This window comes from Mucilaginibacter lappiensis, assembly GCF_900155965.1.
Lineage (GTDB): Bacteria > Bacteroidota > Bacteroidia > Sphingobacteriales > Sphingobacteriaceae > Mucilaginibacter > Mucilaginibacter lappiensis.
The window spans coordinates 1-57,671 of sequence record NZ_FTMG01000023.1; the positions used below are offsets into that span (position 1 = coordinate 1).

A 57,671-nucleotide genomic window follows, 5' to 3' on the forward strand; every position below is an offset into this window, starting at 1 on the left:
CGAAATTCAATCACTTCTTTCAATTATTGTCTTAGATATGAGATGTTAGATATGAGATATTAGACGAAAGTCTGAACTCAGAATCTGCTGATCAATCTAAAAAAAAGTAATTAAATGGTTTGTTAAAAAGGGTATGTCTCAAATCTCATATCTAACATCTCAAATCTAAAAATATTCAGGTGCCTATATCGGCGGTGTCTACCTCTTCCCATTCCGAACAGAGAAGTCAAGCCCGCCAGAGCCGATGGTACTGCGGTAAAACGTGGGAGAGTAGGTCGGTGCCCAATCTTAAATCAAGCCCTTGCTGAGTAATCAGTCAAGGGCTTTTTTGTGTTCGGAATGTTTTGCATTCGCGCGATAACGCGAGATGGTTCGAGTCTTGTCTATTTCGCTAAAAGAGCCTAAATGTTCTATTTTGACAGCCCGGATTAGTTCACGAGAAGCATGCTAGGTTTACCTTACTTCGTTTAAATCGTTGGCAAAAGCTATCTTTAGGGGGGCTTCCCTGAGATAAAAAATATCAAAGGTTTTCTGCTTCGTACTATCCAGATCAAGCAGGCTTACAATTTTTTTGATACTGGCTATATGAGTACAATTTTGATGATCAACAAACTCCAGTTGAAAGTTTACTAGCGGCTGTTGGTTAATGTATATACCAGTTAGGTTTGCCGTAAGTAACTTAGCCGTTGTTTTTTTACCTTTAAACTTAATTAAAGGCTCATTTGGTACACCACTTATTTTACCATCAAGCAAACGGGCCAAAACATTATAAAATAATAATATAGCCGGGCAAATGAGCAGTGGGTGCCAAAAACTCATAAAGCGCCAGCCCATGCCTTCACTCTCTGAGCGATAGGAATAGATATAATACCCGGTTATAAGTATTAAAAGTAATAACCAGCCCAAGTGTATCAGCACCAACCTCCCTTTATGAATACTGGTTTCGGTATTTTCAAAAATAAAATACGGTTTATGTTTTACCTCATTGTCAATTAATAGTCCCACCTTTTTACCCTCCTTAAAACGATGTTCATGTGGTTTCATATCGTTAACGTCGGCTTTTTGCATGATCACGGTATCAACAAGGTTTTTAAACTCCAGGCTAAGTTCATAGGAATTGTATTTGGCATTTGGCGTTGATCTATTGATTGATTTAAGGATTAAGGCCTCGCGGTATATACCATTTTTTTTCAGGCGTTCAATATTACGTTTGGCCGAAAATACACGCAAAACCCATTTACGATAGAACCCAAATAGAATGATAGTCCAAAACACAACAGACAAGGCTACCAAACCTAGCGAAAGCCGGGTATCCGATCCTTCAATATCGAGGTGAATTTCACTTTTAATGCTATAGTATAAGAGCATCGGAAACGGAATAGCAAAAAACAAAGCAAGAAGTGCCAAGCATATGGCAAGATTGCGTTTCATAAGTTTCGTCATGATAGCTTTTAATTAAGGATATGGTTACATGTCGGCTTTATTTTATGTAAACCCATAATATCGTTTAAAGTTTTGCAACAACTATTCACGATATTGCCTGCATCAAAAAATACTAAAAAAATGAATGTAGAAGTATCTCCATCCACTATCGAAGCAGTAGTTCAACGGCAACTCGAGGCCTATAACAATAAAGATATTGACGCCTTTATGGAAAACTAGGCCGACGATGCTTTATACTTTGAACACCCGGCAACCTTATTAGCCAGTGGTGCCGCAGCCATACGTGAGCGTCATTTGATCAGGTTTAATGAACCCAACCTGTTTGGGAAACTGGTGAGCAGAATAGTATTGAACAATAAGGTAGTTGATACAGAAATTGTTTCCCGTACTTTTCCTGAAGGACCGGGCCATATTGATGCCGTTTGTATATATGAACTAGCCGATAATAAGATCAAAAGCGCCTGGTTTATTATGGGTAAACCTGTTTTGCATGAAAAGCAATAACATATCCGGATCACTTTAACCACAAATTAGTATAACGGAAAACCCGCATTACCAGCGGGCTTTTCTTTGTTGTATATGATAAGATATAGGAAGGTTATTGTGTTGAAACAATGCGGTAAAGGATCCAGTTGTCCGTTTCGTAAACTCGTTGATAGTTTACACCGCTGTTTACTATTTTAATAAGTGGGATGTACCGGCTACTCAACTGGGTATAGCCCGTAAAAGGATTTTTGGGCGTCGCTATCAGGATATAATCGTCATAGCGATATGGCGTTTCTATAGCACTTAAAAACAGGTCCTGGTAAGGTAACGTCAGTTTCTGGATGTCATGTGTAAATGCAGCTACGGGGTAGGCTACAGCATCATCCATCAGCACACGTGATGTTTTAGGGAGGTTATTGATCACATCTGCCAGTTCCATACTTTCCTCCTGATCGGTATTGGGTTTGCGTGTGGTTAACGTGCTTATAAATCTCTTTTCGTCGGTTATTAATGATTGACTCAGGAAGATATATCCAGTATATAGCTGAATCAATACAACTATAAATAATATCACCTTGAATACCATTTGTCGCTTTACGGTTTGCGCCTTAAATACCAGGCACAGTAATGCCATGATCAGGAAAATGAGGTAATACTCGTAAGTCAAAAATATCTTATCGTATTTGATGTGTAAAAACTCTACAAAAGCAAATGGTGTTAAAATGGTTAAAGCCTGGTAAGTACTTTCTCTGAAAAGGTAAATAGCCACTAATATTAGCGGGCAAAAATAGATCACCCTTACCGATACCATGATGGATAGCTCAGGCAATTGGTAGTTGGCGCTGGTAGTAGCAATATCAAAGTTGAGCTTATCAACCAATACGTTCCAGGTGGCATAAGGGCTCTCGATAAAATAGTTCAGATCATTGGCATGCGTAAGGTTAAGCAGCTTGTAACAGATCACCGAGGCCACCGGCAAAATAAACAGGATAATGTAAATAGCGAATGTTTTATTGATGAGCTTACGACGCAGCGATGGACTGTTGAAACTTAAAAATAAACGAAAAATAGATTCCTTTTCGCCCAGATTTAAGCTTTGAACGGTGATAGCCAATACCAATGGAACAAAGAACAGGGTGAGCCAGATAAATTTGTAATCGCAAAAAATAAGTATCACCAAACAAATACTGGCCAGCGAAACGTGAAAAGTAGTATTGGAGCGATAAAATTTAAGCAGGTTAAAAAAGAACAGGAAAAAGAAGGTAAGCACCATATAGATGGATTTTCCTGAACAGGCGGCGTATAGCAGGCCCGGATGCAGAAAAAACAACAGCAACAGCACGTATAAATAAAAATTATCCTCAATACGTTTGGTTAATGTGCTGGCAATGATGTAAAATAAAACCGCTGTACCAATTGCTGACGCTATTACCGGCGCCAGGTAGGAGTCGATCCAGCTAAAGAGAAAGGTATTGTAAAACGGCAGCAAGGGCGATGTAAGCCCCATTACCTTGATACGGTTACCCAGGCCCTCAAAAACTATTTTGGTTTTTTCGATGTAAAAAATGCTTTCCTGATTATAATAACCCAGATGATTTAAATAAATACCGATCACCAGGTAGTAGGCGCCAAGTATCAGGGTTAAAATAAAGAGATATTGATTTTTTGAAATTTTCATTACAACAATCTTATTTAATAACGTTTGTTGGGTTATTAACTTTACTTAATCCGTGATTGGTTTTTTCCCAGTAAAAAGGCTTTACTATTAACTGGTACAAGCCCATATAAGCTGCTGCCGAATGCATCAACCAGTAAACAGGGTTGGCAATGGCAAACAATATCAGTTCAAAATACCTGCGTTTAAATACCGCCATCATGTTGATATATATCATCAGGATGTTACCCACCATGAGGTTAAATATCGCCATAAATAATACCCAATCCGGAAACAGCGAACGTATGGTCGAAAAATCAAATATCAGGTAGCTGATAAATATGGCCAGTAAAAGCGGGTAAGCCAAAAATGTAGCTGATGTAGCGCCTATAAAAAAGTTAAACCCCCAAAATCCCCGCCATCCAATTTTGCGGACAAGGGCAGCCGGGTTACGCATATGTACCAGGTAAGTTTGCATATAACCCTTGATCCAGCGCGAACGCTGGCGTATCCAATTAATGGGTTCGTTGTTAGCCTCCTCGTAGGTGGTGGAGTTAATAATAGATATTTTATAGCCTTTGGCATAAGCGCGTACACCCAAATCGGCGTCTTCGGTTACGTTAAACGGATCCCAGGCTCCTAATTCTATCAGGGCATCCATTTTAAAGTGATTGCTGGTACCTCCCAGCGGAATAGGAATATCCAATGTATCCAATCCCGGAAGCATATAATCAAACCAGTAGGAGTATTCCAGCGTAAACATACGTGTCAGGAAGTTCTCGTTACGGTTAAAGTAATTTAGCGCGCTTTGTACACAGATATAATTTTGCGGCAGTTTGGCAAAAAGCGCCACCACCTTTTTTAGTTGATCGGTATCGGGGATATCCTCAGCATCATAAATGGTGAGGTATTTACCCTTTGAAAAGTGCAAACCGTAATTACAGGCCTTAGGCTTGGTTTTAGGTAAGTGAAAAGGTACCACGATCACCTCAAAAATGCCCGGGAAATCGAGGTTTTGAACAGCCTGCATTGTTTCGTCATCATCTTCCTCAATCAGCAGCTTAATGTCCAGCTGCTCGCGGGGGTAATCCAGGCTCTGTAAGTTCCAGATCAGCTTCTTGATGAGCTTGTCTTCTTTGTAAACGGGCAGTAATATGGTGTAAACCGGCAGGCTGCTTTCTACAATATCCCGTACATCGGTTTTGGTTACCGCCTGATGCAGTTCAAAGCGCGAACCTACCAGGGCCAGGAACAGTTTAAAAACAATAGCGATCAGGAAAATAGTACTGATGATCACATTGATAATGATGGATGTATTTTTAAAATTCAATACTAGTCCGATGGCAGTAATGCTGATGATGATAAAAATAGTAATGAGCTGCGGACTGGTAAAGGTGGTAGATGCCGAGCTTTCAGGATCGCGCCTTAAAAGCTCAAAAACGGAGGCTTTTACATATTTTTCGCCGAGCAGTTTGTGGCTTAACCAGGTAATGTCCAGGTCGCTGGCTACAATGATATGCGGCTCCAGGTCGTACGTAAACTTGATAAACTCTATAAATAGTTGATTGCTTGGATCGCTCATTAAGGTTACTACCTTATTATTCTCGATGCGGAGCGGTAAAGCGATATGATCGTTAGCAAATTTCAGATCGATCTTTTTCAGTATTTCGGTATCAAAAGCTTCTTCTCTTACCGGCGCGAAGGTAAAGCCCGCGTTGGTTAAGGAGCGCTCGTAATTTTTACGCGAGATATACCCAAAGTTAAGGGCGATCTTGGCGTATGACATTCCCGAGCGTTCTGAAAAATGCTTGATTTTTTCCTGATCGCCTGGTATGATGAACCCGTCGTTAACCAAAAGTTCAGGAATAGAAATACTCATATTTAAATATAAATGTTAAAATGGGAATCAAGAGTCAAAAATCAAGAGCCAGGAAAAATTCGAAATCATTTACTTTTTGTCTTGATTCCTGATTCTTAACTCTTGATTCTCCGGTCGCATTAATCGTTAAACAACTCCTGTGATTTTTGAACTTTTGAACGCACGTACAGGAATGACAGCAATATCAATATCAGTAAACCTAATAGTATATATAGGTTGTAGTTGTCCCAGAAACGGGTTAAACCGTTTTTGGTATCAATATATTCCAAGTTTTCGCTTGATTTATTGATGTTGAACAAGTATTTGTTGGAGTTAACATCAGATATACAAACGTTACTTGATAGTGTTGAAAGCTGCTCGGTAATGGATTTAGATACAGCCAAAAATGCCTCAGAAACGTGTTTACCTGTTGCGGTAAGTACCAGCGTAGCATTATTGCTGCGCCCGTAAAATATCTGGGCCAAGCCGTTTGATACCGTATCTGACAAGGAATAAACAGGTGTGTGATTATCCGTATTATACAATCGGAAATCACGGCTGAAGGTAATTGGTGCATCAGGGAACTCGTTCAGCAACTTATCATCTTTAGAAAGAAGCGCGATAATATTATACTTTTTAAGCTCATCTGGCTGTATACCATCTGAGTAAACAAACTCAGGGAAGTTATTAGCGTTGATGTTGTTATTCAGCTCAAAAATAATTTCGCCCAATGCGGCAGCCGCATATTTTGCGTAATCCCTGCTTATTAATATGCGTGTAGTACCAGTGTTAAAGGCTTCCGGGTACTGGTAAAAGCTCAGGTTGCTGGTGATGAACGGATTTTTTGATTCCAGGTATGATTTATCTACGTCAACCTCGGCAAAGAAATTGATGAAACTGTCTTTACAATGACCAGTGGTTGGGAAAAACCGGAACTCGGCCTCCAGCGTATTATATTTATGGTGCTGGTAACGGTTAATGGTGATAGAAGTATTTAACTTACCGGATGCATCCAGTTTTTCACTGCTTATGAGCAGGCCGTTCAGGTAAATATTAAAGAACCCACGATCGCCGGGACTTAGGCCGCTATAATTAGCCACAAAGTGGATCTCTACCTCTTTAGGAGTAAAACTAAAGTCGCTGTTTTTAAAGGAATAAGCACTTTTCAATGAACCAATGCCCGATAAAAAGTCGCTGATACCGCCAATTTGTTTCAAGGATAATTTAGAGCGGTTTTCGTCGATGCTCTTAAAGAAAGTGTTCTGTGCTTTTTCTATGAGCAGGTAATCGCCATAGGTTGAGTTCAGAATGTTCATGTTACCCAAAGCGGTGATTGCTTTTTCAAAACCATTATCATCGCCGCCGGTAATAAATAATATTTCTTTGGTTACGTTTTCCTGGCTCACGGTTTTAACCGGTGTAAGGGTACCATTTGGCGCCGCAACCATGCGGGTATTGGTATCTGTAACCAGGCTTACCGATTTGTGCAGGTAAAATAAACCCTGATCACTTTGTGGGGTTACTTTTACCAGTTCGCGTTTGGCAGCGGTTAGGCTTGCTATGTTACCAACCTGTATGTAATTACGTACGGTATCAGGTAATTTATCTTCTTCAAATACCTGGATGTTACGGGTTTGGGTCTTTTTTAACCTGGAATAAGCCCATGCTACGGCTTTCAGATCATGCAGGCTTGGATTTGCAGGATAAACGATAGCCCTTTTGGAGTCAAAGCAGTTACTGATATTTACGTTATCGAAAAAGCTCTTATTACTTTTTTGTAATGCCAGGTATGAATAATTTTTGATTTTTAACCACATAGCCGGATTATCCAGATCCTTACACTCATCATCGCTGATGGTGAGCAAGGTTTTTACCTGGATCTTCAGGAACTTATCAGGCGACAGATCTGCACGGGTGAGGTTCAGGGTAAGCTTCTGTATAGAATCCCTGGTTAACCGGCCGCTGTATGCAGGTTTGTTGTTGATAACCACGTTAATGAACGAACGCTCTTTGATCAAAGCCTGTGATGGCTCAAAATACAATACCAGCTTGCTACCATTCATTTCGGTAAGCGGGGTTATCTTCACATAAAATGAATTAGCGCCACTCATTCCGTATAGCACATCGTCTTCATGCCCAAGCGATTTAAAAGTTACTATACTTTGTGCTTGCGTCGTTGTATTTACTAAAAATACAAAGGCTAAAAGGGCTAAAAATTTACTCATCTGGTTGTAAATATTAATTTATAACGTAAAACTCAACTCTAAAATAATTACCATTATCGTCACTGCGATAGGTAAGTTCGCCGCCCATTTCCTGGGTCATCAGTTTGGCGATGGAAAGACCTAAACCAAGGCGACTTTCATTAACTCCCGATGTATCATTAAGCGTTTTCAGCTTATTAAACATCATATCCAATTCTTTTTGGCCTATGGCTATACCTTCGTCAATGATCTCAAAAACAAAGCGTTGGCGCTGCAGGCTGGTTACCACCCTGATATCATTATTAGTTTGCGAAAACTTAATGGCGTTTGATAGTAAGTTTTGAAATACCTGCCCGGCAAATACCCTGTCGAGCCGCACAGTGAGCGGCAGTTTCAGGATGTTATCTGTAAGATGAATATTTTTCATCTGTGCAGTTTCATATAACCCCCTGAAAACGTGAGCAACTTCTACATTGGCATCAAACATCTCCAAATTAAACTGCATCTCCGGCGATTCTATCTCTTTCACGTCCATCAGCCTGTTCAGCAGGTACTGCATCTTTTCGGCCGACTCCGATATATACCCCACATACTCCTTTTGATCGTTACTGAGGCGATAATCTTCTTCCTTGATCATGTTATTGCTCATCACTACGGAGCCAATGAGGTTTTTCAAATCGTGCCCGGCTATATTGATAAAGCTGTTCTTTTGCCCGTCAATTTTGCGTAACTGTTCATATTGCGCATCGATCAGGTTATTTTTGGCGTTAATATCGGCGTTTTGCTGTTTAAGCTGCTCGTTTGATTTTTCAATCAATATCTGCGAGCGTACATCCCTTTTCATCACCTTATAGCGGGTACCCGGAATGATACACGAAATAATAGCAGTTATAAAAAAGAACTGTCCTCCATTACTGATCACGATATCCAGGTTATAATCACTGAATAAATTAAAAAATATAGCCAGTAATAATAAAGCCAACAATACTTCCATAAAGGAGTTAATAGGCTCCCAAAACACCTGCAGGTTAAAGAACAATACAATAGTTGCAAAAACCAGGTAGTAAATATTAAGGTTTTGGATTTTTACAATATTGCATAAAAGTGCCGATGTTACCGAAAGTAAAAAAAAACTGATATGCAGCAACAGCCGATAATCATATCTTTTGGCTGTAAAAAGACCATGCAAACCATATATCAGGGCGCTGGTTATCAACCGCACAATAAAAAACTGTATCCAAATTTCTGGTGCATATACGTAATCAACAATACTAAAAACCGGATAAAGCAAAATAATAGGCCAGATAATATTATTGGTCTGGAACCATGCTTTTTTCGAGGTCTCTTTTATTAATTCGTCTTTTGCAATTTGAACAAACATTATTCGTTATCTTAAATTATAATTAAAATCAAGTCCTGTTTTTTATGGTTTTTTATCAAGCTTAGGTTTAAGAGGTGAGAGTTAAAGTAGTTCTTTTTACGCAAATCTTAAACTATTTGTTAATACTCATGGTAACAACTGCTGGCGCTGTTGCAAAAAGTAGTCCAAAAATCCAGCAATCTCGTTTGCAGGCTTTTAAACGGGCGCAAAGCCTTGATCACGGTATCAGTATTTCCTGGCTGGAGCAAACATGGGTTAAACAAACGTTTGCGGAAGAAGGTTTAAAAAGGAATGATCTGGAATTATTAAAAAAACTAGGCTTTAAAAGCATCAGGCTGCCCGTTGCTTTCCGATGGTTTGAAGAACAGCATATACCCGATGAAGAAGTGTTCGGCCGGATTGACCAGGTGGTAAAACAATGCCATGATTACGGATTTAAACTGGTGATTGATTATCATTACGGAAAGTTAAATGATACCAATTATTTGGTGGAAACACCTATAATTATTAAGCGCTGGTTAAAAATAGTAAAACGTTATACTCATACCAGCGCCAATGATGTTTTTTTTGAATTATATAATGAACCGCCCCGAATTGACCCCAAAGTGTGGAAAGATGCGGCTTACAATATGGTAAGCGCTATTCGCAAAATTGATAAAAAGCATACTTTGATCATTGGTGCATCCAACTATAATAGTATTTACGAACTGAGCCGTTTTGTGCGCCTGGCCGACGAGAACATCATTTACACCTTTCATTTTTACGAACCCTTCTTTTTTACGCACCAGGGTGCAGCCTGGGTGGGCGACCAGGTAGCAACAACCGGGGTATCATTTCCTTATAGTGCGGAAAATTTTCCAGCCCTTAACCCAAAAGCCCGGGGTACCGATGGCGAACTCAATTATAATAAGTACAATAAAGATGGTAATGAGCAATCCATTAACGATAAGTTACAAATTGCAAAAAACTGGGCCAATAAATACGAGGTACCTATATTATGCGGCGAATATGGGGTTTATAATAAATATGCCGACCTGGACAGCCGCTGCCGCTACATTAAAGCCATGCGAACTGCTCTTAAACAACTACATATTCCTGGCATGCTTTGGGATTATAACGGATCGTTCTCTCTGTTTGCCGGTAAACCTGCAATTAACACTTTGCCGGCCTGCATGAAAGATGCTATTGGCTATACGCCATAAAGGTTTGAGATGGAACAAGGATTCCGGGAACAAAGAGTAAGGACTAAAGAAACCAAGAGTAAATTTTTTTATAATAAGGAATAAGTTCTTGTTCCTTGCTCCCAAAATCTTTACTCCAAAAAAAGCCCATTTACCGCTTGCGATGAAATCATTTAACATAATTATTCATTTATTGATTACCTTTGTTGGGTAATATACTGTTATGGAATTTTTTGAAGAAAAACGTCGGGAGGTTATGGAGCATATTGAAAAATATATGCTCGAAAAGATGTTTGAATATTTAAAGCCTGTTGATACCATTTGGCAACCATCTGATTTTTTACCCGACTCGACAAGAGATTCATTTTTCAGTGAAATAAAAGAATTGCAGGAAAGCGCCCAGGGTTTAAGTTATGACCTGATAGCCGTTTTAATTGGCGATACCATTACCGAAGAAGCCCTTCCTACTTATGAATCATGGCTCACCATGGTTGAAGGTGTAAATAAAAACGAAGAAGGCGGCTGGATGAAATGGACCCGTCATTGGACCAGTGAAGAAAACCGTCATGGTGATCTGCTCAACAAATACCTTTACCTGTCTGGCCGTGTTAACATGCGCATGATGGAGGTATCCACCCAGTACCTGATTGCAGATGGTTTTGACATCGGTACCGGAACCGATCCGTATCGTAATTTTATATATACCTCGTTCCAGGAACTGGCTACCAATGTATCGCACAGGCGTGTGGCCTCACAGGCTAAAAAAGATGGTGATACGTTGCTGTCAAAAATGTGTGGTGTTATTGCCGGCGACGAAGCCCGTCATGCTAAAGCTTATAAATACTTTATCGAAAAAATATTTGAGGTTGATCCGAGCGAAGCGATGATTGCTTTTGAGGATATGATGCGCAAAAAGATTGTAATGCCTGCTCACTTCCTGCGTGAAGTAGGTTTAAAAGTTGGTCAAACTTTTGGTCACTTTACAGATGCCGCCCAGCGCCTGGGTATATACACCGCTATTGATTATGTGGATATACTGAAAGAGCTGATTGAAGACTGGCATATTGAAAGTACTATCGACTTGAACGAAGCCGGTGAAAAAGCCCGAGATTATATCATGAACCTGCCATCGCGCCTGCTGCGTGTTGCCGAACGCATGAAAAACCCCATGCTGGAATACAAATTCAGCTGGATACATGGATAAATTTTCCTTATCAGAAAATATTAACAAAGGCGCCTGATCGGGCGCCTTTGTTGTTTTAGTGGGCTATGATAAAATATCCATGTCATTTCTAACGATAGTGAGAAACTATCTCTTGAACAGAGTGAAAAATCTTTTGCAGGTAATAAGCCCGGCGCAAAAGATTTCTCCTTGTTCCTCGTTCGAAATGACAACAGTGCGTGGAAAGGCCTGTCACTCTGAGCTTGTCGAAGAGTGGGCGCAGAGGCCTGCCCACCATGCTTCGACGGGGCTCAGCATGACACCCTTTTTTCGGTCTCAAAATAAAAAAGTGAAGTCATCCTGAACTTGTTTCAGGATCCCTCAGGACAGGTTAACCTTCCTATTGTACACCTTACATATGGGATGCCGAAACAAGTTCGGCATGACTGGAGGTTATTTATCCACCTTAAACCCAGGCTTTTTATAGCCTTCCGGAACATAACCATCCGGAATCTGGATGTGGTTGCCATCGCGCAGGGCAAAATAATTCGGCGACATGATCTCTACACCAGCTTCGTTAAACTTATCCTGTATATTCTGGTGCAGACGGGAATAGAGTACCGCCATCTGGTTGGATAAGGCCGTGTAGGCATTCAATTGATAGGCCACATTAAAATCATTCAGCCCGGTTTGCAATACGAATGGTTTATGCTCGGTCAATACACCATCGGTAGCTTCGGCCGCGCTGATGAGCAGGTTATGCACCGTTTGCCAGGGTACATCGTAACCAATGGTTATGGTAGTATTGAGTATTAGTCCCATGGTTTTGGCTACAGTGCTGTAATTGGTGGTATGCCCGCTTAATATGGTAGCGTTTGGTATGGTGATATCCTCGTTTTTAATGGTGCGCAGGCGGGTTACCAGCAGGTTTTTCTCTACCACATCACCTATCACATCGCCCACCTTTATACGGTCGCCAATTTTGTAGGGGCGCATATAGGTGAGCACAATGCCCGATACCATATTGGATATAGCCGATGATGAACCTAGTGAAAACAAGATCCCCAGAAACACCGTTACCCCCTGGAAAACTTTGGAATCGGAACCCGGTAAATAGGGGAATATCACCACAAACATAAAAGCGAACAGCAACACCCTGATAATATTATAGGTAGGCATGGCCCATTCCGGGTAAAAACCGCTGAGGGTGATGGCACCCAGGGCAATTTCGTTGGCGATGAATTTTACCAGTTTTACGATATACCGGGTAACTATATAAATTACGGCAATAGTAAGCAGGTTGGGTATGTAGTGCACAATGGCCAGTACTATACTCTTAAAAGGATTAACAATATAACCGAGCAATTGTACCGCTATAGGTTTTGATGATGGAAAAATAAAAAACAATACAGGCAGGGCCATGTAAACCAGCAAAATGATGAGTATAAATCGCCCGATGCGTAGCAAGCCGGTAACCACAGGCAGCAAACGTTTGGCATAGGCAACGGGGGCGCCCTGCGCTGCCAGTTTGTCCATGCGGTTTTCCCAGGCTTTGAGCGTTTTAAGCTTTACCCACCGTGAACCCTTGTTTAATGCCCATATTAAAATAACCAGTAGTATTACCACAGCAACGGCTTCCAGTATATTAATAACTACCTGTTTAGTGCTGCTATCAGAAAAATAATTACCCAGTTTCTTTTTCAGGATGACCAGGTAACTGGCTGCTAGCTGTGGGCGATTAAGCTCGGTGAAGGTTGCATCCTTATTATTAACGGCCAGGATAATTTGCGAATTGTAGGAGATCACCGAAATAGATGTGTCGTTTTTTAAGGTGAGGGAGTCGGGGTTAAAATCAATTCGGTTAACCAGTTCCTCAATGCGTTTGGTTACTACCTGGGCCCGCTCAGCCGGTTCAAACAAACCCTGACCGGTGTAAAAGGTAAAAAGCGTATCCCGACCGATAATAACCGGGTAACCTTTGGTTTCAACGGGTTTTTGTGCCCGGACAGTAAAGGCAGCTAATAAAAACAGAATTAAGATGTAATAACTTTTAGGCATAACAGGTAGATTTTCTGTTAAAGCTAAAAATTATATTTCAATTCTTTTTAACCTTCCAGTAACAAGCGGCTGTATGGTTTATTATGATATTAAACCGATATTTAAAGCGCGGGAAAACGTGATTAATGAATATACATCGCTATTTTGTTTATATAGTGGCCAATAAGGTGAATACTGTATTTTATATCGGTGTTACCAGTAATTTAGAGCAACGGATATGGGAGCACAAACAAAAAATATACGAAGGTTTTACTGCCAAGTATGATTGCAGCAAGTTGGTATACTACGAGGAATACCAATGGATAGATGACGCCATTGCGCGTGAAAAGCAGCTTAAAGCAGGGTCACGGAAAAAGAAAATTGATTTAATACTCACTGAAAATCCCTCATGGAGCGATTTAAGCAGCGAATGGTATAACTAAAAACTAAAACAAAACCCACCATGTCATTGCGAGCGAAGCGTGGCAATCTCCTCGCGTTCTTATCAATGAGAATAGCTACGAGATTGCTTCGTCGTTCCTTCTCGCAATGACATGGTGTGATAATAAAGAGATATAATATAATCAAAACACCATGAATTACAAATTACTGGGCCGTTCGGGCCTTAAAGTTTCAGAATTATGTTTAGGCACCATGGGCTTTGGCACCGAAGCCGGATGGGGAGCAGATAAGGATACCAGCTTTGCCATTATGGATGCCTATGCCAAGGCCGGCGGCAACTTTTTGGATACAGCCAATATTTACAAATTGGGTACGAGCGAAAAGATCATCGGCGAGTACCTGGGCAATCACGATCGCGATTATTTTGTGCTGGCTACCAAATACACGCTGAAGGATAATACCACCAACCCCAACGCATCGGGCAATAGCCGTAAAAACATGATGCGCAGCGTAGAGGAAAGCCTCAAACGTTTAAAAACCGACTTTATCGATGTACTTTACCTGCACATCTGGGACGATATAACCCCCATAGACGAAGTACTGCGTGGCATGGACGACTTGATTAAACAGGGTAAAATAAACTATGCCGCCATCAGCGATACCCCCGCCTGGGTGGTAGCGAAGGGTAATACCCTGGCCGAACTGATGGGCTGGAGCCAGTTTATCGCCTTACAGGTAGAATACAGTTTGCTGGCCCGCACCGCCGAGCGTGAGCTGATACCCATGGCCAAACATTTTGGCATGACGGTAACTCCATGGGCGCCTTTAGCCGGCGGGGCTTTAACAGGTAAATATCTAAAAGGCGATAAGGGGCGTATTAAACCCGAAAGCAAACGTTTGGATAGCAGGAGCAAAGCGATAACCAAAGTAGTGATGGAGATTGCCAAGGAACTGGGTGTATCAGAAAGCCATGTGGCCCTAAACTGGACCCGTCAGCAGGGTTTTTCGTGCATTCCGATAGTAGGTGCCACTAAAGTTGATCAGTTACTCGATAACCTTAAAACGGTAGAGGTTGCCCTGAACAACGATCAGCTAAAAAGATTAAACGATGCCAGTGCCATCGAGCTTGGTTTCCCCGGCGACTTCTTCCAGGAAGACGGTGTAAAACTGAATAGTTTCGGAGGATTTTATGATAGGGTGGAGAAGAGGTAAGAGTAGATGATTCACCGCGTCTGCGCTGCGCTGGACGACTCTGTTCGACTGCGGCGGAAAACGGGTGGAAACAAATTTGTCATGCTGAGGAACGAAGCATCTGTTGTTGAACTTTTCAATAGCAGAATAGATCCTTCGCTTCGCTCAGGATGACAAATGATTTATCCTTTTTGATCTCCACCAAAATTTTCGTATATTTATATAAATCCAAACAGCCCGGCTTTCATCCCAGAAAGCCGGGCTGTTTAGTTAAGGAAAAATAAGGCTAAAAACCGATAGTTTAGTATGTAGTTATTTGAATATCAATAAATTAATACTTTTTAAAGTTTTTAAAATTCATTAAAATCGTGTTGAAATTTGTTAAAAAGTGTTAAAATGAGGGTTTTACGAGTGTTTTTGAGCCCATTTTACCCTGTTTTGAGCAGAAAAGTGTTAAAATTTAAGGTTTAAAAAGTTTTTGGCAGTAGCGATCAATCAAAGCGTTTCAGATAGTCTTTGCTGATCAGCTCGCCGTAAGGAATGCTGCTTTTCCTTTCGAGACTAAACCAGGGATCGCCATTATCCTGAAGTACCTGAATATTCTGGGCAGGCATAAAACTTTGTGCCAGCAGGAATTTTTTATAATGGCGGGCATCTTCTACCACATCCAACACAACAAAACAATGCCCCGGCGAACCACCCCTGATAAATACATCCCCGGTTTTAAGCTGATCAGGATTGTTCACCTTTTTGAGTTCTTTTTGTAATGACAAAGTGCCCGCATAGCTAAAAACCAGGTTCATATAGCGGAGGAAGTTGGGATAACTATAATCCTTTTTGGCTTTTAACACCCAGTGATTGTTGCTATAGCGGTAGCCATCGGCATAGTGCACAAAATCGCACTTAAAGCCGCTGGTAAAGTTGAAAGCGATGGCCTTGTAGTTCTTTTGCTGATACAGGTATTCGCCGCGCAGACGCATTACAGCATCGGCGCATTGCTGCAAATCCTGGGTGCCTACGCTCATATCTACAATGGCTGCCGTATACAGATTGGTGCGGGCAATATCTCCTTTGTAGGTACGTGCGGGGGTACCCACAGGTTTAAGCGGAAGTTTCAGCAGCCAGGCTCCAAAAGTACCTGGTAATACAGCCTCCTGCCGAAAACTTGCCGGGGTTTTAAACCGGCTTAAAACATTGTCTGTTTTTGCACTGCCTGCGAGCAGGAATGATAACAGCAGGAGAATAGATTTCATATAGTTTTGGCTTTTTTCAACTGTAAATAAGGGTTATAGGGTACGGGCATATCATCGACTAACTTAAACGCCGAAAAATGCAGGTGGGTAGGTGACCGTTTTTTGAAAGCATTGTAACCCGTACGACCAACCTCCGCAATCTTTTGGCCCTGTTTTACTTCGTCGCCGGGTTTTACAAAAATGGCCTGGTTGTGGGCATAATAGGTAATGATATTTTGTGCCGGATGATATATCCAGATGAATTTGCCGCCACGAAGTGTGCTTGTTGGCTCCCATTCGTTAGTGCAGGCTATCACAATACCGTCATCAACCACCAGCACATCAACGGGTTGATGGGTGCGATCATCTACGCAGTCCTGGTTACGGTCATTAATGAAAATATCATGAGCTGGGTGTGCGGCGTGTTTGTTGCCATCCAGAAAATTGTAGCCCTTATCGGAGTACCCGTTGCCGTTGGTGCCACCTATGGCGTTGCTTTTATAGCCTTTAAGCGAGAACGTCCAACCAGATAAGGGGTGTTTATCACTGGCTTTTTTAAGTTGTTCTATTAAAGGTTTGAATTGCGCGACAGCATCCTGTTTTTTTATGGAACCATTTAAAATAGCCGTATTTAAATTATTGATGTTGCTGCAAATGGTTTTGATATCCTGTGCGTTTGAAACAACAGATACACATAAAATACTAAGCAGCAGAATGATCTTTTTCATGAAGTTATAACCAGTTAAATCTATAGAAATTGTAAATGCCCAGGGAATTATTCACCAGGCGATTGTTTTTACAAATGTATTTTTCTTGTTGACAAACAATATGGCACTTTAATTTATTTATAATATTTAAAACAAAAACCTTAACATGTATTCAATTTCCTCAGAATTTATCATTATTCTTTTCATTATTGCTATCCCTGTTTTGTTGCTTCTTTTACTGGGCTTGATATTTTCTATCATGATTCTGGTGAGAAAGAGAAGAAGTCGTGGTTTAGAAATCACTGCCTGGATATTTAATTCCTTATGGTTTGTGTTTGATATGATCATGGTAGGGGCAGGAATTTTAAAAAAGATGGATTATCCGAATTTGTTTATTTTTCCGATACTGTTAACCTTCTTTTTATTAATGCAGTACCGGGCAAATATAAGCTCCGGTAACCAGCTTAAAGTATGGTATATTGCTAAAACCAGTATCATCCTGATCGCGTTTTATCAGCTTAATTCCCAAACTGTTAATTTAATATACCAACGATTTTATGGTACGCTGCAAAAAATGCATCTGGTATTGGTGATACCTTTAAGTAACCTGGTCATTGTACTGCTCATCAGCTCTATTGCCGCGTTTCAGTACCTGAAAAGGACTGCGCAGCCATTAATTACAACTGAGGTGTTGAAAAATACAGCCATTTTTCTGATTTGCCTTTATGTAAGTGCAGATGTGGTTGGGAGGATAATAGGCTTTATTGATATCTGGGGATTAGGCGATATCAGGTATATGTATCTTAGTAAGATCTACTTCAATGCCATGAGTATTTTAATAACACTAGGTTACGCTATGTTATGCACCATACTAGGCAGCTTAATAGCGGGTTATACTTATCTGCATTATGCAAAAAAAGATAAGGTAGAACTACCGGCCTAATCAGCCTTCTATTTTGATATCGTATTTGCCTAACAACCCCGGCAGTCCATGCAAAGAGAACTGTGCTTTTTTGATCATGTTATCATCTGGATCGATCATGAAATTATAGGAGCTGCGCAGGTCGGCGCCTTTTAATATGGTACGACTAAAAAATGCCCTGTTCAGGTTGCAATTAACAAATTTGGCATCGGTAAGATCACATTCGGTAAGGTCGGTCTCCACCATGGAGCATTCGCTGAACCGTGCTTTTTTATTTTTCTTTTGGTAGAAAACGGCGTTATCCAGGATGCAATGTTCAAAATGAATTTCGAACAAAAAGTCGCGGGCTTTGCTGAAATTTACACCGCTTAACTTGCAATGTTTAAAGGTAATGTTTTGAAACCCCGTATTACTTGCATCGGCTAAAGACAGGTTGCAATCCTGAAATGCACAGTCGATAAAAACCATGCTATACAGGTTGGCATAAGCAAGATCGCAGTTCATGAATTTGCAATTTTCATAAGTACGGTCGCGCCCGATTAGCTGGTCGGCAGATATTTTGGTAAAGGTTTGATCTTCCTGATGGTTGGCTTGCATGCGGCAAATTTAAGTTTCTTGCGTTATGTTTTATCACCTGGTATTCGTTTTAAAAATGGAAATGCTTTTTTATGAGTTGGATATTAATTATTATATATAATAATTATATTTGATATATATCCTTGAGTTTTAACCAATAAAAAACTATTACTTATGAAAAATTTACAACTAAAAGCAAAAGCTTTAGAGCTTGGTGCAACAGGAACGCTTTCGAGAAGCCAGATGGGGAAAATTATGGGTGGCGGGCCTATTATTGGCTTACCGGTATGTGATGGATGCTGTCCAACCCATCCCTGTACATTTCCTCCGCATATGTTATGTCCTGCGGTGGTATGTCCGCAAACTTCGTAATTGTATTGCCAAAAATCCTAATAAGCTCAGCAACACCGGGCTTGTTAGGATTAAGAAAAGACAATAGCAGACGGGCAAGTTGAAAACAAAATACGGGATCAGTTCTATTTAAGTAGATGTTGAACTGTTGACCAATTAGGGTCTTGTTCTATCTTATAAGCAAAACCACGGGTTATGCCCTTTTTGTTAACCTGCGATTGAAGATAAGTAGCAACTTTTTTAGGATCGTTCAGATAAATATAGATGTCCAAGAAGCTGTCATTATATAAATGCCCTATATAATGCGCTGTGGCAAGCTTTTTTATTTCGTCAAGAAGCTGATCCTCAAATTTATTGGCTATGTCTGATTCTACTTTGACCGGTAAGCCATTAGGACTAACATTTTTTAGCTCCAGCGCCATATTTATAGTTAGGCACCAAGGATATTGCCCTTTTTTGTTATAGTTTTTATAAGCCATGTTTATCGAACCGACTACTGGCTTGCCATTATCAAGTTTAGCCTGAACGGCAGAAAAGTTTTCGGGCGGGTAAGTGGAATCTTTTTTTTGCGCCTTACTATTGTTACTTATCAATAATACAAAAAGGACGGCCAGAGAGATGTAAGGTATAGATTTCATACGCTAAGATAGGATTATGATAGCAGGATAAAAACAGGTAGATGAAGTATCTTGACCATTAGCTCCATGTCTTACATATTCCTCCGGTACTGCCCGCCAACCTCATACAGCGCATGGCTGATCTGCCCTAATGAGCAATATTTGCAGGCTTCCATCAGGCTTTCAAAAATATTGTCGCCGGCAATGGCTGCGTGTTGTAAGGCTTTGAGTAGTTCGGGAATGCGTTCCTGGTTTCGCTGCTGAAAGGCATGCAGGGCTTCTATCTGGTATTGCTTTTCGTCCTCAGTAGCACGGATCACCTCCGATGGAACTATAGTAGGCGATCCCTTTTTATTCAGGAAAGTATTAACCCCGATGATAGGGTATTCGCCGTTATGTTTCAGGGTTTCGTAATACAATGATTCCTCCTGGATCTTGCCGCGCTGGTACATGGTTTCCATAGCACCCAGTACACCGCCACGATCGTTGATGGCCTTAAATTCAGTCAATACGGCCTGTTCAACCAGATCGGTGAGTTCTTCGATAATAAAAGCACCTTGTATAGGATTTTCGTTTTTGGCTAAACCAAGCTCCCGGTTGATGATGAGTTGTATAGCCATCGCCCGCCGAACGGATTCTTCGGTAGGGGTGGTAACCGCTTCATCATAAGCATTAGTATGGAGGGAATTGCAGTTATCATAAATGGCATAAAGTGCCTGCAACGTAGTCCGGATATCATTAAAATCGATCTCCTGGGCATGTAATGATCGCCCGCTTGTTTGGATATGATATTTGAGCTTTTGTGAACGATCGTTCCCTTTATACTTATTTTTAATAGCCTTGGCCCAGATGCGTCTGGCTACGCGACCGATCACCGAGTATTCCGGATCGATACCATTACTGAAAAAGAAGGACAGGTTGGGTGCGAAATCATCAATATGCATGCCCCGGCTCAGGTAATACTCCACATAGGTAAACCCGTTGGATAGAGTAAAGGCCAGTTGCGTAATAGGATTGGCCCCGGCTTCGGCAATGTGATAGCCGGATATGGATACCGAGTAAAAGTTACGGACTTTCTCAGTAATAAAATATTGCTGCATATCGCCCATCATACGGAGGGCAAACTCTGTTGAGAAAATACAGGTGTTTTGCGCCTGATCTTCCTTCAAAATATCGGCCTGTACCGTACCACGCACGGTAGAAATGGCGTAGGCTTTTATTTTTTCGTAAACATCGGCCGTGAGCACCTGATCGCCGGTAAGGCCCAATAGCATCAAACCGAGGCCGTTATGGGCCTCCTCTAAATCTCCCCCGGTTGAGGAGACCTTTTTATTTTCTAAAGCCCTCCCTTCCGGGGAGGGCTTGGGTGGGGCCGGTAGCGTGCTGTTATATCTTGGTCTCCCCAACCCTTTATCATCATATAGGTCCTTAAATTTAGCTTCTACCAGATGTTCTAAACCATGTTCTTTGATGTATTTTTCGCATTGTTGGTCGATGGCGGCATTCATAAAAAAGCCGAGAAGCATGGGAGCTGGTCCGTTGATAGTCATGGATACGGAGGTAGACGGTTTGCAGAGGTCGAAACCCGAATATAGCTTTTTGGCATCATCCAGCGTGGCAATGCTCACGCCCGAATTGCCTATTTTGCCATAAATATCAGGCCGGGTATGTGGATCTTCACCATACAGAGTAACCGAATCAAAGGCGGTAGATAACCGGTGCGCTGGTTGCCCGAGCGATACATAATGAAACCGTTTATTGGTACGTTCGGGGCCGCCTTCGCCGGCAAACATGCGGGTAGGGTCTTCACCTTCGCGTTTCAACGGGAATACACCTGCGGCGTATGGGAACTCACCAGGTACATTTTCGGTAAGCAGCCAGCGCAACACATCACCCCAGGCTTCATATCGGGGTAAAGCAATTTTGGGTATCTGCAATTGCGACAATGAAATATAATACAAGGGCTGTTTAATCTCTTTGTCGCGTACTTTGTATATAAAATTCTCGGCCTTGTATTTTTTAACTGTTTCTGGCCATTCCTTGAGCAGGCGTTTACATTCGGGGTGGAGTTGAGCCTCCAAGTGCAAATAAGCCCCCTCTAAATCTCCCCCGGTAGGGGAGACTTTTTTATTTTCAAAAGCCCTCCCTTCCGGGGAGGGTTTGGCCATCAGCTCCATCACCCCCTTTACCTGGAATAATTGCTGGGCAATTTTACATTGTTCGTTCACCCAGTCGTCATAAGCCTTGCTGCTTTCAGCAATCTCGGCCAGGTAGCGGTTGCGGTCGGGCGGGATGATGTAAACCTTTTCAGATTCTTCACCCGAACCTGGTAACACGCTCCCCGCACCGGCTAACAGATCTGTGCCTGTTTTATCCTTGATGGTTTTCATGATAGCGGTGAACAGCGTGTTCATCCCTGGATCATTAAACTGGGAGGCCATGGTACCGTATACGGGCAGTTCATCATCCTTAGCGCTGAAGAGGTGATGGTTGCGTTTATACTGCTTGCGCACATCGCGGATTGCATCCAGTGCACCACGTTTATCGTATTTGTTGAGCGCCACAAGATCGGCAAAGTCCAGCATGTCAATCTTTTCCAGTTGGGTAGCGGCACCAAATTCAGGTGTCATTACATACAGGGAAACATCGCAATAATCGGTGATCATGGTGTCTGACTGGCCAATGCCCGAGGTTTCTACAATGATCAGATCGAACCCCGCAGCCTTGCAGATATCTATACTCTCCTGCACATGTTTGGATAAGGCCAGGTTAGCCTGCCGGGTAGCCAATGACCGCATATACACTCTTGGATTATTGATCGCATTCATGCGGATCCTGTCGCCCAATAGTGCGCCACCTGTTTTGCGTTTGGATGGATCGACTGAAATAATGGCCAGTGTTTTATTCGTAGCCATCAGAAAACGGCGCACAATTTCATCCACTAACGATGATTTACCCGAACCGCCGGTACCAGTGATGCCCAGAACAACGGCAGCAGCCCCCTCTAAATCTCCCCCGGTTGGGGAGACTTTTTTATTTTCAAAAGCCCTCCCTTCCGGGGAGGGTTTGGGAGGGGCCGGTAAGCTGTTATTCTCCGCCATACTAATCAGCCTGGCAATAGCGCCTGGGTCTTTTTCAGGCAAATGGTCCATTTCGCCGTTGAGGTGGGTAACTGTTGGGAAATCGCATTGCTGTAGCATATCGTTGATCATGCCCTGCAAACCCATGGTACGGCCATCATCTGGTGAGTAAATACGACTGATGCCGTAAGCTTGCAATTCTTCAATCTCCTGAGGCAGAAAAACGCCTCCTCCTCCGCCGAATATTTTGATATGACCCGCGCCGCGTTCGACCAGCAGATCATGCATATATTTAAAATATTCCAGGTGCCCGCCCTGATAGCTGGTGAGAGCAATGCCCTGTACATCTTCCTGTATGGCGCAATTCACCACCTCATCAACCGAGCGGTTATGACCCAGGTGTATTACCTCAGCACCGCTGCTTTGGAGTATGCGGCGCATGATGTTGATAGTAGCATCATGCCCGTCAAACAACGAAGCCGCTGTTACAAAACGGATCTTGTACCGGGATTGATAAGGAGCAATGCTTTCCATGAAGATAAATAATTGGTCAATACAAATTTAGTAATTGTTTCGGAGTGAATGTTATGCATGCATAATAAATTAAAGGCTATCAGGTGCGGGATCTGATGGCTGATGCCAGAACTGGCTGGATGAGAACAGCTTTTTGAAGGGCGGATTTGAAATAATTAAGCATAAATCAATTCTTTTTAATATTCATAAAATAAACTCAAACCCTACTGACATAAGGTTGTCAGTAGCCGGTTTTAACTTTGGTTATTCATAAATAAATAACCAACAAAATGGCTGCAAAACATACATTAAAAACACTTGCCACCACCTGCTTTATAGCAGATGATATGGCGGCGTCGAAATGTTATGCAGAGCTGCTGGGAATCGATGCTTACTTTGTTTCCCAACCTGCCGGGGGCTATATCGAATTTTGCATCAGCGATGATGGTGAGGAGGACACGTCTGTTTATAATCTGTTTCAGGCGGCATAAATAAAAAAAGGATATGTGCTACATGCACATATCCTTTCTCTCTATTACTATATATTTTGTTTTATTCGCAAACAGCAACCTGAACAGGTTCCGGTTCGGCAATTTCTTCTGTTGCTTTTTCAATTATTTTGTGTTTCGCGTTTTCTTTAATAAAGCTTAAACCAAAGGATAATAACAATAGGGGAATCGTCATCCATATAACCTGGTGAATACCATAATGGGCAATAACAAAACCACCCAATAAGGTACCAACCGTAATACCAGCGTTAAAAAAGGATGGCAGCAAGCTGTTTACAAAGTCAAGTGCGGTACCATGTATGCCGTCGATAACCAGCAAGTTGGCCACCAAAAAACCTCCGGTATGTACAAGACCCCATACTGATAAAATGATCACCATCGGGATAAACAATCCGCCGAACTGGTAAGCCAGTGCATGCATCACTACCAATGCCAATAAAAACAAGCGACTGGTAACCAATATATTTTTACTGAGGGCAATACCTGTAAGCCAGTTACCAATGATACCTGTACCGCCAAATACCAACAGCATCATACTGATCTGTACACCACTCATATGCGAAACTTTGTCCAGATATTCGGCCAGGTAACCATAGGTGGCAAACATGCCGGCTAATATAATGGTTGCTGTTAACAGTTTTACCCAGATGTGTAGCCGGCCGAGTATTTTTACCTGGCTTTTTGGACTTGCATCTGCTTCATTAACCGGCATAGAAGGTACAAAAAAGGCTAATGCGCCAAAGGCTAGCAAGTTAATCAAAGCCGATACCACGAATGATGCCCGCCAGCTAAACAAGTCCGCTACATAGGTAGTTAAGGGTACGCCCAACACGGTGGCTACGCTTAAGCCTGCCATTACGATGGCGATGGCTTTTGGTGCATCTTTTGGTCCTGCCTGTTTGGAGGCAGCTGTCATAGATACTGCCCAGAATACCGGGTGCAAAAACGCCGGTAAAATACGGGCTATCATTAATACGGTGAAATTAGGCGCTACTGCCGAAAGCAGGTTGGAGATCACAAATATACCCAGCACCAGGCACATGATGGTTTTGCGATTCATTTTTGCGGTAAGCATGTTGGTAAATGGTCCTGCCAGCGCAACGGTTAAGGCAAAGGCACTTAATAGCCACCCCGCCGTATCAATAGAAATATGAAACTGTTTTACCAGCTTCGGCAGTATCCCGATAACTCCAAATTCGGTGGTGATAATGCCGAATGCCCCAAGGGCCATGATATAGATAGATTTTTTCATAGATTTTAGTATTTAAATATTCAAATGTTTCGATATATAAGGTCAAAATAAACCTCTTCATTTTTCGGAAGAGGGAACTAGTCTTTTAATTCGGTCAGGCAGGCGATATAATCATCAAGGATCTGTTGATTCAGTACATATTTGAGGTTGCGGCCTTCTTTTTGGGGCAGCAGTAACTCGGCATCAACCAATTGCTTCAGGTGATGGGAAACAGAGGGCTGAGTCAGATCGAGCATATCATTTACCTCGGCGCAATACAGGCAGTCCTTTTTCTTTTTAAACTCTTGTAAAATAGCTATCCGGTTAGCATCGCTCAGTGCCCTGGATATTTTTTCTATTTTCTTATTGTCCATTATTTCGGTGCGATCATATTACTTAGCTTATGATCTTTATGCAATGCAAAGGTATGTGAAAGTATTAATATATAGAAATGCTTCTATGTATTAATTGTGTCATTAAAGTAGTGCAAAGCTCATCAATGTAAACCATGTATATGATGGTTTACATATAATGATGGTGATTGGTATTTAATTATTTGATTTTCAGTTATATAAATCAATTTTAACCATGAAAAGTGTAAACCATGTAAACCCACTTTTATCCTAAAGTAAAAGCCCGGAGATATGGTGCGGGCTGCATGATATCTCCGGGTTGTATGTAAATAAATTTAATATCCGCTTATTTTACCAATGGCAGCAGGTCACGCAATTTGCTATTGGTGAGGTAAGCGCCTACCCAAACCAGTATGCCAAATATGATGGAAAAATAAAGAGGTAGCCCAACGCGCATCATCGTAGCGGTAGCACCACCAAGATAAGCGGTAAGCAAAATTGATCCTAATACTTTGGTTTTAGGGATGATGTACAGTATAGTACAGATCAATAAAATAATGCCCAGAGGCTGCACTGCTGTTTCGGGCCAGCCTAATTGTTTTGTACCACTTAATGAATGGCTTTCACGTACTATTTTACCGATGGAGTCAAATAGCAGGAATAATATGCAAAGTACACTGATAGCTGTACCGGTAATAAATGATGCTTTACTGTTTTTTGTAGTTGCAGGTTGTGATTGAGTAGTTTCCATGAGTTATTGTTTTTTTAGTAAAGGTATGGCGGATTTAAGCGGCGCGTGATGTGCATAAATGACATTTACAGGGGGGAATTACGACAAATTGCTTCAGGAATAAACGTGATTAAAGATGAGGTATGAATGCCCGGAAAAAGAGGGAGACTATTTTATCTGCCCGGCAAAATTGTTAGTTTTTCGATCTGTTTGGTCAGTGTTCTCTTTTCCGACGGAGATTTGGTGAGCTTAATGGCCTGCTGATAATGCCCTATAGCTTTGGCAGGATTTGTACCGGCATATAAATAACCCAATAGACAATGGTAATGGTTCAGCTGGGTAAGGTTTAGCTTTTCTGCTTCTGCTATTCCTTGTTCGTTTCCATAAACTTTGGCAAAGGCGAAAGTTCTGTTCAATGCGGTTACCGGGGAGTACTCAATCAGGATAAGTTGGTTGTAGAGTAGCAAAATATGCTCCCATTGATGATCATCGGTAGGAGTGGTATGCCAGTATGCAATACCTGCTTCCAGGTGATATTTGGATATCTGGTTACCCGAGCAGGCATTTATCAAATAGTAATTGCCTTTGTCTATCAGCTCCTGATTCCAAAGGGTTTTATCCTGTTCCTCAAACAGAATAATCTCACCATCATTAGTGGCCCTTGCATCAAATCTGGAACTTTGAAAACACATGAGAGCCAGTAAGGCGTTGGCATCAGTGGTACTCGTTAACGGGTTTTCGGCGAGCATAAGCACCAGCCTGATAGCTTCCGAACAAAGATCCTTCCTGATCAGATGATTATTTGATCGGGACGAATAACCTTCATTGAATAACAGGTACAAGGTGCTTAAAACTGTATCCAACCGGGATTGTATAGCTTGTTCCTGTAATTCCCCGATCTGAAAATTATCATTACGCAGGTTTGTCCTGGCTCTGAACAGTCTTTTTTTAATGGTTTCTGTTTTGGTCAGAAACGCATCAGCAATCTCGGCTACACTAAACCCGCAAAGTACCTGCAGCGCCAGGCATATCTGTGCCTCGGTAGCGTTAGCCGGGTTACAGACGGCAAATATCATAGCCAGCTGACTATCAGAAATAGTTTGATGATTGAACTCAAAGTCATGCTCTGCCTGCAACTCATCTGTCTGGATAGCATCTTTTACCCGGGTTTCAAAAACAGTGAGATGTTTGAGATAATCTTTAGTTTTGTTTTTAGCTACGGTGTATAGCCACGCTGTGGGGTTTTCGGGCACACCATTTATACCCCAAACTTCACTGGCTTTTAAAAATGTTTCGCTAACAATGTCTTCGGCTGCCTCTATGTGCTTTAATCCAAAATGACGGCATAGTACAGCCGTCATTTTAGTATACTCCAACCTGAATAAATGGGGTAGGAGCTCTTTAGACGATGCAGTTTCTTTTTGCATTTTTTAATGCTAATAGTCAGGGCTTATGTACCAGTACTTCCCTTACTTCTATAGTACCACCTATTTTAAATATAGGGTTGCTTTTGGCAAATTCCACGGCCTCATCAATGGTTTCGGTTTTTACAATGATATAACCGCTTACAAATTCCTTAATCTCGGTATAAGGCCCATCGGTTACTAAATTGCTGCCCTTTACCGTTTTTGCATTGCCAACAGAAAGCGTATTACCTTTGTCGGCCAGTTTGTTTTGGGCTGCAATACCGGCCAGCCAGTTCATTCTTTCCTGCATTTGTTCGGGCGATGGTTTAAAATCAGGGTTACTGAGTCTGAAAATTAATACAAAGTCTTTCATAGTATAAAATTATGTTGTTTTACCTAGATAACGATCGGGCATTAAGGATGGGGACAAAGAAGAAACAATCGGTATATTGAATTATCTAGGCAGCCAGTTGTCTTTAATTTTTTCTCCTTGTATATTATCCAGTTTATCGTTCACAAATACGGCATAATGTGCAGGTACCCAAATTAAATGATAATTAAAGTTGATGGTTATTTGTTTGCCGGCTTCTATTCTGAAAGAATAAATGTCTTTAATATATTCGTTATGTTTTTCTACCGTGTCAATAACGCCAAACTGATCGTAGTGTCCACTTAGGTATTCCCGGTAAAACATAAACATGGCTTGTTGTAAAGTTTTCATATGATGGTCCATATGATCAATAAAATCAACGTAAGTGGCGGCAAATTCGGTTAACCTATCCTCGGTGAGTATCAGCTGTATGGCTTTGTAGTCTTTACCCGGATTTAGTTTTTGGTCATTTGGGGTCAAATAAATATAATGTTCGCCCAAATAAACTGGTATCTTTTCTTCACTAAAAAACGGCTGATACAGCATAATATCAGATGTGTATCCATGCAATCCGCTGTCTTTTATTTGTCCCCAAAAGGGGTGTGAAATTTCGGGTGATTTTTCGCGCATCGTAGTGTGTTATTAAATTTATACAATGGTAGCCAACTACTTTTAATTTCAACACCAGAAATATCATCCAATTTACCATTTACAAAATCTACATAAAGGTAAAAATAAGATGTTAAATAGGTATATCCCGAGCACAATGTACCTCCTCACAACCTGAATCAAAAAATCCGTACCTTTGCCGCAAATGCAGGTAACAGAGTCAACAACAGGTGTATGGGAAAAGGGCTATAACAATTATGGTCCGTGGTTGCGCGATAAATATAAAGGCCAACGAGTGTTTAAGGTAATTGTCGACGGTGGTTTTACCTGCCCCAATCGTGATGGCTCCAAAGGCTATGGCGGTTGTACCTATTGCAATGTTGATTCCTTTACACCATCAGTAAGCCGCAATGCACCTACCATACGTCAGCAGGTAATAGAAGGTATGGAGCGTGCCCGTAAAGGCAATAAGGCCGATAAATTCATTATCTATTTTCAACCCAACACCAATACCTACGCCCCGGCGCATTATCTGAAAATGATGTATGATGAGGCATTGAGCTATGGTACCGAAGATATTGTGGGCCTGAGTGTAGGTACCCGCCCGGATTGTATCGACATGGAAAAGATAGCCTTGTTAGAAAGCTATACCGACCGTTTTGATGTGGATCTGGAAATGGGCATGGAATCTATCTATAATGATACCCTGTCACAAATCAACCGTGGCTGTAATCACGAAGAATTGGTAAAAGCCCTGAAGCTGGTGGAGAACAGTAAACTGGATATTTGTGTGCATACCATATTTGGTTTCCCTTGGGAAACACATGATATGATGTTGAAATATGCCGACGAGATCAATCGTTTTCCACAAATTAAATTCGTGAAATTCCATCACCTGCATATTGTAGAGGGCTCGGTAATGGGTGTAAAATACAAGCGCGAACCTTTTAAGGTTTTCAGCATTGATGAGTATGCCGATTTTCTGTGCGAGCTTCTGCCTCGTGTACGTCCCGATATTGTGATACAGCGCCTGTTTGGTCTAAGCGATCGCGAACTGCTGATTGCACCCAACTGGGGCCTCAAAAAATCAGAGATCCAATACTACATCGACCAAAGGATCCTGAGTCGTGGCGTAGTGCAGGGCTCAGCTTTGTAAATGTCTGAATCACGATTCTTCGGATTGAAGGATTAACATGATTTTTCTGGCCACTGGCAACTCGTTACTGGCACCCAAGGAGACAATTGGTATCAGATTTGTAAACCTTTAGTTATAAAACAATGGTTTATTAGTTAAATTTATACCTGATTTGTCACAAAGAGCGCAACCCAACTACATTCCTGCTTTAACCGGTGTACGTGCAATGGCTGCTTACCTGGTTTTCATATCTCATTTTGCCTATATTTTTGATGAAAGTTTTCCTCACATTGTGCAACGCTTTTTGGGCGAGTTCCACATTGGTGTAAGCATTTTCTTTGTGCTTTCGGGCTTTTTGATAACCTTCAGGTATTATCAAAACTTTGATGGGTTAAGTAAGCCCTGGTTTATGCAGTACCTCAAAAACCGGGTAGCCCGCATTTACCCCATGTATTTTTTACTTACCGTAGCTGCCTTTGTTTACTACTTTATTACCAAGGACGAAACCATTACCAAAGGATACGAGCACCCCGTAGCACTTATGCTGATGAACATTACGTTTATCCGCGGCTTTTTTTATCAGTTTTGGGATACAGGTATAGCCCAGGGCTGGTCGTTAACGGTTGAGGAGTGTTTTTACTTTTCGGCACCGGTTATATTTTTGATCGCCAAGCGTTTTGGTCAATTTTATATACAGCCGGTTATACTTACGTTAACCGGTATTTTATTATACTTTATATTCAGTCATATTAACTGGCATGGTTTCTTTGGCAACTTTACCTTTGTTATGCTGTTCACTTTCCTGGGGCGTTGCTTTGAGTTTTTTGTGGGGATACAACTGGCCCGCTATGTATTAAAAAAAGGCTTTACCCGTACCAATAAAGTAAACTATACCTATACCGGTTTCCTGCTCATATTTGTTTGCGTATTTGTAATGGCGCTGCAGCCTATACCAAAGGGCTGGGCCGCGGGTGTGGAGAGCCCTATCGGTATTATTGTTAATAATTACTTTTTATGCATAGCAGTGGCTCTGTTCTTTTATGGTATACTCACCGAAACAACCTTGTTTAAAAAATTCCTCGCGCTGCCTTTTATTGAGCTGTTGGGTAAAAGCTCCTATATATTTTACCTGATACACCTGGGTTGGATATATAACCTGATGCATACCTGGTTTGATCATTTAAACGACTTGGTTTTTGAGCTGTATGACAGGTGGGGTGTAACCTGGCACTCACCCTTTCAATATGATGCTCTGAACTTATTATATGCTTTTATCGTATTAAATATACTGTCCGTAACCTTGTTTAAACTAATCGAGGAACCATTAAACCATTACATCCGCCGGTCGAATTTTTTGGTTAAGTATAAACCGAGTGGCACCAAATCAATTGTTTAAATAATTAATTATAACAATTACCTGAACTAACTGATGAAAAAACTGATACTATCCTGCTTATGTATACTGGTTTTTATAGGGATTAACCCCTATAGATCATTTGCCAGCTGGCCCATAGGTAAATATCGTGATATTGTGATCCCGTCTATGTTTCTGTATCACCAAACCGACAGGTTTGACCGCGATGGGCACCGTGTTAAAGGCGATCCGGGAGCAGGGTTTACTTCTTACTCCGCTAACCTTTATGTAGGTTATGGTATTTCGCGTCGGCTTGATTTTATTGCCAGTGTGCCCTATGTGTACACACAGAATAAATTTGCTAATGGGGATAAGATAACTAATCAGGGTTTGGGCGATTTATACATGGGCTTGAGCTATAACCTGGTTAATTTTAACTATGTGCGTTATCTATCGGTACAGGTCTCAGGTATAGCCCCGCTCTATAACCATAGCGTGGAGCTGGGCCTGGGTAATTATGGTGCCGAGGTGAAACTGATGTATTGCGGTAATTTACCTAAATCTATCGCCAGTAAAGGTTATTTTAATACCGAATTGGCTTACCGACGATATTTTGATGTGCAGGGCCCCGATCAGCTGAGCTTTAGCGGTACGGTTGGTTATCCCATTAGTCATCATGATCAATTGAATTTGGAATTGTTGTTTTTCCGTTCATTCAGTTCCAACAAGGCCTTCAATCCTAATATCAACAATGCCCGGGATTATGCGTTTTTTAAACCTTCGCTCAACTATGGGCATCAGTTTACCCGCAGATTCTCTACGTTTATAGGTGGTTATTATACGCCATTTGGTAAAAATACGGGAGTAGGTTATGGTGGTTCTATCCAGGCAATTATAAAAATATAAATATCAGCGATGCGTAACATCAATATATATTTAAAACATACGAGCTTTTGGGCTGTTCTTATAGTCGTAGCCATTCTTCTGCCAGTTACCAAGGCTAACGCATTCTTTTTACAACAAAAGAATAAGGAAGGTGAAGTGATACTGGATGCTAAGCCGGCCAATAAAAATGCCCTGTTTAAAGCGGGTGAGGAGATCAGTTATAAGTTAAGTGTGAAAAATACTTACAATGAAAAACAAGAGGGCAAATTCTCCTACATTGTTACTTCTGATGACGGTAAAAAGATCTTCGAAAACACCGCCGATTTTTCTGTCGGGGCTGGTAGCTCTAAAAGCCTGAGTGTAAAGGTAGCACCTAAAGCGGCAGGCTTTTATCATATCAACTTTATGTTCAATCTGTCTGCTTATGATGATACGGTGCGTAAGGTTTTTGGGGTGAACCCTGAAGCTATTACCTCCGAACTGCATAAGCCTGATGATTTCGATCAGTTTTGGGAAGAAACCCGTCAGCAACTATCAAAAGTATCGCCGCAGTATAAGGTGATATTCCGCCCGGACTTGTCAACCAAATACAAAAAGGTTTACTCGGTAGAAATGAAATCATACGAAAACTTGTTGATTCGCGGCTGGCTCGTGATCCCTACCGATGGCAGCAAATTTCCGGTTCATTACCGTGTGCCAGGTTATGTAGTAGAGCTAAAACCCAATATGGATAACGACGACTATATAGCGTTTGATATTAACGTGCGTGGTAACGGCAATAGTAAAGATGTGGTGCACATCAACACCGATAATTATAGCACAACCAATATACAGGATAAAGACAAATACATTTATCGCGGAGTTTATATGGATTGCCTGCGCGGGCTCGACTTTTTGTACTCACACGCCAACCTGGGTATTGATACCTCCAAAATATTTGTAGAGGGTGGTAGCCAAGGCGGTGCGCTGGCTGTAGTTACGGCTGGGTTGGATAAAAGGGTTAAAGTGCTCACTATGCAGGTGCCATTATATGCTGATATCCGTGATAATTACAGTATATCGGCATCATACAAAGAGCAGGTGGTACCGTTTAAAATGTTCAGGCAGTATAAAAATCAACATCCGGAATTTACATGGGAGCAGTTTTATGCCACGTTTGATTATTATGACCCGCAAAACTTTGCGCCAATGGTAAAATGTCCGGTATTGATGGGCATAGGTTTGCTGGATCAGTTTTGTCCGCCGCGTTGCAGTATGGCGCTGTTTAATCATTTGGGCAGTACCAATAAGGAGTTTGTGTGTGTACCAAATTCCACACATGAGGTAGATTTTAACTATTTCATGTTCCAAAACCTGTGGGTTCGCGAAAAATTCCGTATACCTTGATTACGGCACGGTATTGGACTACTCTATAACGTGTGAGGATTTGAGGGAGTTATTTTAAGTAATAAAATAACGAAATGGTATTTGCGCGGAACGAGGCAATCTCCTGGAGATGGGAACGATGTGACTATGTGAAGAAGGAGTTGCTTCAAGCCCCGCAAATAAAAACCAAGCACCTTGTAAATATGATCTCAAAAAATACCCTATATAAATTTTTACTCCTAGCTATTGTGCTGCTTATGGTAACACAAAGTAAAAGTTATGCTACCGGCGGTTTCCCGGTTAGGCCCGGAAGGCTTACTTTATCGCCATCGGTGAATTACTTTTTTGCCAATAAGCAGTGGGATTCTAATAGTAATAAGGGGCCTTTTCCGGATAATGGCAAATTCTCTTCATTAAGCACATCGCTATATGCTGAGTATGGTCTCAGCAGGCGTTTTACCCTATCAGCCTTATTACCCTACGCATCTAATACCTATAAGGATAACAATGCAACCTATAAAGATTCCGGCTTTGGTGATGCCGAAGTAGGTATACGATATTACCTGGCCAATATCAACTACAAATACTATTTCAGTTTACAGGCTACAGCCATTATACCCATGTACACTAATCTTAGTTTGGGGTATAACCAAAAAGGCGGTGAATTAAGGTTGGCTTTTGCGGGTAGCGGACATTTGTTTGGTAAAAACAGCTATTTTATACTGGAGAACGGTGTACGCGAATATTTTGGTTACGAGTCGGTTTTTCAGGATAGGTATAATGCTACTTATGGCTTAACACTGGACAAAAAATTCAGGGAACAGATATCGGTAAGCTTTGGCGGCTTTTATGCAAGCAGCAATAACAAAGCGTTTTCGCCCAATCCAGTTACCAATAAAAACTTTGCCTTTAACCAGGTATCACTGAGTTATGGACATTCGTTCAGTAAAAAAGTAGCCTTGTTTGTGAGTGGCGGCACTTTTATAACCGGTAGAAATACCAGTGCGGGCAGCAGCGTTTCGGCATCGTTAAACTATCATATCGATACTAAGTAAATAGCCAGATGGTAAAAACGTTGAACGAAATTAAATATACATTTTTCCTGCTCATCAGCTCTTGCATGGTCTGTATCGCCATTACAGGCAACGCCAAACCTTTATTAAAAGCTGATGAAGAAGTGGTAACCACGCTTGTGGCCCATAGTGATGATGGTATTTTTAATTCCAACGCGAGCTATACTTTCGAAGTCAAAAACACTTATCATACCGACCAAACGGGTCGTGTGGCCTATGTGGTTAGTACACCGGCAGGCAAACCACTGTTAAGAGATTCTGTAAGCGTTAAGATCTCCAAAAATAGTAGTAACAGCTATAATTTTACCATCCCGGCCCTGAAACCGGGTTTTTATAAGATCAATTTCATGATCAACGTATCTGATTATGACGATACCACCAAGCGTGTTTTTGGTATCCGCCCAAAAGAGATCAGATCAAATCACCCACGCCCGACTGATTTTGACAGCTTTTGGCAAACGGCAAAATCACAACTAGCATCTGTTAAACCCAATTATAAGGTAACCGAAAAGCCTGAGCTGGAAAAAGATAACCGCCGTGTTTTTCTGTTCGAGATGAAATCATTGGATGATATTACTGTGCGTGGTTGGTTAACTATACCCAAAGGCAGTAGCAAAAACCGAAGATTCCCGGTATTTGTGGGCCTGCCTGGTTACCAGGTTGATCTGAAGCCTATGCTTGGCGAGGATGACGATCTGGCCATCATTACCATTAACGTGCGCGGGCAGGGTAACAGTCGCGATGTGATACACCCCAAAAGACCGGATTATATCACCCTGAATATTGAGGACAAAAACAAATATGTGTTGCGCGGCGCCATCATGGACTGTATACGTACCATTGATTTCATCTGTTCGCGACCAGATCTCGACTCTACCCGCATCGAAATATCGGGTGGCAGTATGGGGGGCTTCCTGGCGGTGGCGCTGGCTAGTTTAGATAGCCGCATCAAGCTCGTATCGGCTCAGAATCCTATCCTTGGCGATATTCGCGATCTGGCGGGCGTAGCGGAATGGCCTATCAATGATATTAAAGAGTATGTGGATGACAGACCCACCCTGAGCTATAACAAGGTAATGGATAACCTGGATTATTTTGATATCAAGAATTTTGCACCAACTATCAAATCACCCACAATGGTAGGTATAGGTTTGCTTGACCATTTGGCTCCACCGGCAAACTCCTTTATTTTTTACAATAACATTCCGTCCAAATATGCTACCATCCGTATCTATAAAGACCTGGGGCATGAAGTACCAAAGTCATTCCTGGATGAGGATGGGCATAAGATGAGGGATGTTTTTGGGTTGTTTTAACGAACGCCCCTTCCTCCCCTCTGCCGCAAGCTTGCAGCTTGTGGTGTACATGGTTTCAGCTGAAGTAAGCTGGAAGCTTACCACATGCTACCCACGAGATACGCTGCGCTAATCTCGCGGGAGCAACGGATTTATTATTCTCTTGATTCCTGACTCTTATTTCTTGACTCTAAAAATCCTGCATTTTCCCAAACATTTTCTCAATAGCTTTTTCCCTGAAAGCGAATATCTCTTTTACCTTATTCCCAACAAAAATACTGTTGCTCAACCTGCCTAAAATGCCGTAGGGGATAGCATAATGTAAAATGTCGTTCATCAGTACACCGCCATCTATCTCTTTAAAATGATGCTGGTGATGCCATAGTGCGTAAGGGCCAAAGCGTTGTTCATCAACAAAATATTGTTTATCGGCTACATGGGTTATTTCGGTCATCCAGTTCATGTTGATACCCAGCAGTGGCGCTATTTTATAGGTAATAATCATGCCAGGATATACTTTGGCATCGGCCGTATAATCTGATGTCACCACGAAGCTCATATCCGGGGGAGTAATCTTGGCCAGGTTTAATGGCGAGGAGAAAAAATCCCAGGCCATATCCAAACTAATGGGTATAGCCTGTTCTGTTTTTAATACGTATGATTTCATTAAAAGGCTGACAATCCGTAAGGCTAATTGTTTTTAGAGGTCAATAGCTTACCGGTGAGTGGTACCAACAGGCAGATCCCTGCGCGACCATTCGCTCCACGAACCCACGTACAATTTTGGTCCGATAATACCTGCGTATGCCATGCCCAGCAAGGTATGGCAAGCCGTAACACCCGAGCCGCAATGGACGATCACCTGGCTGTGATCTACCTGGTCAATAGCATCATTATAAAGCTGTCGCAGGGTTTCTGCCGGGAGGTATTTACCATCGGCATCCAGGTTGTAGATGTAAGGGAGGTTAAGTGCACCCGGTATATGTCCCGCTATCAGGTCAATCGGTTCTGTTTGGCCTAAATAACGCGGGGTTTCACGAACATCTATTACTACGCGGCTTTCGTCATGCGCAGCGTTGCCAGTTTCTTCAATATCAACCGTGCCTTCAAACTCAGTACTAACTGGGTAGGGGGAAACAGGTGTTGGCGTATATTCTTCAGTGCTCAGTTCTATTCCGGCTTTTACCGCGGCATTCAGACCTCCATTCAGCACCTGTACGGTGTGACCAATAGCGTTCAGCATCCACCAGAAACGGGCACCACCAAAGGCACCACCCTTGTCGTCATAAACCACCACATGGCTTTGAGGCGTTATTCCTAATTTACCCAGGAGAGTTGCAAAATCATGAATATCAGGTAGAGGGTGTCTTCCGCCCTGCGAGGCATCGGTAACTTTAGAAGCAAGATCTTTATCAAGGTCAACAAAAGCCGCGTTTTTGAGATGGCCGGCAAGGTAGCGTTGGTGTGCATCCTGCCCGGCACGGGCGTCGATAAGAATGGTATTCGCGCCGGACAAAGCCGGGTCGTTGATTTCAATTAGTGGCGACATAGGTATGTTCGATTTGTATAAAAATCAAATATAAATACGCCGCAGCTACTTTTGCGTTTTTTACTGCACTATTTTATTGGCGCAGTATGAGCTGGCAAAAGCTTCGGGTTTGGCCTTAAACACAAAGCCCATGCTTAAAATATAACCCATAGCCTCATGCAAAGCCTGGTTCGATTTAAACATTGGGTTGGTGTTGATATCGGCATGTACCTCCAGGTCAACATCATATAGGTCAAGCAGATCGCAAAGCTTGTAAGCAATGTCGATCGACTTTTGTACTTCGCTCAGCATCCTTTCTTTGATGCTCATTTTTTGCGAAGTGCGTTCCTGATGAATGAACATGAACCCGCCACGTTGCTCCCGTAAAAAAACAATAACGGTTGCAAAATCGGTTACTGCTCCTTTCACCTGTGAGTCGGTGCCGATACATACTTTGAGTTTGTTGCCGAGGCTGGCTTCCCTTTCAATCGCTCTTTCAACCTCTTCTAAAATGGACGATTGGATAACCTCGCCGCTGAATTTTCTCCAGGTCATAAAATTTGTGTTAGGTAAATTTTTGCCGACCTTTTTTATGGGTCTATAAAAATAAGCGATAAGGTTTCATATTAACGTAAACACTACGTCATTTATTTGTTAACATTTAACTGATTATTAACACGTTGGAAAGATATCTGAACCGTGATTAGGTAGATTAAGGGATTACCTTGATTATGGATAATGAAGAAAATGCTTTTTTATGCCGGTTGTCGACTCTGGATCGGGTAGAGCAATAGCCATACATGCGCAGTGCAAAAACAAGTTCAGTATGACAATATATTTTAAAATGGGAAGAAAAAATCAAGTGAATCTCTTCATCCTAAAAATCAAGGTCCAAATAAAAATTATGCCCTCAACGCTTTTTTAATGCGGTTTTCGGCTTCCAGTACCAGGTCTTCCATAGGGGCATTGCCGGGTTCAATAGGAGCCAGCACTTCCCAGGTCATGGGTGTAAAGGTATTGAGGGGATAATAACCATAACGGATCATTTTCCAGGAATCTTTAATGGCAATAGGCACCAGCAATGCCTCAGGGCATTTTTTTAATATGGTAGCTATACCGCCTACCTGGAAAGTTTTTACCTCACCATTTTTAGAGCGTGTACCTTCGGGAAATATCACTGCCGACCATTTATTTTCTTTCATCCGCAGGGCCAGCTTAACAATTTCGGCAATGGACTGGCGTGAATCTTTACGGTCGATATTGGCACCACCGCCATGTTTCAGGTTATAAGAGATGGATGGGATGCCTGTGGTCAGTTCAATTTTAGAAATAAATTTTGCATGATATTTACGCAGGTGCCATATCAGTGGTGGTATATCAAACAAGCTTTGATGATTGGCCAAAAATATAATAGGCCTACCGGTTGGCAGATTTTGCTTATTGATAAAAGTAACCGTGTTGCCCAGCAGGTAAGCTGTACTTAACAAACAAAGGTTTAAAGCATCTACCGAGCGCTTATGGGCGGCGTATCCAAACAAACGGAAGCTTACCCATTGTATGGGATGAAAGATAAGGAGTGCCAAAAAAAATGCTACAGTAGCAAAGGGAGACAAAATATAGCCTAAAAACTTTTTCATCGACCAGCAAATTTAATTCTTTTTGTGCAAATGAGTCGTTTTATAAGCGATTTTCTAACAAAAGCAGTTGCACTTTTAACACAGCAGCTACTGTCATAGAATCGGTGATTTGGCCGTTGCAAACCATTTGATACATTTCGGCAAATGGAATTTTATGAATGGTGAGCTGCTCGGTGTCTTCGGGTTCAGCCTCAAACTGGGTAAGTTCCCGTGCCAGATAAATAATGCTTAACTCGTCGCTTACAGAATTGCTCAGGTGCATGCGTTGAATTTCGGTCCATTGGGCAGCTTTAAGACCTGTTTCTTCCAGCAGTTCGCGTTTGGCCGACTCCAGCGGATCGGTACCTTCGGGGCCGCCGCCTTCGGGCATTTCCCAGCTATATTGGTTCAACGGAAAACGGAACTGTCCCACAAGGTAAGTATTGAGTTCATCATCAAGCGGCAGTATGCCAATGGCAATATTTTTAAATTGGACCTTTCCATAAATACCCGGATTGCCCGATGGATTGATAACCTGGTATTCGGTAACGTTTATCCAGGGATTATCATAAACGTTTTTTGCGGATGTTATTTTCCAGGGGTTTTCTTCAGGATGGTGCATGGCCCTAAAATAGTAAAAGCCCCTCTAAACTGCGAAGCGTTCTTGAACATCTTTTAAAATAAACAATGAAGAGTAGAAACGAAGTCGGTATAAAGGTATTAGTGTTTAAAAAACGATAGATAGATTTGTTTTACGATATGATACCCTGCGAAAGCAAAGAACAGGATAGCAATACCTGTATTGATGAAACGCGTGCTTAGTGCAAACTTATCTTGTATGTATTTGGCAAATTTGGCATAGAGGAACAAACAGAGGAACGCGCCAGCTGCCGAACCGATACTAAAGATGATCAATGCGAGTCGTCCATCCAGTATCCACTCATGAGTAATGAGGTAAGTGCCGGTCACCATCCAGAAAGGTACCTGCATGGGGTTTAAAAAGCCAAGTAATATGCCGTATTTGATACTGGCATGTTCGGAGTAATGGGTTTCGGGTGGTTTGTTGCGGTGTATCCAGGTAATAGTACCTAATACACCGAATAGGATCACCATAATCCAGTCGATAATAACAGTTAATTTTAACTCGCCGGATAGCCAGCGGGCGGCATGCATGATGAAGTAGGTGAAGAAAAATTCAACGCAGGAAAAAGCGGTAATAAAACGTACAGCCTCTTTCATCCCACGGTTCATGGTGATCTGTATCAGGGTTAGATTTATGTTTCCCGGGGGTATATAACCAATAAAATTGGCAATGATCCCGATAAAAAAGGTTAGGAATATCATTGGCGCAAAGATAAGCGGTAAATGTGCAGATGTGCAAATGTGCGGATTTCAGATGTGCAGATTTTTTAATATATATTTCTTTTTATTGAAAATCTGCACAGTTGATCAATCATTTGCACATCAAATAAATCATCTGCACATTTGCACATCTGAAATCTGCACATCTACAACATGTCAACTGATAAAATAGTTTCCTTACTGCCGTCTGCTACCGAAATAATTTGTGCCCTAGGGCTTGAAGATAGCCTGGTTGGGCGCTCACATGAGTGCGATTATCCTGCATCTGTAAAGCAGTTGCCGGTATGTACCGAAGCTAATTTTCCGGATAATTTAAGCAGTAAAGAGATCGACATCAAAGTAAAAGAGATCCTGACCGAAGCCTTGTCGGTATACACGGTAAAACGCGAGCAGATCAAAGAGTTAGCCCCCGACGTAGTGATCACGCAGGATCAGTGTGAGGTTTGCGCCGTTTCCCTGGCCGATGTAGAGCTGGCACTGGATGATTACCTGGAAAAAAAAGCCCGCATTATTTCGTTGCAACCCAATAGCCTGGATGATATTCTGAATGATATTATCACGATAGCCGAAGTACTAGATGTTCCAGAAGCGGGTGCCGAACTGGTAGAGAATCTGGTTGAACGTATTGATATCATCAAGCATAAACTAAAGTTCAGTGAAGCCCGGCCAACAATAGCCTGCATCGAGTGGCTCGACCCTATGATGGTATCTGGCAACTGGGTACCCGGCCTGGCAAAAATTGCCGGTGGAACCCCTATATTGGTAGGGGAAGATGGCAAACATTCTCCCTATGTGCAATGGGACGATATCCGCCTGCAGGATCCCGAATTTTTAGTAGTGATGCCCTGCGGTTTTTCTATCGAAAGAACGCTTAAAGAAATAGATATTTTAATGAGTCTGCCCGGCTTTACCGAGCTTAAGGCTGTTAAGAACAACCAACTTTTTATAGTGGATGGTAACCAGTATTTTAACCGCCCTGGGCCGCGTATTGTTGATTCTATCGAGATCCTGGCCGAGATACTTCGCCCCAAACAGTTTGCCTTTGGTTATGAAGGCGAAGGTTGGATCAGGTTTGGGGTATGATTTTGGAATAAGGATGAGGAGAGTAAGGAGCAAGGACAGGAATCCTTTATCTGTTAGTCTCTTATCCTTAATCTTTGTTCTTTGCTCCAAAAATCCTTGCTCCTCAAAGTATCTTCTTAAAATTATTTAAAAAGTATAGCTAAAATAGAAATGTTAAATTATATTTACCATTCAATCTATTATCAATCACGGTTATACTATGCGCAAAATTTTCACAACAATGCTGGTTGCTGCATTTTTCATGAGCACGGCTTTTACCCTTCATCAGGATATTAAGTTTAATATAGCCGATCTGCACATTACCTGGCAGGTGGTTGATAACAATTACATGAACAGGCACCGGGCTCTTACCGCTTTAATTATCACCAATAGCGGGCACGAGGTATTACCTGCCGGCGGATGGAAATTTTACTTTAACTCGGGTCGTGGTTTTTCTGAGCAGGCTGTGAGTAACAATGCCAAAATAAAACAGGTTAATGGCGATTTATACAGCATCACCCCAACCGATGGTTTTAAGGAATTGAAACCCGGTGCATCTACCCGTATTGAATATATTAATGATGATCCGGTAGTGAACGCTACCGATGCACCCGAAGGTATTTACCTGGTTTGGGATGCGCAACCCGAAAAAGGATATTCCATTACCTCTTTTAATGTGGAACCATACAAACCCACTTACCAGGGTTTGATCACCCCCGAAATTGTTTTCGACCGGAATAAAAATATTACTGATATCCCGGCCGACCAACTCACTAAAGTTTTCCCCACACCCGCAAGCTACCAGGAAGCAGGAGCAGGACAATACCTGGTGTTGAATAACCCCGCACCCGTTGCCGGTTTTTCAGACAAAAAATTTGAAAAGGAATCACGCTTGCTCACGGATTATATTATCTCGTTGGATAATCACAAGTCGAAGAACGAAACCAAACCAGGTTCGCTTAAAAGCATAGTGATCAAATATAAAGAAGGAATAAATGCCGAGGGTTATGAGCTAAGTATCACACCGACCGGTATTCATATTTTTGCATCCACCAATACGGGCGCTTTTTACGCGGTACAGTCGTTAAAAACCATGATACCGCCGGTTGCATTAGCTGATCCGAAAAAGAGTATCGAAATACCCTGTGCCGAAATTAAAGACGAGCCCCGCTTTACCTACCGTGCGGTGATGCTGGATGTGGCCCGTAATTTTCAACCTAAAAAACAGGTGCTGAAACTGCTGGAAGCCATGAGCCTGTATAAGCTGAATACCCTGCACCTGCATTTAACCGATGACGAAGGCTGGCGATTGGAATTACCATCGCTGCCTGAACTAACTTCGGTTGGTGCCAAACGTGGTCACACGCTGGATAGTAAACATTTTTTACCGGCATCGCATGGTTCTGGCCCGGATGTGAACAATACGGTGGGTACAGGGTTTTACAGCCGGGCTGATTATATCGAGATCTTAAGATATGCAACGGATCGTCACATTGCGGTGGTCCCTGAAATTGAAACGCCTGGCCATGCCCGTGCACCTATCAAAGCAATGGATGCCCGGTATGATCGCCTGATGGCCGAGGGTAAAAAAGCCGAAGCTGAAAAATACTTGCTGCGCGATCTGAATGATAAATCGGAATACCGTTCGGTGCAGTATTGGAACGATAACGTGATTGATGTGTCGCTGCCATCAACCTATAATTTTGTATCAACAGTAGTGGATGACATTGCCGCTCTTTACAAAGAAGCTGGTGCACCGCTGCAAACTATTCATTTTGGCGGCGATGAAGTACCTGCGCATGTATGGGAAAAATCACCTGCTTACCTGGCTTTAAAGGCAAGTCACCCTGAAATAAAAGGAACAAACGATCTGTGGTATTACTTTTATGGCCGCGTGAATGATATACTGAAAGCCAAAGGCCTGTTGCTTTCTGGCTGGGAGGAAATGGCCCTGCGCAAAACCATGCTCGATGGTCATCCAACCTATATGCCCAATCCCGATTTTACCAAGGAGCACCTGCAGGCCGATGTATGGAACAATGTACTGGGCGATGGACAGGAAGACCTCGCCTATCGTTTAGCCAATGCCGGTTACAAAGTGGTGCTTACCTGTGTTACCAATTTATACTTTGATATGGCCAGCTACAAATCATTTGATGAGCCGGGTTATTACTGGGGCGCGTTTTTAGGTATCGATAAATTTTACTCGTTTATCCCCTTTGATTATTTCAAAAATGCCGATGTGGACAAAAACGGCAACCCCATTAACCGTTCGTTATTTATAGGCAAACAACGCCTTACCGATTATGGCAAAGGCAACATTGTAGGTTTACAAGGCGCGCTCTGGGCCGAAACCGTGAAAAGCACCGAGCGTATGGACTATATGATATTCCCACGTTTGCTGGCATTAGCCGAGCGTGCCTGGGCGGCAGATCCGCAATGGGCAACCGAAACCGATCCTGTGAAAGCCAAGCAAGAATATGAAACGGCATGGTCGGGCTTTTTGAATGTTTTGGGTAAACGTGAACTGCCGCGTTTAAGCTATTACGAAGGCGGTTATAATTACCGCATCCCAAAACCAGGTATCAGTTTGCAGGATGGTAAATATCTGAGTAATGTTGATTATCCTGGCTTAACCATCCGTTATACCACCAATGGCAAAGAGCCTGACGAAAAAAGCAAGGTATATACCGGTCCGGTAAATTATAATGGCGGTGTGATTAAATTCCGCGCGTTTGACGTGAAGGGTCGGGGCGGTAACGTAGCCGAAGGCGGCAGCAATAGTTTAAATCCGTAATATTTTTGGTCCATTGACTAAAATACAACTCCCATGCCCACGGTATAATTCCGCAATGGCGATGCGTTATAGTAACGGTTGCCTACTGCATTCAGATCGTTACCCAGGCTGTATTTTTCATTCAGGATATTATCGGCACCTGCATAAATTTCCAGGTGGGTTTGATGGCCGATGGTAGGCTGCCAGCTTACTTTGGCCTGCAACAGGTTGTAGCTCCCTGCATAAACCGTGTTACCATCGTTCAACGGGATTTTGGAGGTATAATTATGCTGGGCAAATACCGATAGGTTGTATGGTATCCGCAACTGTAAACTGCTTACAAAAACATTTTGCGGCACACCGGTAAGGTTATTGCCCGAGTAACTGGCGTTGGTTACCGCGTCTACATAATTCCTGAAGGTAAACTTACTCAAGGTGTACGATTCATTAAACTGCAAGCCACGTACAAAGTGTGTATGGTTTGGACGGATAAGCCAATCGGTAAACGATAGTTCAACTCCGGGTTGGTTAGTGCCTCCTGCATTGATGTAATGCTCGGTTTCATCGGCATTTACACGGCGTACAATAGCATTGCTGATGCGGTAGTAAAATGCTGATACATCCAGGAACATAGTCTCATCCTGGTTGCGCAGCCGGAACCCTGTCTCATAGTTCCAGCCGGTTTGGGCTTGCAGCGCGGTGTTTACAATATTGTCAGTAGGGCGAACTTCGGCAGTGGTAGGGGTAGAGTAGCCCCGGCTTACAGATGCCCGCCAGATAAAGTTATTGGTAACCTGGTAGCTCAAGGCTAGTCTTGGCATCAGCTGTGGCGTAAAATCGCGATTAGTAAAACTGGTTTGCGCCAGGGGATAAATGTTCTTGAAATCATAACCATACCAGTTGAGGCTCAGAGCCACTTCCAGGTGCAGGCGTTTATAAATATCGGCCGAGTAACGGGCAAATATAAAATGCTGGTTGGTATGGATATAATCGCTGGTTTGGGTGGTGTCCTTTGCACCTCCCTTATTTCCATAGTTGCTGATCACGGAATTGGTTTGCTGCCACTCCATACCCAGGTTAACCTTCCAGTTAATGTTTTCATGAGGTAAACCAGCCAGCTCAAAATAGGTACGAAAACCAAAGGTGTTTTCGCCGCGTTGTTCATAATTGGTGATAAAAGGATTAGCGAAGTCAACATGATTGCCAAAAACAGATAATACGTTACGGATGCGATCGCTGAAGTGATATTCATTCACCAACCCGGCCAGGTACATGGTAGTGCTAATGCCGATACGCTGCTGTATAGCTCCCGGTATAGTTGATTTTGGTGTAACAGTAGGTTGCCTGGCTAGCCGTGGGTCGGCCATAAACTGGGCAAGATTTAATCCGCCCGGGGTTTCATATTTGAGGTCGGAATACAGGCCCAAAAAGCGCAGCTCGTTTTTACCGCTGTAGTTCCATTTATCAGCCACCTGTATGTAATTGCGGCTCATATTACTGTTTTGGCGATAGCCCTGGTAAGCCTGGTAACTTTGATTAATGCTCAGCAGGTTTTTACCAAATTGCTGCTGTATGTTGGCCTTTTCATGAAAAAGTCCATATGAGCCGGTATTGATACCTATTGATCTGTAGCTGGTATCAGCATACCGGTTTACCGGGCTAAGCAAAACCACCCCACCCGAATTAGCGCCAAATAAACTACCATCAGGGCCTTTCAATATCTCTATGCTGGGAACGCTGGCAATATCCACCGCGTTTAAATAGGTATTGCCACCTGCGTCGGTTAAGGGAATCTCGTCAAAATAAATTTTTACATCCCGCACCCCAAAAGGCGAGCGGAGCAAACTACCCCTGATGGATAAACGGTAACTGCCCGGCGAACGCTCCTCTGCCCTTACTCCAGGTACGGTATTCAACGCACTCACGAACGAATTATCGGGTTGTAGTTTTAACTGTGAAGCTCCCAGCACACTTACCGAGGCGGGTACACTGAGTACCGGTTGCTCGCTCAAGTAACCTTTAACGGTAACCGCTTGTAAATGGGTGGTATCTCTTTTTGATGCCGTTTTTGCGGTTTGAGCAACAGCACTTGCTGCGATAATGAATGTGAAAAATAAAGTGGTATAAGTTTTTAACATAGATTAATCAGGTAGAATCCAAAAATATGTGTTTTAGCGTTTAAAACCATGTGTAGCATGCAAATTACAATTGTCATTCTGAGCTATCAAATTGAGGGCTTCTGAGGGTGAGAGACAAGTGTATCGATCTACACGTCATTGCGAAGAATGAAGCAATCTCTAAGCTATACAGGGCCGCATTACCGGGCGCATACCCGCTCTTGGCCGCGGGAGGGCCAGTTACTTTTGTCGCCACAAAAGTAACCAAAAAGGCTTTCAGCGGAAATGCTTCTTTGCCGCACAAAGCCTTTGCACTGCAAAGCCGATAGAACCACGGACTGCAATTATTTTGCCCCACTTCGTTCGCGCATTTTCCTACGCTTCAGCAAAAACTTGCTATGTCCCACCTCCCCACAGTCCATCATCGTTCTATCGACTTTCGCCCGAAGCTTACCCCCTGAAGGGAAGAAGTATTTGGGGCCTGTCAGTCTGAGCTTGTCGAAGACGCGTGGGTGAAAGGCCCTACCCACCATGCTTCGACGGCGCTCAGCATGACACCTGTTTTTGCCGATGGCCTATAAATTACACCAATACGTCCACTTCACTACCAGTTGCCGGTTCTTGACCATGAAGGGCGATGGCGTGTTATTATCCCCGTAAACAATAAAAAAGTCGGATGCCGGTTTGTAGCGCCATTGCATCCGGATATTGGTATTGATGTTACGGATCTGTCCGTTGTATTGGATGTAAGTAGTAAAGTAAAGTTTGTTGCTTACCGTAATATCGGTACGGGGGCCGATGAGCCAAAAGCTGGTATTGCCATAAGGCTGTTCCATCCGCAGATCGTTGAAAGAACTGTTAACCGCGATGTTCACATAGGGCTGAAAGCGGTAGCCTACCTGCATGGTGACGGTAGTTTTATGGCCATTTTGATAATAGCCGCCATAAGCGGTTTCGGCGAGATAAGTAAACAAGGCTTGGGGCTTGGATACAAACTGCGCGTCGACGGTGTTCCAATGATTTTCTGTGCCGATGGGGAGCAGCGGTTTACCGGTATTGGTAGGATCAAAAGGTACCAGCAGTTTGATATAATCATTAATGGCGGATAACGTGAAAGTGCTGCGGTTACGCAGGGTGATGAGATAGGCCAGCGTACTTTCGTTATCGGTACGCTTAAAATGCTCATCAAAATAATAGTTGGATACTAATTGTACACCATGGCTCAGTATCCCGCCTGCTTTTGGAAAGAAATTTCGCAATAACAATGGACTGATCTTATTATACCCCGTCCTCGGCACATAACCCACGCCGGCGGTGTAGTTTTTGCCCACGAATTCATCCTGCAAATAAGCTGTCCAATATTTACTAAGGTACTGGAGGTGGCCGGCAGCTACTATATCATGCCCTTTTAATCCCGGTGTAAATGATTTAATACCCAGCAGTTTACCTGTTAGTAAATTGTTTGAAGACGCCAGGTTAAATTCCATCCCCACGTTGCGGTTGTACTGAGTGCCCGGCGTGGCTGCACCCGTAGCATCTTTATTGATAAACATAAAACCGATGTTGGAGCGGGCAAATACGCGGCGCTGCAGCGTAAGCACGCCATAATTTTGAGCAGGCATAGCTGCGGCATCTGCCTCGCCGGTTTGTATATCCATGAGGCCCACGCGCCAGTCCTTATCAATTTTTCCGGTGAGCCGGGTGCCAAAGCGAATGGGTGCATTGAGCCCGATGCGGCGCGAAAAAAATGGCCGGATATCTGAATAGCCAAAGTTGGCGAACAGGTCGCCGTTCTCTAAAAAGAATTGGCGCTTCTCTGGGAAAAAGAGTTCATAGCGGTTCAGGTTAACTACCTGCTGGTCCACGTCCACCTGCGAAAAATCGGGGTTTACGGTCAAATCCAGGTTAAGGGATGAGGTAAGGCCTACCTTGGCGTCGCCGCCAATTTCTTTTTTCCAGGTGGTACCTGTTTTGGCCTGATAATCTTTGGATACACCCCCCAGCGCATAAGGGATAAGGGAAATATTGGTTCCGGCTTCGGGTGGCGGTTCGTCCCAAACCAATGACCCGGTATAAGCCAGCGAAGCCGTTGGGAACTGCCGTGGCACAGGTGCCCAGGCTGATTTTTCGGTAGTTTTAAGATCGTTGCGACTAAAATTAATGCCCCATACATCTACACCTTTTTTATACCGGATGCTTTTAAATGGAATAGCTGCTTCAAACACCCAGCGGTCGGGATAGTTTTTTACTACCGATACCCATTTGTTATCCCAGCTCAGATCGACTTTGCCGCCCTCGTACATCGTGCCGTCCCACTGGCCCCCGGCAGCGTTGGCACCAAAGCTAAAGCCATCGGTACGGGCATCAAAAGGATCAAGAAAGAATATAAAATTGTCGTTTTTCTGGAAGGCGAAATCCCGCTTCATGGATTCCACCATGTATTGCCCTGATCCGCTGGTATAACAAGTAGCAATAATGTAAATGTTGTTATTGTCATAGGTCATCCGCACCTGGGTTTGCAAAGTGGCCTTGCTCGTATCCATAGGCAGCACCATAAAAAAGTTGGCAGCCGAATCGGCCTTATACCAGGCAGCATCCATCATGCCGTCAATAACTATGGGGCCGGTAGCCTTACGGATGTGGTATTGATAAGCAGCATTCTTTTTTTGTGCCGATGCTGTAAAAGCAAACAGGCAAAACAGCATCAGCATTAATAATTTTCCTGGTGATAAAGGATGGGTAAAATTCAAAATTAATGCTTTGTTAGGTTTTATTAAATCGATTTACTAATATACTATTTACTATGTATATCTATAATCAAATATAGAATTGTGTATTAAAGTTTGTCATGCTGAACGTAGTGAAGCATCTATTCTGCGATATGCATCTTGAAGAAGATTCTTCGCTCCGCTCAGAATGACAAGCCATTTTGGAGGGTATTTCTACAAACTCACCACCAACGCCTTCCCAGCATATTTAACCACTTTATCGGCTTTGGCGGTTACCTCCACATTGGCGCCATGACTGCCTTTTACCATCACAATATTAAAGGTGCGGCTTTTCAGCATTCCGGGAAATTTGCCTTTGGTATCGGATATCGTGAGCTTGCGGGTTTTGTCGTTCCAGTTTAGGTTGAAAGTTGCGTATTGTCCTTTTTCGTAGTTATAATTGTCGTTCTCGTCCTCATAAAATTTAAATGAGCCATCAGCGCCGGGATAAATACGCAGTTCGATGTTGTTGGCCGGTTTTTCTGTCGCATACTCCATATGTGGTCCCATTGGGATGATGGAGCCCGCTTTAACATAAAGCGGCAGTATTTCAATAGGCGCGGCTGCGCTGATGGTTTGTCCGCCATCGAGTAGTTCGCCTGTCCAGAAATCGTACCATTTGCTGGCTGCTGGCAGATACACCTGGCGGGCTTTGGCTTTCTTGTCGGCATCAGCCGATGTATATAATTGCTCGGTAACCGGGTTCACCATAAAGGCCGGACCGAACATATACTGATCAGGTATGCCATAAACCTTGCTGTCGTCCCGGAAATCAAAAGCCAACGAACGCATAATGGTGTAGTTATCGGTAGTAACCCGACCAGCCAGCGAGTAGATATATGGCAGCAGGCGGTAACGCAGCTTATCAAAATTCAGCAGGATGGCTTTGGTTTTATCATCCCAGTTTTTGCTGAACAAAGCGCGTTCGCCTTTGCCATGGATGCGGAAGATGGGGCAAAACGTGCCAAACTGAAACCAGCGGGTAAACAGTTCACGCTTATCAGGCTGCGACCAATCGGCAGTTTTCCAGTGGAAGTGATACCCACCAATGTCCGATGTCCAGTACGGAATGCCCGATACGCCTGTATTGATACCCTGCGGCACCTGGTGTTTAAAGTCCTTAAAAGTACATTCAATATCGCTCGACCATAGTGTGGCTGCGTTGCGCTGTTCACCGGCAAACGACTGCCTTACCAAAAAGAAAGCACGCTTGCCTGGGATATCCCTGCGCCAGCCTTCGTAAACCCCTTTGGTATGCTGCAGCGAGTAAGTATTAAAATAATCGATTCCCTTGCCTATGGCAAAATTGCTTTGACGGCGGGCATCCAGCAGCGCGCCATTGTCCGGTTCGCACTGATCTATCCACCAGGCATCCCAACCATAACGTTTGATGAGGCTGTCGCGGGCCTGGTCCCAATATAGTTCGCGGGCTTTGGGGCTGTGGGCATCGTAGTAAGTATCAAAAGTATGGGTAACTACGTTGTCCCAGGTAATGTCGGTTAGTCCGCCCATTTTTTGCAGCGCATCATAATTTGGGGTACCCTTGCCAAATACCGGCCATATAGATATCATGGCATGCAGGTTGGCCTTGTGCAATTCGTTGATCAGTTGTTGCGGATGCGGGTAACGTTCGGGTTTCATCACGTGCGATCCGATAGGCAGTGGGTCCCAATAGTACCAGTCCTGCACCAAAACATCAACCGGGATATGGTTGTTGCGATAGTTATCTTTTACGCTAATAATTTCATCCTCGCTCATATACCTATCTTGTGATTGAAACAAACCGAAGGCCCATTTACCAAACATGGGCGCTTTGCCGGTAGCCGTACGGTAGGCATCAATGATATGATCAAAACCAGGACCGTAGAAAAAGTAATAGTCAACCTGTTTGCCGCTTTCGGATACGTATTTGAATTTGGTATTATCCGCTTCGGCACCGTAAAAGTTGGAAGCCGAATAGTTATCCCACATCAGGCCATAACCTTTTGTTGATAACAGCACCGGAATAGCGCCGGTAAGGTATTTAATGAGCAGATCCTGGTTGCGGCCTTTGTAATTGATAGACAAAGAATCAAGCGGATGGCAGCCCAGCCCGAACAAGCCTTCGTTTTGCGGCGAAACAAACTGTGTGCTGATGGTATTGGTGCTAATCCCAGCCACAGTAGCCGGGGTAATAGTTTTGTTCTCACTGTCTTCGGCGGTAATGATGTTGCCTTTGAGATCGGTATAAATAATGGCATTGGTGGCCTTGTTCACCCTGATCTTTAATTTAGCCGTGGTAATGGTTACCTCTGTTTTATTTTCCGCGACCTGATAAGGGGTAGGGTTTTTCCAGCTATTGTTGACCACCAGGGATGGCTTGGTTTCAAAAGCATTGAATATGGTGTACTTGACCTCAATAATATCGACCCGGCGCACCAGTACTTTCAGCAACCCTTTATCCAGCGAAAAAGTAACGCCATCAGCGGCTTTTTTGTATGATTTAACAACAGCAAAAGAGGGTATGACTGCACCGCTAAGGATAAGTAATATTATTAATGCAATCGATTGTATTTTCTTAACAAAAGAAGGATGTAAAGGTTTAAACATATGAACATCAGTTTATTGGTTTATAATGAGTGTGAGAGCAACACTTGTTTTGGTGATGTGAATATAGGATACTTTTTTGGAAGTTAAAAGGAGATATTTCAATGCTTCACCTCTTTACCAAACAACTTTTCCCCGGCTTCTACAGCAATAGCCAATCGGTTGCCATCCGGTGGTTTTGGACAGGAATATCCGGTGCCGAAAGCACAGTAAGGGTTATAAGCTTTATTGAAATCGATTACCACTCGGCCATCTTTAAAGTCGCCTTTACGCAGGTCGATGTAGCGCCCGCCCCCATAGGTAGTGATACCGTTGGTATCATCAATAAAAGGCAGGAACAGGTAATCACTGTACTCCGGAACGTTGGATAGCTTTATACTCTTGTATACCGTAAGTTCCATAGGTTTGCCCTTAAGTGTGAATTTTAGTACCGCATAAGGCACGTATTTGCTGCCTGTGCCACTAAATACCGGCATGATAAAAGCTTGTGCGTTGACCAAAACTGTTGCCTGTGCGGTAACACGGTAAGTGCTGTCGGCGTCATAAAAACGCAAAAACTGCAGGTCTTCCTTTTTTAGCGGCGAGCGTTCATCTTTCAGAAAATCATCCATATAACCTTTGCGGTAATCGGCTATTTGTGTTTTAAAGTCCTGGCCAAAGGAGTTGAGGCCGGTTAACAGGAGCAGGATTAGGAGGTATTTGGTCATGATAGGTGAAATTTGAGCCAATATAGGTAAAAAAGCCTCACCTAAACGGTGGAGCCTTCATGTAATAATCCTCTCCAAAGGAAAGGACTTTGCCTTGCATGCTATTTCTATTTTTCCTCCCTCTCCAAAGGAGAGGGCCGGGGTGAGGCTGAAATAATTTTATTTTATCTCTACCTAAAACGATTTACAGAAATTTATATTTGCTTTATTGAACCTTCAATATACCAATTATACTTATGGACAATAAACCGCTAAGAAGCAGGGGCTGGTTTGGCAAAACGGGTAAGGACGGCTTTATTTACCGGGCCTGGATGAAAAATCAGGGTATCCCGGCGCATCAGTTGCAGGGTAAACCGGTTATCGGGATTTGCAATACCTGGTCGGAGTTAACGCCTTGCAACGCTCATTTTCGTGAACTGGCCGAATCTGTAAAAAATGGTATTTATGAAGCGGGTGGTTACCCGGTGGAGTTCCCGGTGATGTCATTAGGCGAAACCCTCATTAAACCCACGGCCATGCTATACCGGAACCTGGTGAGTATGGATGTGGAAGAATCTATCCGCGCCAATCCACTTGACGGGGTGGTGCTCCTTTGCGGCTGCGATAAAACTACGCCTGCCCTTATCATGGGCGCCTGTAGTGTGGATATCCCTACCATTGTAGTATCGGGCGGAGCCATGTTGACCGGTAAATACCGCGGGCACGATATCGGTACCTCAGACATCTGGCGCTTTTCTGAAGATCACCGCGCCGGCCATATGAGCGATGAAGAACTGTATACTGCCGAAGCCTGTATGGCCCGTAGTCGTGGGCATTGCGCCGTGATGGGTACGGCATCAACCATGGCTTGTATGGTGGAGTCATTGGGACTGTCCCTGGCCGAAAACGCCGCTATTCCGGCTGCCGATTCGCGCAGAAAAGTACTGGCCCATTTATCGGGTAACCGTATTGTGGAGATGGTTCGGGAAGATCTGAAGCTATCTGATATACTTACCCGTCCAGCCTTTGAAAATGCCATCAGCGTAAATGCGGCCATCGGCGGTTCAACCAATTTTATTATCCATTTGTTGGCCATTGCGGCACGCATCGGGGTTGATCTGAGCATGGATGATTTTAATACTACGGCCAAACGGATCCCACTGCTGGCCAACCTGCAGCCATCGGGCAAATATTTTATGGAGGATTTTTATTATGCCGGCGGATTGCCAGCCCTCATGAAAGAACTGCATGAAGTTTTGCATGGCGATACGATAACCGTAACCGGCCAGCCTATTAAAGCTAATTATGAACACGCTGAATGTTTTAACCGTGAGCTGATAGCCAGCTGGAAAACCCCGTTTAACGAGGTTGCCGGTATTGTGGTGCTGAAAGGTAATTTATGCGAGAACGGTGCCGTCATGAAACCATCGGCAGCAAGTACCGAATTGATGATCCATACCGGCAGGGCCATTGTATTTGAAGATATTGAAGATTACAAGAACAAGATCAACGATCCTAACCTCGAAGTCGACGAAACCAATGTGCTGGTACTCAAAAATGTTGGTCCCAAAGGTTATCCCGGCATGCCCGAAGTGGGTAATATGGCCATCCCTAAGAAGTTATTAGATAAAGGTGTACGTGATATGGTTCGCATCTCAGACGGGCGCATGAGTGGTACCGGTTTTGGTACGGTAGTATTGCATGTATCGCCCGAGGCAGCCGTAGGTGGTACCTTGGCTATCGTACAGGATGGGGACATCATTAGCCTGGATGTTTACGCGGGTACCTTACACCTGGATGTGAGCGACCAGGAAATTGCAACCCGCAAAGAGCGACTGGTATTGCACACCAATATAGCCAAACGTGGCTATGTGCACCTTTACCAAACGCATGTAGAGCAGGCCCACCTCGGCGCCGATTTCGACTTTTTAAAAGGCGGCTCAGGCAGCGGGGTAGTGCGGGACTCACATTAGGAGCAAAGCACCAATCAAATTTGTCATTCTGAGGAACGAAGAATCTAAATATAAGATTTGCAAGATTTAGAATAGATGCTTCAAGCGTTCAGCATGACAAGGTCAAATAAAGCAAACGCCAATAAAATGGGCGTAAATAATTGAGCATATATCAATCAAAAATATGGCAGCAAATAATTTTACCGGGCAGGTAGCCATTGTAACAGGGGCAGGACAAGGCATTGGTTTTGAAATTGCCAAACAAATATCCCTGCAAGGCGCGGCGGTATTGGTTAATGATGTGAGTCCACAGCTTGCTGCGAATGCTGCCGAAGCCATCAACAGGCTTGGTGGTAATTGTATCGACCTGGCCGGCGACGCTGCCGATATTGATTTTATACAACAAATGGTTGATACCGCGGTACAACAGTTTGGCAAATTGACCATCGCTATCGCCAACGCAGGCATTACCTTGTTTGGTGATTTTTTGAATTACCCGGCACAATCATTGCAAAGTGTCATGAACCTGAACCTGCAGGGAAGCTTTTTTCTGGCGCAGCGCACGGCCCAGCAGATCATCAAACAAAAAAGTGGTGGTAGCATCCTATTCATGTCGTCGGTAACGGGGCACCAGGCGCATCAGGATCTGGCGGCTTATGGCATGACCAAAGCCGGACTCGAGATGCTGGCCAAAAGCCTGGTCGTAGAGCTGTCACCTTACCACATTACCGTAAATACGGTAGCTCCCGGCGCTACCTTAACCGAACGCACCATGGAAGACGCCAGTTATCACGACACCTGGTCGCGTATTACGCCTATGGGCAGGCCAGGCACGGTGCAGGATGTAGCCAATGCTGTACTGTTCCTGGTATCGCCGCAGGCCACCCAGATCACCGGGCAAAATATTGTGGTTGATGGCGGCTGGTCGGCCGTGAGCGCGTCACCCTATTAGGGAGTGCTGAGTTGTCAGTAGTGAGTTTTGAGTTTTGAGTTTTTATTTACCAAGCGTTTTATTATTAGGTAATGATGTATAGTCCAATCACTGGCCACTCACAACTCATCACTCACAACTCGCCAACTTATTCAAATACTGCTCTCAACTTGGTCCATTCGGGGTGGCGTTTCAGGTAGGTCTGTATGTAGGCGCATAGGGGTACCATTTTCAGGTTATGCTGCTCCATGTATACAAAAGCTTTCTCTACCAGGGCCGCGGCAATACCCTGGCCTTCCATTTCCTCGGGTACTTCGGTATGGATCAGGTAAACTACATCGCCTCTTAGTTTATAATCAATAAAAGAGCTGATGCCATCAACCGTAAGTTCAAAGTGATGTATGGCTTCGTTATTGACCAATGGAATATCTTCGTACTTCATGTTTATTGAGTATTATTTAAATAATTTAAATACATCGTATGGTTTGGTAACATAAATATCCTTGTTGTATCTAAGGTAATTTATGAACAAGCTTTGATACCGTAATAATAAACAACTTTAATGAATAATATTTTATGCTTTATTCAATAAAAATGTCAGAAAAGCGTTTGGTACAACGGGTTATCCAGGAAAACTAAAAGGCTTTAGCAAGTTGTTCATTTCTTTAAATTTTTAATTAGTTTTGATTTGTATTTATATATTTATAACAATACCTTAAAACAATTTGGACCTTCCCAGAAAATGAAAGCCGTTGTGAAAAAAAATAAGCACATATTACTACAGCTTGCGCTTCTGTTTTTTGTTACAAATGGCTGGGCACAGGTAAGCCATCAGCATGCTAAATCTAAGATTAAAAAGAAATCTGTGTCGGCGCAGGTTCAACCTGTAGTACAGGGAAGCGAACAGTTTAAAGAGTTTTTAAAGCTTTTGGCACAAGCCAGCGCTACATTTACATTCCCCAAAGGTTTTAAAGAAATACCGGCTACCAATAACGAGGATTTTTCTTTTGACTATGCGATGGAAATGCCGGGTAAGGATTTTGAAGTATGGTTCCAGGTAAAATCGCAAAAGGAAAATTGGGCCAGTTATGAGCGGTCACAGAACGATAAGGGTCGTCAGTTGGCTAATCCCGATTCATTATACGTGGATATGGGTAAGGCTCATGCTATAGCTTTTACCGGCGATAATAATTATTTTATACGTAACATGCCTCAAAATGTATTGGAGCGTTACAATGCCGATGCCGGCAAATCATATCTGCTTAATCTGCTCGATCTGCCCTCCACCAAGCATTATAAATATGCCCTGCTCATTACCTTGCAGCGCAGTCATACCGGCATCCTTTTAATGGTATGTTTTGCCAACGAAAAAGACCCCGAGTTTTTTAAAAATATTGATAAAGCCAGCAACAGCCTGAAGTTTAAGATGTAATAGAAGGGAGGCCCCTAGACAATTTAAAGGGAATCGCACCGCCTCAGCTTTTTGCTTTTTCAATTAACCTCCCCACGGGAGGGGCAATGTCATTAAGTTAAGGGGAAACGCAATTCCGCAAAAGCCCTCTCTAAACGGCGAAGCCCTCATGTAATAATCTCCCCCGGAAGGGGAGACTTAGCTTCAATTTTTTAAAGTCCTCCCTACCGGGGAGGATTTAGGTGGGGCTCCATGTGCTTAACTTAATGACATTGACGGGAGGGGTGTGGTGGATAGTGAGCAAAGGTAGGGAGGGGTTTCTGCGATAAATGAGTAAGCAGAGGAGATATTTAGAGAGCAATCACCACAAATGTTAATAAGTTGACAGTTTTGAACCCCAAGTTCAGCACTTAAACTATATTTTTGCAATTGGGTGCATTTTTTGCCCTGGTTTAAAAAAGCTACTTTATAAATGGCAGACGCAGTTAATTATAGTGAAGATAGTATCCGCTCGCTGGATTGGAAAGAACACATCCGTTTACGCCCCGGTATGTACATTGGTAAACTGGGCGATGGCTCGGCTTATGATGATGGTGTATACGTATTGCTCAAAGAGATCATCGACAACTCGATAGATGAGTTTGTGATGGGATCGGGCAAAACCATTGAGGTAAACATGAGCGATCATAAAGTATCCGTGCGCGATTATGGCCGCGGTATACCCCTGGGTAAGGTGATTGATTGCGTGTCCAAGATAAACACCGGCGGTAAATATGATAGCAAGGCCTTCCAGAAATCGGTAGGTTTAAATGGTGTAGGTACCAAGGCGGTTAATGCGCTGTCAAATATTTTCATTGTACAATCATACCGCGACGGGCGCACCAAACAGGCCGAATTTGCCAAAGGTGAACTGATACGTGATGACGCCGAAAAGGAAACTACCCAGCGCAACGGTACCGCCATTAATTTTACACCCGACGATACCATTTTCCGTCATTACCGCTTTATACCGGAGTTTGTAGAAAGCATGATCTGGAATTACGTGTTCCTCAACTCAGGCTTAACGCTCAACTTTAACGGACAAAAATATTTTTCAGAACGCGGACTATATGATCTGCTTACCCGCAATACCGATGTAGAAACCCTGCGCTATCCTATCATTCACCTCAAAGGCGAAGACATTGAGATTGCCATGACGCATGGTCAGGCCTACGGCGAAGAATATTACTCCTTTGTGAACGGACAAAATACCACACAGGGCGGTACGCATCAGGCCGCTTTTCGTGAGGCGGTAGTAAAAACCATACGTGAGTTTTATAAAAAGGAATTTGATGCTGCCGATATCCGCGCTTCTATTGTAGCTGCTATAGCCATCAAAGTGCAGGAGCCCGTGTTTGAATCACAAACCAAAACCAAACTGGGCTCGCAAAATATTGGTCCCGAAGGACCCTCGGTGCGTGGGTTTATCAATGATTTCCTGAAGAAGGAACTTGATAATTATTTGCATAAAAATCCTGCCGCGGCCGATTCGTTACTGAAACGCATCCTGCAATCGGAACGGGAA

The 57,671-nt window shown here is 43.0% G+C and carries 48 protein-coding genes and 1 rRNA gene (1 of these 49 running past the window's edge); 21 read left to right on the top strand and 28 right to left on the bottom strand.

Annotation, left to right across the window (positions count from 1 at the left end; genetic code table 11):
- The first annotated feature begins 175 nt into the window (after window positions 1–175).
- A 5S ribosomal RNA gene (rrf, locus tag BW976_RS27070) occupies window positions 176–287 on the top strand.
- A 166-nt stretch (window positions 288–453) separates the two neighbouring features.
- Here rrf and BW976_RS27075 read toward each other — a convergent pair.
- Window positions 454–1,431 (bottom strand): hypothetical protein, encoded by a 978-nt coding sequence (locus tag BW976_RS27075; RefSeq protein ID WP_076378510.1) that lies wholly within the window; start codon window positions 1,429–1,431, stop codon window positions 454–456.
- 306 nt (window positions 1,432–1,737) lie between these two features.
- Between BW976_RS27075 and BW976_RS29750 the strand changes: the two genes are divergently transcribed.
- Window positions 1,738–1,947, top strand: coding sequence for a hypothetical protein (locus BW976_RS29750; RefSeq protein ID WP_217696302.1), 210 nt, complete (start codon window positions 1,738–1,740; stop codon window positions 1,945–1,947).
- Between the two features lie 94 nt (window positions 1,948–2,041).
- Here the strand turns inward: BW976_RS29750 and BW976_RS27085 are convergent, their stop codons facing one another.
- The 4 genes from BW976_RS27085 to BW976_RS27100 form a co-directional block, all read right to left on the bottom strand.
- Window positions 2,042–3,607, bottom strand: a complete 1,566-nt coding sequence (locus BW976_RS27085) for a hypothetical protein (RefSeq protein WP_076378512.1) — start codon at window positions 3,605–3,607, stop codon at window positions 2,042–2,044.
- 10 nt (window positions 3,608–3,617) lie between these two features.
- Window positions 3,618–5,462 carry a glycosyltransferase family 2 protein gene (locus BW976_RS27090; RefSeq protein ID WP_076378514.1) on the bottom strand — a complete coding sequence of 615 codons (1,845 nt, stop codon included), beginning with the start codon at window positions 5,460–5,462 and terminating at the stop codon, window positions 3,618–3,620.
- A gap of 119 nt (window positions 5,463–5,581) precedes the next feature.
- Window positions 5,582–7,666 (bottom strand): cellulose biosynthesis cyclic di-GMP-binding regulatory protein BcsB, encoded by a 2,085-nt coding sequence (locus tag BW976_RS27095; protein WP_076378516.1) that lies wholly within the window; start codon window positions 7,664–7,666, stop codon window positions 5,582–5,584.
- A gap of 13 nt (window positions 7,667–7,679) precedes the next feature.
- On the bottom strand, window positions 7,680–9,026 hold the full coding sequence (locus tag BW976_RS27100) for a sensor histidine kinase (protein ID WP_076378518.1): 1,347 nt from the start codon (window positions 9,024–9,026) through the stop codon (window positions 7,680–7,682).
- Window positions 9,027–9,154: 128 nt separating this feature from the next.
- Between BW976_RS27100 and BW976_RS27105 the strand changes: the two genes are divergently transcribed.
- Window positions 9,155–10,228, top strand: a complete 1,074-nt coding sequence (locus BW976_RS27105; RefSeq protein ID WP_076378520.1) for a glycoside hydrolase family 5 protein — start codon at window positions 9,155–9,157, stop codon at window positions 10,226–10,228.
- Between the two features lie 202 nt (window positions 10,229–10,430).
- The gene (locus BW976_RS27110) at window positions 10,431–11,411 is read left to right on the top strand and encodes an acyl-ACP desaturase (protein WP_076378522.1); all 981 of its coding nucleotides are present in this window, start codon (window positions 10,431–10,433) and stop codon (window positions 11,409–11,411) included.
- A 411-nt stretch (window positions 11,412–11,822) separates the two neighbouring features.
- Here BW976_RS27110 and BW976_RS27115 read toward each other — a convergent pair whose 3' ends face one another.
- Complete coding sequence (locus BW976_RS27115) at window positions 11,823–13,427, bottom strand: mechanosensitive ion channel family protein (RefSeq protein ID WP_076378524.1); 1,605 nt, start codon at window positions 13,425–13,427, stop codon at window positions 11,823–11,825.
- Between the two features lie 125 nt (window positions 13,428–13,552).
- On the opposite strand from BW976_RS27115, the gene BW976_RS27120 reads away from it, so the two are divergent.
- Both BW976_RS27120 and BW976_RS27125 read left to right on the top strand, forming a co-directional pair.
- Window positions 13,553–13,849 carry a GIY-YIG nuclease family protein gene (locus BW976_RS27120; RefSeq protein ID WP_076378526.1) on the top strand — a complete coding sequence of 99 codons (297 nt, stop codon included), beginning with the start codon at window positions 13,553–13,555 and terminating at the stop codon, window positions 13,847–13,849.
- Window positions 13,850–14,000: 151 nt separating this feature from the next.
- The gene (locus BW976_RS27125) at window positions 14,001–15,020 is read left to right on the top strand and encodes an aldo/keto reductase (protein ID WP_076378528.1); all 1,020 of its coding nucleotides are present in this window, start codon (window positions 14,001–14,003) and stop codon (window positions 15,018–15,020) included.
- 470 nt (window positions 15,021–15,490) lie between these two features.
- On the opposite strand, the gene BW976_RS27130 is transcribed toward BW976_RS27125, so the two are convergent.
- Both BW976_RS27130 and BW976_RS27135 read right to left on the bottom strand, forming a co-directional pair.
- On the bottom strand, window positions 15,491–16,252 hold the full coding sequence (locus tag BW976_RS27130) for a DUF4846 domain-containing protein (RefSeq protein WP_076378530.1): 762 nt from the start codon (window positions 16,250–16,252) through the stop codon (window positions 15,491–15,493).
- A complete protein-coding gene (locus tag BW976_RS27135) occupies window positions 16,249–16,959 on the bottom strand; it encodes a M23 family metallopeptidase (protein WP_076378532.1) in 711 nt (236 codons plus the stop codon). The genes BW976_RS27130 and BW976_RS27135 overlap by 4 nt, the downstream gene beginning before the upstream one ends.
- Window positions 16,960–17,104: 145 nt before the next feature.
- Between BW976_RS27135 and BW976_RS27145 the strand changes: the two genes are divergently transcribed.
- Complete coding sequence (locus BW976_RS27145) at window positions 17,105–17,881, top strand: hypothetical protein (RefSeq protein WP_139332443.1); 777 nt, start codon at window positions 17,105–17,107, stop codon at window positions 17,879–17,881.
- Here BW976_RS27145 and BW976_RS27150 read toward each other — a convergent pair whose 3' ends face one another.
- Window positions 17,882–18,457 (bottom strand): pentapeptide repeat-containing protein, encoded by a 576-nt coding sequence (locus BW976_RS27150; RefSeq protein ID WP_076378538.1) that lies wholly within the window; start codon window positions 18,455–18,457, stop codon window positions 17,882–17,884.
- A gap of 153 nt (window positions 18,458–18,610) precedes the next feature.
- On the opposite strand from BW976_RS27150, the gene BW976_RS29615 reads away from it, so the two are divergent.
- Entirely contained in the window at window positions 18,611–18,808 is a 198-nt protein-coding gene (locus BW976_RS29615) for a hypothetical protein (protein WP_175614191.1), read from the top strand.
- A 104-nt stretch (window positions 18,809–18,912) separates the two neighbouring features.
- Here the strand turns inward: BW976_RS29615 and BW976_RS27155 are convergent, their stop codons facing one another.
- Together BW976_RS27155 and BW976_RS27160 are read right to left on the bottom strand one after the other, a co-directional pair.
- Window positions 18,913–19,425 (bottom strand): DUF695 domain-containing protein, encoded by a 513-nt coding sequence (locus BW976_RS27155; RefSeq protein ID WP_076378540.1) that lies wholly within the window; start codon window positions 19,423–19,425, stop codon window positions 18,913–18,915.
- Window positions 19,426–19,496: 71 nt separating this feature from the next.
- Entirely contained in the window at window positions 19,497–23,018 is a 3,522-nt protein-coding gene (locus tag BW976_RS27160; RefSeq protein ID WP_076378542.1) for a methylmalonyl-CoA mutase family protein, read from the bottom strand.
- Between the two features lie 269 nt (window positions 23,019–23,287).
- Between BW976_RS27160 and BW976_RS27165 the strand changes: the two genes are divergently transcribed.
- Window positions 23,288–23,488, top strand: a complete 201-nt coding sequence (locus BW976_RS27165; RefSeq protein ID WP_076378544.1) for a hypothetical protein — start codon at window positions 23,288–23,290, stop codon at window positions 23,486–23,488.
- A 61-nt stretch (window positions 23,489–23,549) separates the two neighbouring features.
- Here BW976_RS27165 and BW976_RS27170 read toward each other — a convergent pair whose 3' ends face one another.
- From BW976_RS27170 to BW976_RS27195, 6 genes are all read right to left on the bottom strand, one after another.
- Window positions 23,550–24,758 carry an MFS transporter gene (locus BW976_RS27170; RefSeq protein WP_076378545.1) on the bottom strand — a complete coding sequence of 403 codons (1,209 nt, stop codon included), beginning with the start codon at window positions 24,756–24,758 and terminating at the stop codon, window positions 23,550–23,552.
- A 77-nt stretch (window positions 24,759–24,835) separates the two neighbouring features.
- Window positions 24,836–25,111, bottom strand: coding sequence for an ArsR/SmtB family transcription factor (locus BW976_RS27175; RefSeq protein WP_076378546.1), 276 nt, complete (start codon window positions 25,109–25,111; stop codon window positions 24,836–24,838).
- Between the two features lie 325 nt (window positions 25,112–25,436).
- Window positions 25,437–25,841, bottom strand: a complete 405-nt coding sequence (locus tag BW976_RS27180) for a DoxX family protein (protein WP_076378547.1) — start codon at window positions 25,839–25,841, stop codon at window positions 25,437–25,439.
- A gap of 152 nt (window positions 25,842–25,993) precedes the next feature.
- Window positions 25,994–27,247 carry an RNA polymerase sigma factor gene (locus BW976_RS27185; RefSeq protein WP_076378549.1) on the bottom strand — a complete coding sequence of 418 codons (1,254 nt, stop codon included), beginning with the start codon at window positions 27,245–27,247 and terminating at the stop codon, window positions 25,994–25,996.
- A 16-nt stretch (window positions 27,248–27,263) separates the two neighbouring features.
- Window positions 27,264–27,599 (bottom strand): YciI family protein, encoded by a 336-nt coding sequence (locus BW976_RS27190; protein WP_076378551.1) that lies wholly within the window; start codon window positions 27,597–27,599, stop codon window positions 27,264–27,266.
- A gap of 81 nt (window positions 27,600–27,680) precedes the next feature.
- Window positions 27,681–28,226, bottom strand: coding sequence for a hypothetical protein (locus BW976_RS27195; RefSeq protein ID WP_076378553.1), 546 nt, complete (start codon window positions 28,224–28,226; stop codon window positions 27,681–27,683).
- A gap of 184 nt (window positions 28,227–28,410) precedes the next feature.
- On the opposite strand from BW976_RS27195, the gene BW976_RS27200 reads away from it, so the two are divergent.
- The 6 genes from BW976_RS27200 to BW976_RS27225 all read left to right on the top strand — a co-directional run bounded on the left by BW976_RS27200 (window position 28,411) and on the right by BW976_RS27225 (window position 35,333).
- Window positions 28,411–29,361 (top strand): tRNA modification radical SAM protein MnmL/YtqA, encoded by a 951-nt coding sequence (locus tag BW976_RS27200; protein ID WP_076378554.1) that lies wholly within the window; start codon window positions 28,411–28,413, stop codon window positions 29,359–29,361.
- A gap of 151 nt (window positions 29,362–29,512) precedes the next feature.
- A complete protein-coding gene (locus BW976_RS27205) occupies window positions 29,513–30,736 on the top strand; it encodes an acyltransferase family protein (protein WP_139332444.1) in 1,224 nt (407 codons plus the stop codon).
- Between the two features lie 33 nt (window positions 30,737–30,769).
- Entirely contained in the window at window positions 30,770–31,600 is an 831-nt protein-coding gene (locus BW976_RS27210) for a hypothetical protein (protein ID WP_076378558.1), read from the top strand.
- A 9-nt stretch (window positions 31,601–31,609) separates the two neighbouring features.
- Complete coding sequence (locus BW976_RS27215) at window positions 31,610–32,965, top strand: acetylxylan esterase (protein WP_076378560.1); 1,356 nt, start codon at window positions 31,610–31,612, stop codon at window positions 32,963–32,965.
- Between the two features lie 182 nt (window positions 32,966–33,147).
- Entirely contained in the window at window positions 33,148–33,999 is an 852-nt protein-coding gene (locus tag BW976_RS27220) for a hypothetical protein (RefSeq protein WP_139332445.1), read from the top strand.
- A gap of 8 nt (window positions 34,000–34,007) precedes the next feature.
- Window positions 34,008–35,333, top strand: a complete 1,326-nt coding sequence (locus BW976_RS27225; RefSeq protein WP_076378564.1) for an acetylxylan esterase — start codon at window positions 34,008–34,010, stop codon at window positions 35,331–35,333.
- Between the two features lie 169 nt (window positions 35,334–35,502).
- Here the strand turns inward: BW976_RS27225 and BW976_RS27230 are convergent, their stop codons facing one another.
- From BW976_RS27230 to BW976_RS27255, 6 genes are all read right to left on the bottom strand, one after another.
- Entirely contained in the window at window positions 35,503–35,979 is a 477-nt protein-coding gene (locus tag BW976_RS27230; RefSeq protein ID WP_076378566.1) for an SRPBCC family protein, read from the bottom strand.
- Window positions 35,980–36,027: 48 nt separating this feature from the next.
- Complete coding sequence (locus tag BW976_RS27235; RefSeq protein ID WP_076378568.1) at window positions 36,028–36,861, bottom strand: sulfurtransferase; 834 nt, start codon at window positions 36,859–36,861, stop codon at window positions 36,028–36,030.
- A 60-nt stretch (window positions 36,862–36,921) separates the two neighbouring features.
- A complete protein-coding gene (locus BW976_RS27240; protein ID WP_076378570.1) occupies window positions 36,922–37,395 on the bottom strand; it encodes a ribonuclease H-like YkuK family protein in 474 nt (157 codons plus the stop codon).
- Window positions 37,396–37,742: 347 nt separating this feature from the next.
- On the bottom strand, window positions 37,743–38,477 hold the full coding sequence (locus BW976_RS27245; protein ID WP_076378572.1) for a lysophospholipid acyltransferase family protein: 735 nt from the start codon (window positions 38,475–38,477) through the stop codon (window positions 37,743–37,745).
- A gap of 40 nt (window positions 38,478–38,517) precedes the next feature.
- Window positions 38,518–39,078, bottom strand: a complete 561-nt coding sequence (locus tag BW976_RS27250) for an NUDIX domain-containing protein (RefSeq protein WP_076378574.1) — start codon at window positions 39,076–39,078, stop codon at window positions 38,518–38,520.
- A 98-nt stretch (window positions 39,079–39,176) separates the two neighbouring features.
- Complete coding sequence (locus BW976_RS27255; protein WP_076378576.1) at window positions 39,177–39,800, bottom strand: LysE family transporter; 624 nt, start codon at window positions 39,798–39,800, stop codon at window positions 39,177–39,179.
- A gap of 171 nt (window positions 39,801–39,971) precedes the next feature.
- Between BW976_RS27255 and BW976_RS27260 the strand changes: the two genes are divergently transcribed.
- A complete protein-coding gene (locus BW976_RS27260; protein WP_076378578.1) occupies window positions 39,972–40,901 on the top strand; it encodes a cobalamin-binding protein in 930 nt (309 codons plus the stop codon).
- 199 nt (window positions 40,902–41,100) lie between these two features.
- Window positions 41,101–43,677 carry a family 20 glycosylhydrolase gene (locus BW976_RS27265; RefSeq protein ID WP_076378580.1) on the top strand — a complete coding sequence of 859 codons (2,577 nt, stop codon included), beginning with the start codon at window positions 41,101–41,103 and terminating at the stop codon, window positions 43,675–43,677.
- 17 nt (window positions 43,678–43,694) lie between these two features.
- Here the strand turns inward: BW976_RS27265 and BW976_RS27270 are convergent, their stop codons facing one another.
- The 4 genes from BW976_RS27270 to BW976_RS27285 all read right to left on the bottom strand — a co-directional run bounded on the left by BW976_RS27270 (window position 43,695) and on the right by BW976_RS27285 (window position 51,834).
- Entirely contained in the window at window positions 43,695–45,794 is a 2,100-nt protein-coding gene (locus tag BW976_RS27270; protein WP_076378582.1) for a TonB-dependent receptor, read from the bottom strand.
- Between the two features lie 554 nt (window positions 45,795–46,348).
- The gene (locus BW976_RS27275) at window positions 46,349–48,523 is read right to left on the bottom strand and encodes a carbohydrate binding family 9 domain-containing protein (RefSeq protein ID WP_217696303.1); all 2,175 of its coding nucleotides are present in this window, start codon (window positions 48,521–48,523) and stop codon (window positions 46,349–46,351) included.
- A gap of 192 nt (window positions 48,524–48,715) precedes the next feature.
- A complete protein-coding gene (locus BW976_RS27280) occupies window positions 48,716–51,130 on the bottom strand; it encodes a glycoside hydrolase family 31 protein (RefSeq protein WP_076378586.1) in 2,415 nt (804 codons plus the stop codon).
- Between the two features lie 98 nt (window positions 51,131–51,228).
- Window positions 51,229–51,834, bottom strand: coding sequence for a DUF1684 domain-containing protein (locus BW976_RS27285; protein ID WP_076378588.1), 606 nt, complete (start codon window positions 51,832–51,834; stop codon window positions 51,229–51,231).
- 236 nt (window positions 51,835–52,070) lie between these two features.
- On the opposite strand from BW976_RS27285, the gene BW976_RS27290 reads away from it, so the two are divergent.
- Window positions 52,071–53,786: an IlvD/Edd family dehydratase gene (locus BW976_RS27290; protein ID WP_076378590.1), complete on the top strand. Its 1,716-nt coding sequence runs from the start codon at window positions 52,071–52,073 to the stop codon at window positions 53,784–53,786.
- Window positions 53,787–53,949: 163 nt separating this feature from the next.
- Window positions 53,950–54,717 (top strand): SDR family NAD(P)-dependent oxidoreductase, encoded by a 768-nt coding sequence (locus tag BW976_RS27295; protein ID WP_076378592.1) that lies wholly within the window; start codon window positions 53,950–53,952, stop codon window positions 54,715–54,717.
- Between the two features lie 127 nt (window positions 54,718–54,844).
- On the opposite strand, the gene BW976_RS27300 is transcribed toward BW976_RS27295, so the two are convergent.
- Window positions 54,845–55,138: a GNAT family N-acetyltransferase gene (locus tag BW976_RS27300; protein WP_076378594.1), complete on the bottom strand. Its 294-nt coding sequence runs from the start codon at window positions 55,136–55,138 to the stop codon at window positions 54,845–54,847.
- Window positions 55,139–55,438: 300 nt separating this feature from the next.
- On the opposite strand from BW976_RS27300, the gene BW976_RS27305 reads away from it, so the two are divergent.
- Both BW976_RS27305 and BW976_RS27310 read left to right on the top strand, forming a co-directional pair.
- Window positions 55,439–56,128, top strand: a complete 690-nt coding sequence (locus BW976_RS27305) for a hypothetical protein (RefSeq protein ID WP_175614192.1) — start codon at window positions 55,439–55,441, stop codon at window positions 56,126–56,128.
- A 451-nt stretch (window positions 56,129–56,579) separates the two neighbouring features.
- A protein-coding gene (locus BW976_RS27310) for a DNA topoisomerase IV subunit B (RefSeq protein ID WP_076378598.1) crosses the window boundary here: on the top strand, window positions 56,580–57,671 show its 5' portion. 804 nt of this gene lie beyond the right edge of the window; only the first 1,092 of its 1,896 coding nucleotides appear in the window; it begins with the start codon at window positions 56,580–56,582; its stop codon lies beyond the right edge, outside the window.

Coding starts and splice junctions, on each gene's coding strand:
- BW976_RS27305 (WP_175614192.1), top strand. CDS start 55,439: ATGAAAGCCGTTGTGAAAAAAAATAAGCACATATTACTACAGCTTGCG.
- BW976_RS27085 (WP_076378512.1), bottom strand. CDS start 3,607: ATGAAAATTTCAAAAAATCAATATCTCTTTATTTTAACCCTGATACTT.
- BW976_RS27285 (WP_076378588.1), bottom strand. CDS start 51,834: ATGACCAAATACCTCCTAATCCTGCTCCTGTTAACCGGCCTCAACTCC.
- BW976_RS27130 (WP_076378530.1), bottom strand. CDS start 16,252: ATGAAATCTATTCTCCTGCTGTTATCATTCCTGCTCGCAGGCAGTGCA.
- BW976_RS27300 (WP_076378594.1), bottom strand. CDS start 55,138: ATGAAGTACGAAGATATTCCATTGGTCAATAACGAAGCCATACATCAC.
- BW976_RS27175 (WP_076378546.1), bottom strand. CDS start 25,111: ATGGACAATAAGAAAATAGAAAAAATATCCAGGGCACTGAGCGATGCT.
- BW976_RS27135 (WP_076378532.1), bottom strand. CDS start 16,959: ATGAAAAAGATCATTCTGCTGCTTAGTATTTTATGTGTATCTGTTGTT.
- BW976_RS27260 (WP_076378578.1), top strand. CDS start 39,972: ATGTCAACTGATAAAATAGTTTCCTTACTGCCGTCTGCTACCGAAATA.
- BW976_RS27200 (WP_076378554.1), top strand. CDS start 28,411: ATGCAGGTAACAGAGTCAACAACAGGTGTATGGGAAAAGGGCTATAAC.
- BW976_RS27190 (WP_076378551.1), bottom strand. CDS start 27,599: ATGAAAGACTTTGTATTAATTTTCAGACTCAGTAACCCTGATTTTAAA.
- BW976_RS27185 (WP_076378549.1), bottom strand. CDS start 27,247: ATGCAAAAAGAAACTGCATCGTCTAAAGAGCTCCTACCCCATTTATTC.
- BW976_RS27170 (WP_076378545.1), bottom strand. CDS start 24,758: ATGAAAAAATCTATCTATATCATGGCCCTTGGGGCATTCGGCATTATC.
- BW976_RS27125 (WP_076378528.1), top strand. CDS start 14,001: ATGAATTACAAATTACTGGGCCGTTCGGGCCTTAAAGTTTCAGAATTA.
- BW976_RS27165 (WP_076378544.1), top strand. CDS start 23,288: ATGGCTGCAAAACATACATTAAAAACACTTGCCACCACCTGCTTTATA.
- BW976_RS27250 (WP_076378574.1), bottom strand. CDS start 39,078: ATGCACCATCCTGAAGAAAACCCCTGGAAAATAACATCCGCAAAAAAC.
- BW976_RS27210 (WP_076378558.1), top strand. CDS start 30,770: ATGAAAAAACTGATACTATCCTGCTTATGTATACTGGTTTTTATAGGG.
- BW976_RS27150 (WP_076378538.1), bottom strand. CDS start 18,457: ATGCAAGCCAACCATCAGGAAGATCAAACCTTTACCAAAATATCTGCC.
- BW976_RS27270 (WP_076378582.1), bottom strand. CDS start 45,794: ATGTTAAAAACTTATACCACTTTATTTTTCACATTCATTATCGCAGCA.
- BW976_RS29615 (WP_175614191.1), top strand. CDS start 18,611: ATGAAAAATTTACAACTAAAAGCAAAAGCTTTAGAGCTTGGTGCAACA.
- BW976_RS27195 (WP_076378553.1), bottom strand. CDS start 28,226: ATGCGCGAAAAATCACCCGAAATTTCACACCCCTTTTGGGGACAAATA.
- BW976_RS27240 (WP_076378570.1), bottom strand. CDS start 37,395: ATGACCTGGAGAAAATTCAGCGGCGAGGTTATCCAATCGTCCATTTTA.
- BW976_RS27145 (WP_139332443.1), top strand. CDS start 17,105: ATGTATTCAATTTCCTCAGAATTTATCATTATTCTTTTCATTATTGCT.
- BW976_RS27160 (WP_076378542.1), bottom strand. CDS start 23,018: ATGGAAAGCATTGCTCCTTATCAATCCCGGTACAAGATCCGTTTTGTA.
- BW976_RS27180 (WP_076378547.1), bottom strand. CDS start 25,841: ATGGAAACTACTCAATCACAACCTGCAACTACAAAAAACAGTAAAGCA.
- BW976_RS27090 (WP_076378514.1), bottom strand. CDS start 5,462: ATGAGTATTTCTATTCCTGAACTTTTGGTTAACGACGGGTTCATCATA.
- BW976_RS27280 (WP_076378586.1), bottom strand. CDS start 51,130: ATGTTTAAACCTTTACATCCTTCTTTTGTTAAGAAAATACAATCGATT.
- BW976_RS27255 (WP_076378576.1), bottom strand. CDS start 39,800: ATGATATTCCTAACCTTTTTTATCGGGATCATTGCCAATTTTATTGGT.
- BW976_RS27290 (WP_076378590.1), top strand. CDS start 52,071: ATGGACAATAAACCGCTAAGAAGCAGGGGCTGGTTTGGCAAAACGGGT.
- BW976_RS27075 (WP_076378510.1), bottom strand. CDS start 1,431: ATGAAACGCAATCTTGCCATATGCTTGGCACTTCTTGCTTTGTTTTTT.
- BW976_RS27220 (WP_139332445.1), top strand. CDS start 33,148: ATGATCTCAAAAAATACCCTATATAAATTTTTACTCCTAGCTATTGTG.
- BW976_RS27225 (WP_076378564.1), top strand. CDS start 34,008: ATGGTAAAAACGTTGAACGAAATTAAATATACATTTTTCCTGCTCATC.
- BW976_RS27215 (WP_076378560.1), top strand. CDS start 31,610: ATGCGTAACATCAATATATATTTAAAACATACGAGCTTTTGGGCTGTT.
- BW976_RS27295 (WP_076378592.1), top strand. CDS start 53,950: ATGGCAGCAAATAATTTTACCGGGCAGGTAGCCATTGTAACAGGGGCA.
- BW976_RS27100 (WP_076378518.1), bottom strand. CDS start 9,026: ATGTTTGTTCAAATTGCAAAAGACGAATTAATAAAAGAGACCTCGAAA.
- BW976_RS27095 (WP_076378516.1), bottom strand. CDS start 7,666: ATGAGTAAATTTTTAGCCCTTTTAGCCTTTGTATTTTTAGTAAATACA.
- BW976_RS27110 (WP_076378522.1), top strand. CDS start 10,431: ATGGAATTTTTTGAAGAAAAACGTCGGGAGGTTATGGAGCATATTGAA.
- BW976_RS27235 (WP_076378568.1), bottom strand. CDS start 36,861: ATGTCGCCACTAATTGAAATCAACGACCCGGCTTTGTCCGGCGCGAAT.
- BW976_RS27115 (WP_076378524.1), bottom strand. CDS start 13,427: ATGCCTAAAAGTTATTACATCTTAATTCTGTTTTTATTAGCTGCCTTT.
- BW976_RS27230 (WP_076378566.1), bottom strand. CDS start 35,979: ATGAAATCATACGTATTAAAAACAGAACAGGCTATACCCATTAGTTTG.
- BW976_RS27245 (WP_076378572.1), bottom strand. CDS start 38,477: ATGAAAAAGTTTTTAGGCTATATTTTGTCTCCCTTTGCTACTGTAGCA.
- BW976_RS27265 (WP_076378580.1), top strand. CDS start 41,101: ATGCGCAAAATTTTCACAACAATGCTGGTTGCTGCATTTTTCATGAGC.
- BW976_RS27155 (WP_076378540.1), bottom strand. CDS start 19,425: ATGAAATCTATACCTTACATCTCTCTGGCCGTCCTTTTTGTATTATTG.
- BW976_RS27105 (WP_076378520.1), top strand. CDS start 9,155: ATGGTAACAACTGCTGGCGCTGTTGCAAAAAGTAGTCCAAAAATCCAG.
- BW976_RS27120 (WP_076378526.1), top strand. CDS start 13,553: ATGAATATACATCGCTATTTTGTTTATATAGTGGCCAATAAGGTGAAT.